A 57,671-nucleotide genomic window follows, 5' to 3' on the forward strand; every position below is an offset into this window, starting at 1 on the left:
GCCATGTTCTCCATCGCGGCGGCAATCTTCGCCATCAGTCTGGGGCTTATCGCCTTTGCGCTGCCCTCTGTCGCTCGGGTAGAGCAGACGGTGGATACCCCGGTGTCTCAGGTGAGCGGCTGGCATAACAAAAATGTCCGCCTGCTGTTTATCGCCTCGACGCTAATGTGGACCTGTAACACCATGTATATCATTGATATGCCTTTGTGGATCAGCAGCGATCTGGGTTTGCCGGATAAGCTGGCGGGTATTTTGATGGGCACGGCCGCGGGGCTTGAGATCCCGGCCATGATCCTGGCGGGATATTACGTAAAACGCTTCGGTAAACGCCGAATGATGACCCTTGCCGTGGCGGCGGGGGTGATGTTTTACGTGGGGTTAATTCTGTTTCATAGCCGTGAGGCGCTGCTGGCGCTCCAGCTGTTTAATGCCATTTTTATCGGGATCGTTGCCGGGATAGGGATGCTTTGGTTCCAGGATTTGATGCCCGGCCGGGCGGGCTCGGCCACCACCCTGTTTACAAACAGCATCTCTACGGGGGTGATTATGGCGGGGATGATCCAGGGCGCTCTGGCCCAAAGCTACGGACATGCAGCGGTTTACTGGACGATTGCGGCTATTTCGGTGGTGACCTTAGCGACCACCTCTCGGGTGAAAGATGTCTGACCGTGATTAAGCGGTTCGGGAAAGAATAAAAACAGGATGGCGGTTCTTATTAAGGGAATAATGAAGAGCCGTAAGTAAATAGAGTATTTAACGGTTAAAAAAACGACGAGCCATTATTATTGTTGATACCTGTGCAGGGCGTGAGGCTAGCGGAGGGGGAAATATCTCCACTAGCCTTGACTCTTTTATTAACAACGACCGGCTTTCCTGGAAAGCGCATCACAGGTGGTATTACTGGTACCGTTATTAGTGCCGGCACAAATCGCATCGGATACCGTATCTTCAGCGCCTAATGGAATCACGCCATATAATTTTGCCGCGCCGACTTTGGTTACGTAGCAACGGTGGGCCGTGTTATTGACGGTGGCGACGAAATTGGTTTTAACCCCTTTTTTGTCGACATTTGAGATGGTTACCTTGCTGGCGTCGACATTCAGGGCAAATGACGCCGCATCTTTCATCTCTTTCTCTGTTACGGCCGGACTCATTCCGCAACCGGCTAAAAGCAGAGTCGATAATATGATGGCGACAAAATGACGTTTATTCATGGTAGTGCTCATTGCAAATTATCATGTCCGCCAAGTATAAGCGTTATTAATATTAGAGCCTGTTGATTTTGATCATTAAATAAGGTGCTTTGAATCTGGGTTTATTATTTATTATGAGGTCGGGATGGCGTTATTTATATGCGGAAATAATGATTATTTTATTCTGATAATTATTATCTATTTATATTTTATTAAAGGGAAAGGTAATACAGGGAAGGAAAAACAGGGAAGGAAAACAGGCCCGCCAGACGCGGGCCTGTTTTTTAGCTCATAAACGCAGGCTGTTTGTTCTCGTAGGCGGAGATTGCCTCTTCATGCTGTAACGTCAGGCCGATGCTGTCCAGGCCATTGAGCATGCAGTGGCGGCGGAAATCATCAATCTTAAAGCTGTAAGATTTTTCGCCCGCCTTCACCACCTGAGCTTCCAGGTCCACCTCAAAGGTGATCCCCGGCTGCGCTTTCACCAGTGCAAACATCTCGTCTACCTGCGCATCGCTCAGGGTCACCGGCAACAGCTGGTTGTTAAAGCTGTTGCCATAAAAGATGTCGGCGAAGCTGGGGGCAATAACCACTTTGAAACCGTAATCGGTCAATGCCCATGGCGCGTGCTCACGTGAGGAGCCGCAGCCAAAGTTTTCACGAGCCAACAGGATGGAAGCCCCTTTGAACTCCGGAAAGTTCAGCACAAATTCCGGGTTCGGCACTTCGCCTTTGTCATCGAGGAAACGCCAGTCGTTAAACAGGTGCGCGCCAAAGCCGGTGCGGGTCACCTTCTGTAAAAACTGCTTTGGAATGATGGCGTCGGTGTCGACGTTGGCCGCGTCCAGAGGGACAACCAGGCCCGTATGCTGGGTAAATTTCTCTGCCATGATTGTCTTCCTTATTTCAGGTTGCGGATGTCGGCGAAATGGCCGGTAACGGCGGCGGCCGCTGCCATGGCCGGGCTGACCAGGTGCGTGCGTCCACCGCGACCCTGACGGCCTTCGAAATTACGGTTGCTGGTAGAGGCGCAGCGTTCACCTGGGTTAAGACGGTCGTTGTTCATGGCGAGACACATAGAGCAGCCAGGCAGACGCCATTCAAAGCCGGCGTCGATAAAGATCTTATCCAGACCCTCTTCCTCCGCCTGCGCTTTCACCGGGCCAGAGCCAGGGACGACCAGCGCCTGAACGCCCGGTGCCACTTTGCGGCCTTTGGCGATCTCTGCCGCGGCGCGTAAATCTTCGATGCGCGAGTTGGTGCAGGAGCCGATAAACACCTTATCGATCGTCACCTCAGTTAAGGGTACGCCCGGCTGTAAGCCCATATAGGCCAGCGCTTTCTCGGCGCTAGCGCGTTCAACCGGATCGGCAAAGGAGGTGGGATCCGGAACCGCGTCGTTCACGGAGATAACTTGCCCCGGGTTAGTCCCCCAGGTGACCTGCGGCGCGATCTCTTCGGCCTGCAGAGTTACCACGGTATCGAAGGTGGCGCCGTCATCAGTCTTCAGCGTCTTCCAGTAGGCAACCGCCTCGTCATAATGCTGGCCTTTTGGCGCATGCAGACGCCCTTTCACATAGTCAAAGGTGGTTTGGTCCGGCGCGACCAGGCCCGCTTTGGCACCCATTTCGATAGCCATGTTGCACAGGGTCATACGTCCTTCCATGCTCAACGCCTGGATGGCATCGCCGCAGAACTCTACCACGTGACCGGTGCCGCCAGCGCTGCCGGTTTTACCGATGATCGCAAGGACAATATCTTTTGCGGTAATACCAGGGGCAGCCTGACCTTTTACCTCAATCTTCATGGTCTTCGCGCGTCCTTGCTTCAGGGTCTGGGTCGCCAGAACATGTTCGACTTCAGAGGTGCCGATACCGAATGCTAACGCGCCAAATGCGCCGTGGGTGGCGGTGTGGGAATCGCCGCAGACTATGGTCATGCCCGGCAGGGTGATACCCTGTTCAGGGCCCATCACGTGCACGATACCCTGGTAAGGGTGGTTCAGATCATAGAGCTCTACGCCAAACTCGTTGCAGTTTTTGATCAGCTCCTGCATCTGAATCCGCGCCATCTCACCGGACGCGTTGATGTCTTTCGTCTGGGTGGAAACGTTATGATCCATGGTCGCGAAGGTTTTACCCGGCTGGCGCACTGGACGATGATGAGCACGCAGGCCGTCAAACGCCTGCGGTGAGGTCACTTCATGTACCAGATGGCGATCGATATAGAGCAGCGGGGTTTCGTTCTGCGCTTCGTAAACCACGTGAGCATCATAAATTTTTTCGTACAACGTCTTCGCCATGATTACACCCCTTCAGCGACATAGCGGGCAATGATATCGCCCATTTCTTCGGTACTGACTGCCGCGTTACCGCGGGCTAAATCGCCTGTTCGCACCCCCTCTTCTAAGGCGCGGTTAATGGCATTTTCAATGGCGGTTGCCGCATCATTTGCATCCAGGCTGTAGCGTAACAGCAGCGCCAGGGAGAGGATCTGCGCAATAGGGTTAGCGATGTTTTTACCCGCGATATCCGGCGCCGAGCCACCAGCAGGCTCATACAGGCCAAAACCTTCTTCGTTCAGGCTGGCAGAGGGCAGCATACCCATCGAGCCGGTGATCATGGCGCACTCGTCAGACAGAATATCGCCGAACAGATTCGAACAGAGCAGTACGTCAAACTGAGACGGGTCTTTGATCAACTGCATGGTCGCGTTGTCGATGTACATATGTGACAGCTCAACGTCCGGATATTCCTGAGCGATTTCGTTCACGATTTCACGCCACAGAATGGAGGATTGCAGGACGTTAGCTTTATCAATTGAGGTCACTTTGTGGCGGCGCTTGCGTGCAGATTCAAAGGCGATGCGGGCAATACGCTCGATCTCAAAGCGATGATAGACCTCGGTATCAAAGGCTTTTTCATGCTGACCGCTGCCTTCGCGGCCTTTCGGCTGGCCGAAGTAGATCCCGCCCGTCAATTCACGTACGCAAAGGATATCGAAACCGTTGGCGGCGATGTCGGCGCGCAGTGGGCAGAACTCTTCCAGGCCCTGATAGAGTTTGGCCGGACGCAGGTTACTGAATAATTTGAAATGCTTACGCAGCGGCAGCAGAGCACCACGCTCAGGCTGCCCGGCAGGAGGGAGATGCTCCCATTTCGGGCCGCCCACGGAGCCGAACAAAACGGCATCGGCGTTTTCACAGCCGGTGACCGTGGCCTGCGGCAACGGCGTACCGTGATTATCAATGGCGATACCGCCCACATCATAGTGGCTGGTGGTTATTTTCATCGCAAAACGGGTGCGAATCGCTTCCAGTACTTTCAGCGCCTGTGCCATAACTTCGGGGCCAATTCCATCACCCGGTAACACAGCAATATGGTAATTCTTCGACATTACACGGTTTCCTTATTGTTCTCTTTATTCTGAGCTTTGCGTTGTAACTCTTTCTCGACCTCAGCGGCGCGCCAGATGTTGTTCAGGACATGCACCATCGCCTTCGCGGAGGATTCGACGATATCGGTCGCCAGACCTACGCCGTGGAAGCGACGGCCGTTGTAGTTGACCACGATGTCTACCTGACCCAGCGCATCTTTGCCGTGACCTTTGGCGCTTAAACCGTATTTCACCAGCTCAATGTCATAGTCGGTGATGCGGTTGATGGCCTGATAGATCGCATCGACCGGGCCGTTTCCGTTAGCCGCTTCGGCTTTCACTTCTTCACCACAGGCCAGTTTGACGGAGGCGGTGGCAATATCGCTGGAGCCCGACTGCACGCTGAAGTAATCCAGACGGAAGTGCTCTGGTTCCTCTTGCTGCTTATTAATAAACGCCAAAGCTTCCAGATCGTAATCGAATACCTGACCTTTTTTATCCGCCAGCTTCAGGAACGCGTCATACAGCTGATCCATGTTGTAGTCGGCCTCTTTGTAACCCATCTCTTCCATACGGTGTTTCACCGCCGCACGGCCGGAACGGGAGGTCAGGTTCAACTGCACTTGATTCAGCCCGATGGATTCCGGGGTCATGATTTCGTAGTTTTCGCGATTTTTCAGCACGCCATCCTGGTGAATGCCCGATGAGTGGGCAAAGGCGCCGGTGCCGACGATGGCTTTGTTCGCCGGGATCGGCATGTTGCAGATCTGGCTGACCGTCTGGCTGGTACGCCAGATTTCGTTGTGATTGATGCGGGTGTGCACATTCATGATGTCTTTGCGCACCTTGATGGCCATGATGACCTCTTCCAGTGAACAGTTACCGGCGCGCTCGCCGATACCGTTCATCGCGCCTTCAACCTGGCGGGCACCCGCGTGGACGGCGGCAATGGCGTTACCTACGGCCAGGCCCAGGTCGTCGTGGGTATGCACAGAGATGATGGCTTTGTCGATGTTAGGCACACGCTCATACAGCCCGGTGATGATATTGGAGAACTCGAACGGCATGGTATAGCCGACGGTATCCGGGATATTGATGGTGGTTGCGCCTGCGCTGATGGCGGCTTCGACGACGCGCGCCAGGTCAGCAATTGGGGTGCGGCCCGCGTCTTCGCATGAGAATTCCACGTCATCAGTGTAATTACGGGCGCGTTTTACCATATAGATGGAGCGCTCAATCACTTCGTCCAGCGTACTACGCAATTTGGTTGCAATGTGCATTGGCGAGGTGGCGATAAAGGTATGGATACGGAAAGCTTCAGCCACTTTCAGCGACTCGGCAGCGACGTCGATATCCTTTTCTACACAGCGCGCCAGACCACAAACCCGGCTGTTTTTGATCGTGCGGGCGATGGTCTGTACAGATTCAAAATCACCCGGTGAGGAGACCGGGAAACCCACTTCCATGACATCTACGCCCATACGTTCGAGGGCCAGAGCAATCTGCAGTTTTTCTTTAACACTCAGGCTGGCCTGTAATGCCTGTTCACCATCACGTAAGGTCGTATCGAAAATAATGACTTGCTGGCTCATGGGTTAGGTCCTTGTCTGTATTTGGGCGCCTTGCTACGAGCATAAAAAAACCCGCGCAGTGGCGCGGGTTTTTTGTTTACCAGAGACGATTCAACGCTGAATTTCGTCCGCCAGTCTACCGCGCACAATGGATGCGTTTAGTAGTAGTAGACCGGTGAAACGAATGCTGCGGATCATGAATCTAGCCTCGGTTAAATGCGATATGCTTTTAGTGGTACTGGATACGCGCATTGATGTCAACCCCGCAAGGGTGAAAAGGGCGGACGAGGGGGCAGACAGCCAAAGATGAAATGAGCTAATTGTGCTGCTTTTTTCGTTGAAGACAATTTAAATGCTCTGCGATTCATTTGCATATTCATCGCTGGAATTAAAAGAAGATGTTTGTTTGCATTTGTACAGATTTTGCGACATATCGGTAATATTCTTTATTGCCTTTTGAATCAGAAGGTTGTTTAGGCTCTTTTTTGGTGATGAAGAATAAAGTGATAAGGTTGATAATTCATTGTTAATGATTACCTCTAGAAAGTTGTCAACAATTAATAGTGGCTTAAATAATCATTAATTAGATGCCGTGTTGTATATTTCTAGAGATTATGATCTCATTGGATTACTAAACTATTTAGTATGTTTTGACGGGGCAACTCCCTTTTTAAGGTACAGAACTCCTTTTTATCGCTTGTGACAGAGCTTGATGTTTTCTGAAATTTATACATTTCTCTTTTGCTTGTTTTATATGCGTGATAAATCATATTTTGTCAGCTTATTATTGCGCACAAGTAAAAGGAGCTTAGCATGACAGTGAAGATGGATATGTGTGACGAAAATAGTGAAAAAGCACCGCAGAATGAGAATACTAAACCTCAGTTGCGTACCGTGGATCTTAATCTGCTTACCGTCTTTGATGCGGTAATGCAGGAGCAAAATATTACCCGGGCGGCACATGCCCTGGGGATGTCGCAACCGGCAGTAAGTAATGCGGTTGCAAGACTTAAAGTCATGTTTAATGATGAATTATTTGTAAGGTACGGCAGAGGGATTCAGCCCACCGCCCGTGCGTACCAGCTATTTGCTTCGGTGCGACAAGCGCTGCAACTGGTGCAAAATGAACTACCGGGTTCCGGTTTTGAGCCGTTAGTTAGCGAACGTATTTTCCATCTCTGTGTATGCAGCCCGCTGGATAATTATTTAACCTCGATTATTTATAATAAAGTGGGTGAGATCGCCCCCAATATTCAACTTGTCTTCAAGTCCTCTCTCAATCAAAACACAGAACATCAGCTGCGTTATCAGGAGACGGAGTTTGTTATTGGTTATGAAGAGTTTCGTCGTCCGGAATTCTCCTGCGTGCCTTTATTCAAAGATGAAATGGTTCTGGTATCCAGTAAAAAACATCCGCGTCTGCATGGCACGCTGCATGAAAGCGATATTTATAATGAGCAGCACGCCGTTGTTGCCCTGGACAGATATGCCTCCTTCAGTCAGCCGTGGTATGACACGCCGGATAAACAAGCCAGCGTTGCTTATCAGGGCATGGCAATGGTTAGTGTATTAAATATTGTGTCGCAAACACATCTGGTCGCTATCGCTCCGCGCTGGCTGGCTGAGAAATTTGCCGAACCGCTGAGCTTACGTATTCAGGCGTTGCCTCTGCAGTTGAATACGCGGACCTGTTATCTCTCCTGGCATGAAGCGGCGGGGCGCGATAAAGGTCATCAGTGGATGGAAGAGTTATTAGTGAATGTCTGTCACCGCTAAAACATCACAGGATAAGCACCATATTTGTTGTTTATCCTGCATTTTTTAATCGTTATGAAATTTTATACTGTCAGCCATTTTTTTACCTCGCCTTCTTTGTCACAAAAATGGATGAATTTCTGTGACGCTTCCAGTTTATGTGATTATTGGTCGGTGCATTTCCTGCTGGCAGTATATTTATCCATAACTCAACCTTATACCCCTTGATTCTACTTTCTTAGGCTATCCCCTTCGGGGGAGCGCGAATTGCCTGCCTGAGGGCAAGCGGTTATGTTAACTGTCACTCTGCACAATAAAAATGACTGGGGTCACCCTGGTCAATAAAGATGGAGCAGAAATGATCTCTGCTGTCCGTCTGTAACGTGATGCCTGGAGGCAAAGCATGGAGATGTTGTCTGGCGCCGAAATGGTCGTCCGGTCGTTAATCGATCAGGGCGTGAAGCAAGTGTTCGGTTATCCTGGGGGCGCAGTCCTCGATATTTACGATGCACTACATACCGTTGGCGGTATTGACCACGTGCTGGTGCGCCACGAGCAGGCGGCGGTGCATATGGCTGATGGACTGGCGCGCGCGACCGGCGAAGTGGGCGTGGTGCTTGTCACTTCTGGCCCTGGGGCAACCAATGCCATTACCGGGATTGCCACCGCCTATATGGACTCTATCCCGCTGGTGATCCTCTCCGGCCAGGTCGCGACATCGCTGATAGGTTATGATGCCTTTCAGGAGTGTGACATGGTTGGGATCTCCCGGCCGGTGGTCAAGCACAGCTTCCTGGTGAAACAGACGGAAGACATTCCGGGCGTGCTGAAAAAGGCATTCTGGCTGGCGGCCAGCGGCCGTCCTGGCCCGGTCGTGGTGGATCTGCCAAAAGATATCCTCAACCCGGCGAATAAGCTGCCGTACGTCTGGCCTGATTCGGTCAGTATGCGCTCTTATAATCCGACAACCCAGGGACACAAAGGGCAGATTAAGCGCGCCCTGCAAACGCTGCTGGCGGCGAAAAAACCGGTTGTCTATGTCGGTGGCGGGGCCATTAATGCCCATTGTGAAGAGCCGTTGCGTGAGCTGATTGAAAAGCTCAACCTGCCGGTAGCCTCTTCACTGATGGGATTAGGGGCATTTCCGGCCACCCATCGTCAGGCGTTGGGGATGCTTGGCATGCACGGCACCTATGAAGCCAACATGACGATGCACAACTCCGATGTGATTTTCGCCGTCGGGGTTCGCTTTGATGATCGCACCACCAATAACCTCGCGAAATATTGTCCGAACGCGACCGTACTGCATATCGATATCGATCCCACCTCGATCTCTAAAACCGTCGCGGCGGACGTTCCGATTGTGGGCGATGCGCGCCAGGTGCTGCTGCAGATGCTGGAGCTACTGCCGCAGGAGACAACCACGCAGCCGCTCGACGACATACGTGACTGGTGGCTGCAGATCGAACAGTGGCGTACGCGTCAGTGTCTGAAATACGACACGCAAAGCGAGCACATCAAACCGCAGGCGGTAATCGAAACGATCTGGCGTCTGACAAACGGTGATGCTTATGTCACCTCAGACGTGGGTCAGCACCAGATGTTTGCGGCACTCTACTATCCGTTTGATAAACCTCGCCGCTGGATTAACTCTGGCGGTCTGGGAACCATGGGCTTTGGCCTGCCCGCCGCGCTGGGTGTGAAGATGGCGCTGCCAGCGGAAACCGTCGTTTGCGTGACGGGTGATGGCAGTATCCAGATGAATATTCAGGAGCTCTCCACGGCGCTGCAATATGACCTTCCGGTGCTGGTGTTAAACCTTAACAATGGCTATCTGGGGATGGTGAAGCAGTGGCAGGACATGATCTACTCGGGCCGCCACTCTCATTCATATATGAAGTCACTGCCTGATTTCGTTCGTCTGGCAGAAGCCTATGGCCACGTTGGGATCCGGGTTTCCGACCCGGCAGAGCTGGAAGCGAAGCTCGCGCAAGCGCTTGAACAGGTGAAAAACAATCGCCTGGTGTTTGTCGATGTGATCGTAGACGGCACTGAACACGTCTATCCGATGCACATTCGCGGAGGCGGAATGGATGAAATGTGGTTAAGCAAAACGGAGAGAACCTGATATGCGCCGGATATTATCTGTCTTACTGGAAAACGAGTCTGGGGCCTTATCGAGAGTCATCGGGCTTTTCGCACAGCGCGGCTACAATATTGAAAGCCTTACCGTGGCGCCCACCGACGATCCTACCCTCTCGCGGATGACCATTCAGACCGTAGGCGATGCCAAAGTGCTGGAGCAGATCGAAAAGCAACTGCATAAGCTGGTGGATGTACTGCGCGTGAGCGAGCTGGGGCAGGGAGCCCATGTTGAACGGGAAATCATGCTGGTAAAAGTTCAGGCCACCGGTTACGGGCGTGAAGAGGTGAAACGTAACGCGGAGATTTTCCGCGGCCAGATCATTGATGTTACTCCGTCTATTTATACCGTGCAGCTTGCTGGTACCAGCGACAAGCTTGATGCTTTCCTCGCTTCGGTAAGAGATGTGGCAAAAATCGTTGAAGTGGCTCGCTCTGGCGTCGTAGGGTTATCCCGCGGCGATAAAGTGATGCGCTAAGTCTCAACGAGCCTCTCTCGAACATGCCCGGCCTTCATAACCGGGCTTTTTTTTGTGGCCTGCACCTTTGTGCAGACAAAAGCGGTTGCCGCACACTCTTTTCTGCGCTTAGATGTTAAAAGATTTAGCCATAACCCTGTTGAGGTCATGGACTCTTTTATTTTTTTTGAGGGGCAATTGTGAAACTGGATGAAATCGCCCGGCTCGCCGGCGTGTCACGAACTACGGCAAGCTATGTGATTAACGGTAAAGCGAAGCAATATCGTGTGAGCGATAAGACCGTTGAGAAAGTCATGGCAGTGGTTCGTGAACATAACTACCATCCGAATGCCGTAGCGGCGGGTTTACGCGCCGGACGCACCCGTTCAATAGGTCTGGTCATTCCGGATCTGGAAAACACCAGCTACACCCGTATTGCAAATTATCTGGAACGTCAGGCGCGCCAGCGTGGCTATCAGCTGCTTATCGCCTGCTCGGAAGATCAGCCTGATAACGAAATGCGCTGTATCGATCATCTGCTGCAGCGTCAGGTTGATGCGATCATTGTTTCAACCTCCCTGCCACCGGAGCACCCTTTTTATCAGCGTTGGGCTAACGATCCGCTGCCGATTGTCGCTCTGGATCGTGCGCTGGATCGCGAACATTTCACCAGCGTTGTGGGAGCGGATCAGGACGACGCCGAAATGCTGGCGGCAGAGCTGCGTACCTTCCCGGCAGAGAAAGTCCTCTATCTGGGCGCGTTGCCAGAGCTATCCGTCAGCTACCTGCGTGAACAGGGCTTCCGGACCGCATGGAAAGACGATCCGCGCAAAGTGGAGTTCCTCTATGCCAATAGCTATGAACGTGAAGCCTCTGCGCAGCTTTTTGAGAAGTGGCTAGAGACGCACGAGATGCCGCAGGCGCTCTTTACCACCTCTTTTGCCCTGTTGCAGGGGGTGATGGACGTGACGCTGCGTCGTGAAGGCAAATTACCCTCGGATCTGGCTATCGCCACCTTTGGGGATAATGAACTGCTCGATTTCCTGCAGTGCCCGGTACTGGCCGTTGCCCAGCGCCACCGCGATGTGGCGGAACGAGTACTGGAAATCGTGCTGGCAAGCCTGGATGAGCCGCGCAAACCTAAACCGGGATTAACCCGTATTCGGCGTAATCTTTATCGCCGTGGTGTACTCAGCCGCGTGTAATAGCCTGACAGGGCAGGTGGGCTGCCCTGTTATTTTGCTTTAATACTCTAAAAATAATGGCCATATTTTTTTTAGGATAATTCTTTAAAAAAGGGCCAGCCCCCTTCTTCAATTACTCGAACATTTAAATTTGTCAGTTTCCTGCTTATTTCAATGTTATTCGTTTACCAGGTTGTATTATTTTGTAACATTCCTGAAGCGCGGTGCTGAATTATCAGCCATTTTTTCCCATCCGAACCTCCCCGGCGCAGTACCGCGGCAGGCTGCGACACATAGCCGTGTAACTGGTGCTGTTATCCCCCTGCAATATGTCTTAAAATGCTGCCCGCGTCGCAAACTGACACTTTATATTTCCTTGCGATGAGAGAAGTGATCTTTAACGCCACTATGTTTATTCGATTTTTTCTTACAAATATTCATAACGTTAATTTGCCTCGCCGGTTGTTCAGTTATTAGCCGGGTCAGGTTACGTCCGTAAACTTGGCGTATTTAGTCTGGTATGGCGGAAGTCCTGGCTTGACAAGGTTTTCCCTCGCTCCGTAAACTCCTTCGGGTGGGATTTTGTGGGTTAAAGTGGTATTGAGGGGGTGAGGCTGGCATGTTCCGTGGAGCGACGTTAGTCAATCTCGACAGCAAAGGGCGTTTATCGGTACCAACCCGATATCGTGATGAGCTGAATGAGAGCGCTTCTGGTCAAATGGTGTGCACCATTGACATCAACCACTCCTGCCTGCTGCTTTACCCCTTGCCTGAATGGGAAATCATTGAGCAAAAGCTGTCTCGACTGTCGAGCATGAATCCACAGGAACGCCGCGTGCAGCGTTTGTTGTTGGGGCATGCGAGTGAATGTCAGATGGACAGTGCGGGCCGATTATTGATCGCCCCGGTACTGCGGCAACATGCTGGTCTGACGAAAGAAGTGATGCTGGTCGGACAGTTCAACAAGTTTGAACTGTGGGACGAAACGACCTGGTATCAACAGGTCAAGGATGATATCGACGCTGAGCAGTCCGATTCCGCGATGTTAACGGATCGATTGCAGGATTTGTCTCTATAAAAATGATGGAAAATTATAAACATACGACGGTGCTGTTGGACGAGGCCGTAAACGGCCTGAATATTCGTCCTGACGGCATTTATATTGATGGGACATTTGGTCGCGGCGGTCACTCGCGTCTGATTCTCTCCCAACTGGGAGCAGAAGGTCGCTTACTGGCAATCGATCGCGATCCGCAGGCTATTGCCGTGGCGAAGACCATCGATGATCCGCGCTTTTCCATCGTACATGGCCCTTTCTCTGCGTTGGCTGACTATGTCGCTGAACGCGATCTGACCGGTAAGATCGACGGTATTCTTCTCGATCTTGGCGTCTCTTCACCACAGCTTGATGACGCAGAGCGCGGCTTCTCCTTTATGCGCGATGGCCCGCTGGACATGCGTATGGATCCTACGCGCGGACAGTCTGCCGCCGAATGGTTGCTGACGGCCGAAGAGGCGGATATCGCCTGGGTGATCAAAACCTTTGGTGAAGAACGTTTTGGTAAGCGCATTGCCCGCGCCATCGTTGAGCGTAACCGTATTGAGCCGATGACCCGTACCAAAGAGCTTGCGGAAGTTATCGCAGCGGCGATGCCGGTGAAGGATAAATACAAACACCCCGCGACCCGTACATTCCAGGCGGTGCGCATCTGGGTAAACAGTGAACTGGAAGAGATAGAGCAGGCGCTAAAAAGCTCGCTCGGCGTGCTGGCCCCGGGAGGGCGGCTATCAATCATCAGTTTCCATTCGCTGGAAGACCGCATTGTGAAGCGTTTTATGCGCGAACAGAGCCGCGGTCCGCAGGTTCCGGCAGGGTTACCGATGACTGAAGAGCAACTCAGGAAACTTGGCGGCCGTCAGTTGCGTGCACTAGGCAAGTTAATGCCGGGCGAAGAAGAAGTGGCTGAAAATCCACGTGCCCGTAGTTCAGTACTGCGCATTGCAGAAAGGACGAACGCATGATCAGCAGAGTGACAGAGACCCTCAGCAAAGTGACGGGATCGTTAGGAAGCAACGAGCGCCATGCCTTGCCTGGCGTGATCGGTGACGATCTTTTGCGATTTGGGAAACTGCCACTCTGCCTGTTCATCTGCATTATCGTAACGGCCGTAACGGTGGTCACCACCGCACACCACACCCGTTTGTTAACGGCGCAACGTGAACAGCTGGTACTGGAACGTGATGCGCTGGACATTGAGTGGCGAAATTTGATTCTTGAAGAAAATGCGCTCGGCGATCATAGCCGGGTTGAACGGATCGCAACGGAAAAGCTGCAGATGCAGCATGTTGATCCTTCTCAGGAAAATATCGTAGTACAAAAATAAGGGAAAACGCGACGCATGAGAGCAGCGGCAAAAGCGCTAAAACCAAAACGTCAGGAAGAACAGGCCAGCTTTATCAGCTGGCGTTTTGCGTTGTTATGCGGCTGTATCTTACTGGCGCTGGGCTTTCTGCTGGGACGAGTGGCGTGGCTACAGATCATCGCACCGGACATGCTGGTACGTCAGGGGGACATGCGCTCCCTTCGCGTACAAGAGGTCTCGACATCACGAGGGTTGATCACCGATCGTTCTGGTCGTCCGCTGGCCGTCAGCGTGCCGGTAAAAGCGATCTGGGCCGATCCGAAGGAGCTGCATGACGCCGGCGGGATCTCTCTGGATAACCGCTGGAAAGCCCTCTCTGACGCGCTCAAAATGCCGCTGGATCAGCTCGCCGCGCGGGTGAATGCCAACCCGAAAGGGCGATTCATCTATCTGGCGCGCCAGGTCAATCCTGATATGGCTGATTACATTAAAAAGCTGAAACTGCCGGGGATCCATCTGCGTGAAGAGTCACGCCGTTACTATCCGTCAGGGGAAGTCACCGCTCACCTCATCGGCTTTACCAATGTGGATAGCCAGGGTATTGAAGGCGTCGAGAAGAGTTTCGATAAATGGCTCACCGGCCAGCCTGGCGAGCGTATCGTGCGTAAAGACCGCTATGGCCGCGTCATTGAAGATATCTCCTCTACCGATAGCCAGGCGGCACACAACCTCGCCCTTAGCATCGATGAGCGTCTGCAGGCGCTGGTTTACCGTGAGCTGAATAACGCCGTCGCTTTCAACAAAGCTGAATCAGGTAGCGCTGTGCTGGTCGACGTCAGCACCGGCGAAGTGCTGGCGATGGCCAGCAGTCCTTCCTATAACCCGAACAATTTCGCCGGTACCGCCAAAGACGCAATGCGTAACCGGTCCATTACCGACGTGTTTGAACCGGGTTCAACCGTGAAGCCTATGGTCGTCATGACCGCCCTGCAACGCGGTATCGTCAATGAAAATACGGTGCTGAACACGGTTCCTTATCGAATTAACGGCCACGAAATCAAAGACGTGGCGCGCTACAGCGAATTGACCCTGACCGGGGTTCTGCAGAAGTCGAGTAACGTCGGTGTTTCTAAGCTGGCGTTAGCGATGCCGTCCTCAGCGTTAGTAGAAACTTACTCACGTTTTGGGCTAGGAAAGGCGACCAATTTGGGGTTGGTCGGAGAACGCAGTGGCTTATATCCTCAAAAACAACGGTGGTCTGACATAGAGAGGGCCACCTTCTCTTTCGGCTACGGGCTAATGGTAACCCCGTTACAGTTAGCGCGAGTCTACGCAACGATTGGCAGCTATGGCATCTATCGTCCGCTGTCGATTACCAAAGTTGATCCCCCGGTCTCCGGCGAGCGTGTCTTTCCGGAGTCTATCGTACGTACGGTTGTGCATATGATGGAGAGCGTGGCGCTGCCAGGCGGCGGCGGGGTCAAAGCCGCAATTAAAGGCTATCGTATCGCGATTAAGACCGGTACAGCGAAAAAAGTAGGGCCGGACGGTCGCTACATTAATAAATACATTGCCTATACCGCAGGTGTAGCGCCTGCAAGCAATCCGCGTTTTGCGCTGGTGGTAGTAATTAACGATCCACAGGCGGGTAAATACTACGGTGGCGCCGTTTCCGCGCCGGTGTTTGGTGCCATCATGGGCGGCGTTTTACGTACCATGAACATCGAACCGGATGCGCTGGCAACGGGCGAGAAAAGTGAATTTGTAATTAATCAAGGTGAGGGAACAGGTGGCAGATCGTAATTTGCGCGACCTTCTTGCTCCATGGGTGCCAAACGCACCGGAGCGAGCACTGCGGGAGATGGTACTCGACAGCCGTGTGGCTGCATCGGGCGATCTCTTTGTAGCGGTGGTCGGTCATCAGGCGGACGGGCGTCGGTATATCCCGCAGGCGATTGCGCAAGGTGTAGCTGCCATTATTGCTGAGGCAAAAGATGAGGCGACCGACGGTGAAATCCGTGAAATGCACGGCGTGCCGGTAATCTTTCTCAGCCAGCTGAATGAGCGTCTCTCTGCACTGGCAGGGCGTTTTTATCATGAACCGTCTGAACAACTGCGTCTTATTGGCGTAACCGGTACGAACGGCAAAACCACCACCACGCAGCTTATGGCGCAGTGGGCGCAATTGCTGGGCGAGACCGGTGCGGTGATGGGCACCGTAGGCAATGGTTTGCTGGGCAAAGTGATCCCGACAGAAAACACCACCGGCTCTGCGGTTGACGTCCAGCACGTGCTGGCGGGTCTGGCAGGGCAGGGGGCAACCTTCGCTGCGATGGAAGTCTCTTCTCACGGGCTGGTTCAACATCGTGTGGCGGCGCTGAAGTTTGCCGCCTCGGTGTTCACCAACCTGAGCCGCGATCACCTCGATTATCACGGTGATATGGAAAATTACGAGGCCGCGAAATGGCTGCTCTATTCCACTCACCACTGCGGTCAGGCGATCATTAATGCCGACGATGAAGTCGGCCGCCGCTGGCTGGCTAAGCTGCCGGACGCCGTTGCCGTGTCGATGGAAGACCATATCAACCCGAACTGTCATGGCCGCTGGCTAAAAGCCACGGAAGTGAACTACCACGACAGCGGTGCAACCATCCGTTTCGTCTCCTCCTGGGGCGAAGGCGAAATTGAAAGCCGTCTGATGGGGGCGTTTAACGTTAGCAATCTGCTACTGGCGCTGGCAACGCTGCTGGCACTGGGTTACCCACTCGCAGAACTGCTGAAAACCTCAGCTCGCCTGCAGCCGGTATGTGGCCGCATGGAAGTCTTTAGCGCACCGGGTAAACCGACCGTAGTGGTTGATTATGCCCACACTCCGGACGCACTGGAGAAGGCGCTGCAGGCAGCTCGTCTGCACTGTGCCGGCAAACTCTGGTGCGTGTTTGGCTGTGGCGGCGATCGTGATAAAGGCAAACGTCCGTTGATGGGCGCCATCGCGGAAGAGTTTGCAGACATTCCGGTCGTGACGGATGACAACCCACGTACCGAAGAGCCGCGCGCCATCATTAACGATATCCTGGCCGGGATGCTGGACGCCGGACGTGCTCGCGTTGTTGAAGGGCGCGCCGAAGCGGTCACTAACGCCATTATGCAGGCCGGTGAAAACGACGTGGTCTTGTTGGCGGGTAAAGGGCACGAAGATTATCAGATCGTGGGGACCAACCGTCTGGACTACTCCGATCGCGTGACCGCAGCGCGTCTGCTGGGGGTCGTAGCATGATTAGCGTATCGCTAAGCCAACTCGCCGGCATTTTGCACGGTGAACTGCAGGGACAGGATCTGACCTGTGATGCGGTAACAACGGACACCCGTAAAATCACCCCAGGGTGCCTGTTTGTGGCGCTGAAGGGCGAGCGTTTTGACGCTCATGATTTTGCCGATCAAGCCAAAGAGGCCGGCGCTGGCGCACTGTTAGTGAGTCGTAAGCTGAATGTCGATTTGCCCCAGGTGGTGGTGAAAGATACCCGCCAGGCGTTTGGTGAACTGGCGGCATGGGTGCGCCAACAGGTCCCTACGCGGATCGTGGCGCTGACCGGTTCATCCGGTAAAACTTCGGTTAAAGAGATGACCGCGGCCATTTTGAGCCAATGCGGTAACACCCTCTACACTGCCGGGAACCTGAATAATGACATCGGTGTGCCGATGACTCTGCTGCGTCTGACGCCAGAGCATGAGTATGCCGTGATTGAGCTTGGCGCTAACCACCAGGGAGAAATCGCCTGGACCGTCAGCCTGACTAAACCGGAGGCGGCGTTAGTCAATAATCTGGCGGCCGCTCACCTCGAAGGGTTTGGCTCGCTCGAAGGCGTGGCGAAAGCGAAGGGCGAAATCTATACCGGTCTGCCGCAGAACGGTATCGCCATCATGAACGCCGATAATAACGACCAGTTGAACTGGAAGAGCGTGATTGGCGATCGCAAAACCTGGCGATTTTCACCGAATGCTGCCAACAGCGACTTTACGGCAACCAATATCCATGTGACCTCGCACGGTACAGAGTTCACCTTACAAACGCCAACCGGCAGCACGGACGTTCTGCTGCCGTTGCCGGGGCGCCATAACATCGCCAACGCGCTGGCCGCGACGGCGCTGGCCATGGCGGTCGGTGCTCCCCTGAGCGCTATCAAAACCGGACTGGCAAATTTGACCGCGGTACCAGGTCGTCTGTTCCCGGTCCCACTGGGTGAAAACAAACTGCTGCTGGACGACTCCTATAACGCCAACGTCGGGTCGATGACCGCTGCGGTTCAGGTGCTGTCCGAAATGCCGGGCTACCGCGTGCTGGTGGTCGGTGACATGGCAGAGCTGGGTGATGAAAGCGTAGCGTGTCACCGCCAGGTGGGGGAAGCAGCGAAAGCTTCAGGTATTGATCGCGTGTTAAGCACCGGAGCATTAAGCCAGACACTTAGTGAGGCAAGCGGCGCAGGTGAGCACTTTGCTGACAAAGCCGCCCTGATCACCCGCCTGAAGGCGTTGATTCAGGAAAAACAAATCATCACCGTTTTGGTGAAAGGTTCACGTAGCGCAGCCATGGAAGACGTTGTGCGCGTATTACAGGAGAATGGGACATGTTAGTTTGGCTGGCCGAACATTTGGTCAAATATTATTCAGGCTTTAACGTCTTTTCTTATCTGACGTTTCGCGCCATTGTCAGCCTGCTGACTGCGTTGTTCATCTCTTTATGGATGGGCCCGCGCATGATTGCCCATCTGCAAAAGCTCTCTTTCGGCCAGGTTGTCCGTAACGATGGTCCGGAATCACACTTCAGCAAACGTGGTACGCCAACCATGGGCGGCATCATGATTCTGACGGCGATCGTCGTTTCCGTGCTGTTGTGGGCCTACCCGTCTAACCCCTATGTCTGGTGTGTGCTGGTTGTGCTGGTGGGCTACGGGATTATTGGTTTTGTCGATGATTACCGCAAAGTGGTACGCAAAGATACCAAAGGGCTGATAGCCCGCTGGAAATACTTCTGGATGTCGGTGATTGCGCTGGGCGTGGCATTCGCGCTCTACCTGGCCGGCAAAGATACCCCGGCCACCGAGCTGGTGGTGCCGTTCTTCAAGGATGTGATGCCACAGCTGGGGATCTTCTACATCCTGCTGGCTTACTTCGTCATTGTGGGTACCGGTAATGCGGTGAACCTGACCGATGGTCTGGACGGCCTGGCTATTATGCCGACTGTCTTCGTGGCTGGCGGGTTTGCGCTGGTGGCGTGGGCAACCGGGAATATGAACTTCGCGAACTACCTGCACATTCCTTATCTGCGTCATGCCGGCGAGCTGGTGATTGTCTGTACGGCGATTGTGGGCGCGGGGCTCGGATTCTTGTGGTTCAACACCTATCCGGCGCAGGTCTTTATGGGTGACGTCGGTTCGCTGGCGCTGGGTGGTGCACTGGGCATTATCGCCGTGCTGCTGCGTCAGGAGTTCTTGCTGGTGATCATGGGAGGGGTGTTCGTGGTTGAAACCCTGTCAGTGATTTTGCAGGTGGGCTCCTTCAAGCTGCGCGGTCAGCGCATCTTCCGTATGGCGCCGATTCACCATCACTATGAATTGAAAGGCTGGCCGGAGCCGCGCGTGATTGTGCGCTTCTGGATTATTTCGCTGATGCTGGTGCTGATTGGCCTGGCAACGCTGAAGGTACGTTAATCATGGCAGATTACCAGGGTAAAAAAGTCGTTATCATCGGGCTGGGCCTTACCGGGCTCTCCTGCGTGGACTTTTTCCTTGCGCGCGGCGTCACGCCGCGCGTAATGGATACGCGTATCTCTCCGCCTGGGCTGGACACACTGCCGGAACAGGTTGAACGCCACCTTGGTGGTCTTAATGATGACTGGCTGCTGGCAGCCGATCTGATCGTTGCCAGCCCCGGTATGGCGCTGGCGCACCCTTCGTTAAGCGCCGCAGCCGATGCGGGCGTTGAAATTGTGGGTGATATTGAACTGTTCTGCCGTGAAGCACAGGCGCCAATCGTCGCCATTACCGGCTCTAACGGTAAAAGCACCGTCACGACCCTCGTGGGTGAGATGGCAAAAGCGGCAGGCGTGAGCGTCGGTGTCGGCGGAAACATTGGATTGCCCGCCTTAATGCTGCTCGATCAGGGACGCGAGTTGTATGTTCTGGAGCTTTCCAGCTTCCAGCTGGAAACCACCTCCAGCCTGAAGGCCGTGGCCGCCACGATCCTCAACGTAACCGAAGATCATATGGACCGTTACCCGTTTGGTCTGCAGCAATACCGTGCAGCCAAACTGCGGGTTTACGAGAATGCAGAAGTTTGTGTGGTTAACGCCGATGATGCGCTGACAATGCCGGTTCGCGGCGCCGATGAGCGCTGCATCAGCTTTGGTATCAACATGGGTGACTATCATCTGAATCGTCAGCAGGGCGAAACCTGGCTGCGCGTGCAGGGTGAAAAAGTGCTGAACGTAAAAGAGATGAAGCTTACCGGGCAGCATAACTACACCAATGCGCTGGCGGCGCTGGCGCTGGCGGATGCCGCCGGGTTACCGCGTGCGTCCAGCCTGAAAGCCCTCACCACCTTTACCGGTCTTGCTCACCGATTCCAGCTGGCGCTGGAACACAACGGCGTGCGCTGGATCAACGACTCCAAAGCCACCAACGTGGGTAGCACCGAGGCGGCGCTGAATGGCCTGCACGTAGAGGGTACGCTGCATCTGTTGCTTGGCGGTGATGGCAAATCGGCTGACTTCTCTTCTCTGAAACCGTATCTGAAGGGCGACAACGTGCGCCTTTACTGCTTCGGCCGGGATGGCGCAGAGCTGGCGGCATTACGTCCGGAGGTCGCACAGCAGACAGAAACCATGGAACAGGCGATGCGCCTGCTCGCCCCCACGCTGAAGCCGGGCGATATGGTGTTGCTCTCTCCTGCCTGCGCCAGCCTTGATCAGTTTAAAAACTTTGAACAGCGTGGCGATCTCTTCACCCGCCTGGCGCAGGAGTTAGGCTGATGCGTTTATCTTTCCCTCGCTTTCGCCTGCCGCGCCTGCCGGGATTCGGTATCCTGGCGTGGATCTTCGCGGCGCTGAAAGGCTGGGTCATGGGCTCACGGGATAAAGATTCCGATAGCCTTATCATGTATGACCGTGTGCTGCTCTGGCTTACGCTGGGGCTGGCCGCTATTGGCTTTATTATGGTGACCTCCGCCTCGATGCCCGTGGGGCAGCGTCTGGCGAACGATCCTTTCCTGTTTGCCAAGCGTGATGGTTTGTACATTATTCTCGCATTCTGTCTGGCGATGGTGACACTGCGTCTGCCGATGGAGTTCTGGCAGCGGCACAGCACCGCAATGCTTATCGCCTCTATCGTCATGCTGCTGATTGTTCTGGTGGTGGGCAGTTCTGTTAACGGGGCATCGCGCTGGATTGCCTTTGGCCCGCTGCGAATTCAGCCTGCGGAGTTTACCAAACTGTCGCTCTTCTGCTATCTGGCCAACTACCTGGTGCGTAAAGTCGATGAGGTGCGTAACAACCTGCGCGGCTTTTTAAAACCGATGGGCGTGATTCTGGTGCTGGCGGTATTACTGCTTGCGCAGCCTGACCTGGGTACCGTGGTCGTGCTGTTTGTCACCACGCTGGCCATGCTGTTTCTCGCTGGCGCCAAATTGTGGCAGTTCATCGCCATTATCGGGATGGGCATCTCTGCCGTCGTGCTGTTGATTCTGGCTGAACCCTACCGTATCCGCCGCGTAACCTCGTTCTGGAATCCGTGGGAAGATCCCTTCGGCAGCGGTTATCAGCTCACCCAGTCATTGATGGCGTTTGGACGGGGTGAATTCTGGGGGCAGGGGCTGGGGAATTCCGTCCAAAAACTTGAGTATTTACCGGAGGCACATACCGACTTCATCTTCTCTATCATTGGGGAAGAACTGGGTTATATCGGTGTGGTATTAGCACTTTTAATGGTATTCTTCGTCGCTTTCCGCGCCATGTCGATTGGCCGAAAAGCGCTGGTGATTGACCATCGCTTCTCGGGCTTTCTGGCGTGCTCGATCGGGATCTGGTTCAGTTTCCAGGCTCTGGTGAACGTCGGCGCGGCGGCCGGCATGCTGCCCACAAAGGGGCTGACGTTGCCGTTGATCAGTTATGGTGGCTCGAGTCTGTTGATTATGTCGACCGCCATTATGTTTTTGCTACGTATAGATTATGAAACGCGTCTGGAGAATGCCCAGGCGTTTACACGAGGTTCACGATGAATCAACCGAAGCGGTTAATGGTGATGGCAGGCGGTACCGGCGGACATGTCTTTCCGGGGCTGGCGGTTGCGCACCATTTGATGGATCAGGGCTGGCAAGTACGCTGGCTAGGAACCGCAGACCGCATGGAAGCCGATCTGGTGCCGAAACACGGTATCGAGATCGACTTTATTCGTATTTCCGGTCTTCGCGGCAAGGGACTGAAAGCTCTGCTGCTCGCACCGGTACGCATTTTCAATGCCTGGCGTCAGGCGCGCGCCATCATGAAACGCTTTAAGCCGGACGTGGTGCTGGGCATGGGCGGTTATGTCTCTGGCCCGGGTGGCCTGGCGGCATGGTCGTTGGGTATCCCCGTTGTGCTGCATGAGCAGAACGGTATCGCGGGCCTCACTAATAAATGGCTGGCGAAAATTGCCAGCAAAGTGATGCAGGCTTTCCCGGGGGCGTTTCCGAAAGCCGATGTCGTGGGTAACCCGGTGCGCGTTGATGTGCTGGCGCTGCCGCTACCCCAGGCGCGACTCACCGGGCGTGAAGGGCCGGTGCGGGTGCTGGTCGTCGGAGGCTCGCAGGGCGCGCGCGTGTTGAACCAGACGATGCCGCAGGTGGCCGCGAAGCTGGGTGAGGCTGTGACAATTTGGCATCAAAGCGGTAAAGGCGCTCAGCAGACCGTTGAGCAAGCTTATGCAGAGGCCGGTCAGCCGCAGCATAAGGTCACCGAATTTATCGACGACATGGCCGCCGCTTACGCCTGGGCCGATGTGGTAGTTTGCCGCTCTGGTGCATTGACGGTAAGCGAAATCGCTGCCGCCGGTTTGCCAGCGCTGTTTGTGCCGTTCCAGCACAAAGATCGTCAGCAGTACTGGAATGCGTTGCCACTTGAGAAAGCCGGCGCCGCAAAAATCTTTGAACAGCCGCAATTTACCGCAGATGCGGTCGCCACCACCCTGGCGGGCTGGAACCGGGAGACATTACTGGAGATGGCGCAGCACGCACGCGCGGCCGCGATCCCGGATGCCACCGAGCGGGTAGCAAAAGAAGTGAGCCTGGCAGCCCAGGCTTAACCCTCGCAGCGCGTGTTGCGCTGCACGAATTTTAAGTAGTCGATGGCGTTTAGAGAATGAATACACAACAACTGGCGAAACTGCGTTCAATCGTGCCCGAGATGCGTCGCGTCCGGCACATTCACTTCGTTGGCATCGGCGGCGCCGGTATGGGCGGTATTGCCGAAGTGCTGGCGAATGAAGGTTACCAGATCAGCGGTTCTGATCTGGCGCCGAACCCTGTTACGCAACAGTTGGCGTCGCTTGGCGCAACAATCTATTTCAACCATCGCCCGGAAAACGTCAGTGACGCGAGCGTGGTGGTGGTATCCAGCGCGATTTCTGCCGATAACCCGGAGATTGTGGCTGCGCACGAAGCGCGTATCCCGGTAATCCGCCGCGCCGAAATGCTGGCTGAGTTGATGCGTTTCCGTCACGGCATCGCTGTTGCCGGAACTCACGGTAAGACCACGACGACGGCGATGGTCTCCAGTATTTATGCCGAAGCGGGTCTCGATCCAACGTTCGTGAACGGCGGGCTGGTGAAAGCGGCAGGCGTGCATGCACGCCTGGGTCACAGCCGTTACCTGATTGCTGAAGCAGATGAAAGTGATGCGTCATTCCTGCATTTACAACCGATGGTGGCGATTGTTACCAACATCGAAGCCGACCATATGGATACTTACCAGGGCGATTTCGAAAATTTAAAGCAAACATTCATCAACTTTTTGCACAATCTGCCGTTTTATGGACGTGCAGTAATGTGCGTGGACGATCCGGTCATCCGCGAGCTGCTGCCGCGAGTGGGGCGTCAGATAACTACTTACGGCTTCAGTGAAGATGCCGATGTGCGCGTTGAGAACTATCAGCAGATTGGTGCTCAGGGGCACTTTACACTGGCCCGCCAGGATAAAGAGCTGGTGCAGGTCACGCTGAACGCGCCGGGTCGCCACAACGCGCTAAACGCCGCGGCGGCGGTTGCCGTAGCAACGGAAGAGGGCATTGAAGACGAGGCAATTTTGCGCGCGCTGGAGAGCTTCCAGGGCACTGGCCGTCGTTTTGATTTCCTTGGGGAGTTCCCGCTGGCAGAGGTTAACGGCAAAACCGGTACCGCTATGCTGGTAGATGACTATGGTCATCACCCTACGGAAGTGGATGCCACCATTAAGGCGGCGCGTGCCGGCTGGCCAGATAAAAATCTGGTGATGGTATTCCAGCCTCATCGCTATACCCGTACCCGCGATCTCTATGATGACTTCGCTAACGTCCTGTCACAGGTGGATGCCCTGCTGATGCTGGATGTTTACTCTGCGGGTGAAGCGGCAATTCCGGGCGCGGACAGCCGTTCGCTGTGTCGTACCATTCGTGGGCGCGGTAAGATTGACCCGATTCTGGTCCCCGACCACGCACAGGTAGCGGCGATGCTCGCCCCCGTGCTGACCGGTAATGATTTGATTCTGGTTCAGGGTGCGGGAAATATCGGCAAGATCGCCCGTAACTTAGCTGAAATCAAACTGAAGCCGCAAAATTCGGAGGAAGAACGCCATGGCTGATAAGATCGCCGTCCTGCTTGGCGGGACTTCCGCTGAACGCGACGTTTCTCTGAACTCTGGCGCAGCAGTACTGGCGGGTCTTCGCGAAGGTGGCATTGATGCGCACCCGGTCGATCCAAAGGAGACGGATGTCACGCGCCTGAAAGAGATGGGATTTGATAAGGTTTTCATCGCCCTCCACGGTCGTGGCGGTGAAGATGGCACCCTGCAGGGGTTACTGGATTTGATTGGCTTGCCCTATACCGGCAGTGGCGTCATGGCGTCGGCCATTTCTATGGATAAGTTGCGCAGCAAATTGTTGTGGCAGGGTGCGGGCTTACCGGTCGCGCCATGGGTTGCTGTTACGCGCCGCGAATTTGAATTAGGCCTGCCAGACAGCGTTATTTCGCGAATTGCCGCGCTGGGTTTGCCGGTTATTGTTAAGCCCAGCCGCGAAGGCTCCAGCGTTGGCATGTCTAAAGTGGACAATGCAGGCGATATATCTTCGGCATTAGCGCTGGCATTTCAACATGATGAAGAAGTTCTGATTGAAAAATGGCTCAGCGGGCCGGAATTTACCGTCGCCATGCTTGGTGAAGAAATTTTACCGTCGATTCGTATCCAACCAGCCGGAACCTTCTATGATTATGAGGCGAAGTATCTCTCTGATGAGTCGCAATATTTCTGCCCTGCAGGTCTGAAAGAGAAGGATGAAGCGCAGTTACAGTCTCTGGTCCTTAAAGCATGGACTGTTTTAGGTTGTCGCGGTTGGGGTCGTATTGATGTGATGCAGGACAGTGATGGGCAGTTTTATCTGCTGGAGGCGAACACCTCTCCAGGAATGACCAGCCACAGCCTGGTGCCCATGGCGGCGCGTCAGGCGGGCATGAGTTTCTCCCAGCTTGTTGTACGTATTCTGGATCAGGCGCGCTGATATGTCTCAGGCTGCGCTGAACACGCGAAATCGTGACGAAGAGGAAGAGTATTCGTCTCGTCGCAATAATGGAACGCGTCTTGCAGGGATTATCTTCCTGCTTGCCGTGCTATGTACCGTGTTTGTCAGCGGCTGGATGGTGCTGGGCTGGATGGAAGATGCGCAGCGGTTACCCCTGTCGAAACTGGTGGTGACCGGCGATCGTCATTACACCCGTAACGATGATATACGCCAGTCAATCCTGGCGTTGGGATCGCCGGGAACCTTTATGACTCAGGACGTCAACATCATCCAGAGCCAGATTGAACGTCTGCCGTGGATAAAACAGGCAAGCGTACGCAAGCAGTGGCCCGATGAATTGAAGATTCATCTGGTTGAATTTGTGCCCATTGCGCGGTGGAATGATCAGCATATGGTTGACGCAGACGGAAATTCCTTCAGCGTCCCTGCCGATCGCGTCAGCAAGCAAAATTTACCCATGTTATATGGGCCGGAAGGCAGCGAAAATGAGGTCCTGGAAGGTTTTCGTAACATGGGGCAGGTGTTGGCTAAGGATCGGTTTACGTTAAAGAATGCGGCGATGACAGCGCGACGTTCATGGCAGTTAACGCTGACGAATGACATCAAGCTTAACCTTGGCCGCGGCGACACCATGAAGCGTCTGGCGCGATTTGTAGAACTCTATCCGGTTCTGCAACAACAGGCGCAGGCCGATGGCAAACGGATAAGCTACGTTGATTTGCGCTATGACTCAGGCGCGTCGGTGGGGTGGATCCCGGCGCCGGATGAGGAAACCAGGCAGCAACAAAATCAGGCACAGGTACAGGCAGAACAACAATGATCAAGGCGACGGACAGAAAACTGGTAGTTGGACTGGAGATAGGCACCGCGAAGGTAGCCGCTTTAGTAGGGGAAGTTCTGCCCGACGGTATGGTCAATATCATTGGCGTAGGCAGTTGCCCGTCTCGTGGTATGGATAAAGGTGGGGTAAACGACCTCGAGTCGGTGGTGAAGTGCGTACAGCGCGCCATCGATCAGGCAGAATTAATGGCAGACTGCCAGATTTCCTCTGTGTATCTGGCGCTCTCTGGCAAGCATATCAGCTGCCAGAATGAAATCGGTATGGTGCCGATTTCAGAAGAAGAAGTGACACAGGAAGACGTTGAGAACGTGGTCCATACGGCGAAATCCGTGCGCGTGCGTGATGAGCATCGCGTCCTGCATGTGATCCCGCAGGAATATGCCATCGACTATCAGGAAGGCATTAAAAATCCGGTCGGGCTTTCAGGCGTACGTATGCAGGCAAAAGTGCACTTGATCACATGTCACAACGATATGGCGAAGAACATCGTCAAAGCCGTTGAACGTTGTGGCCTCAAAGTTGACCAACTTATTTTCGCCGGTCTGGCAGCCAGTTATTCGGTGTTGACTGAAGACGAACGTGAACTGGGCGTCTGTGTCGTGGATATTGGCGGTGGTACAATGGACATGGCGGTGTATACCGGTGGAGCGTTGCGTCATACCAAAGTGATCCCGTATGCGGGTAACGTGGTAACCAGCGATATCGCTTACGCCTTCGGCACGCCACCGAGCGATGCAGAGGCGATTAAAGTGCGCCATGGCTGTGCGCTCGGCTCTATCGTCGGTAAAGACGAGAGCGTTGAAGTGCCAAGCGTAGGGGGACGTCCTCCTCGCAGTCTGCAGCGTCAGACTCTGGCAGAGGTTATTGAGCCGCGTTACACCGAGCTGCTGAACCTTGTTAACGAAGAGATTTTGCAATTACAGGAACAACTTCGCCAGCAGGGAGTGAAACATCATCTTGCGGCGGGGATTGTATTAACCGGCGGTGCGGCGCAAATTGAAGGTCTTGCGGCCTGCGCACAGCGCGTGTTCCATACGCAGGTGCGTATCGGTGCCCCGCTGAATATCACCGGTCTGACAGATTATGCCCAGGAGCCCTATTACTCTACGGCCGTGGGCCTGCTTCACTACGGGAAGGAAACCCATCTCAGCGGTGAAGCAGAAGTGGAAAAACGTGCGTCGGTGGGGTCGTGGATCAAACGAATCAACACCTGGCTACGAAAAGAGTTTTAATTTTTTTAAGAGACCGGAGAGAATTAACGGTTTCGGGCGACAGGCACAACGGAGAGAGAAACTATGTTTGAACCTATGGAATTAACCAACGACGCGGTGATTAAAGTCATCGGCGTCGGTGGCGGCGGCGGTAACGCCGTAGAGCACATGGTGCGTGAACGCATCGAAGGCGTGGAATTCTTTGCAGTTAACACCGATGCTCAGGCCCTGCGAAAGACGGCTGTCGGCCAGACAATTCAGATCGGTGGCGGCATCACGAAAGGTCTGGGCGCTGGGGCTAACCCGGAAGTCGGCCGTAACGCTGCCGAAGAAGACCGTGAAGCACTGCGTGCTGCGCTGGATGGTGCAGACATGGTGTTCATCGCAGCTGGCATGGGTGGTGGTACCGGCACGGGTGCTGCGCCAGTGGTGGCTGAAGTTGCAAAAGATTTAGGTATTCTGACCGTTGCTGTCGTCACTAAGCCTTTCAACTTTGAAGGCAAAAAACGTATGGCGTTTGCGGAGCAGGGTATTACTGAGCTGTCCAAACATGTGGACTCGCTGATTACTATCCCGAACGACAAGCTGCTGAAAGTGCTGGGTCGCGGTATCTCCCTGCTGGATGCCTTCGGTGCTGCGAACGACGTGCTGAAAGGCGCCGTTCAGGGTATCGCTGAGCTGATTACCCGTCCGGGTCTGATGAACGTCGACTTTGCAGACGTTCGCACCGTGATGTCCGAAATGGGCTACGCGATGATGGGCTCCGGCGTGGCAAGCGGTGAAGACCGTGCTGAAGAAGCCGCTGAAATGGCGATCTCCTCTCCGCTGCTGGAAGATATCGACCTCTCTGGTGCGCGCGGCGTGCTGGTTAACATCACCGCCGGCTTCGACCTGCGTCTGGATGAGTTCGAAACGGTGGGTAACACCATTCGTGCGTTCGCTTCCGACAACGCGACCGTGGTTATCGGTACCTCTCTGGATCCAGAGATGAACGACGAACTGCGCGTTACCGTTGTTGCAACTGGCATCGGCATGGACAAGCGCCCTGAGATCACGCTTGTCACTAACAAACAGACTCAGCCGCCAGTTATGGATCGCTACCCGCAGCACGGTATGACCCCGCTGACGCAGGAGCAAAAACCGGCCGCGAAAGTGGTTAATGACAATACACCGCAAACCCAGAAAGAACCGGATTATCTGGACATCCCAGCGTTCCTGCGTAAGCAAGCTGACTAGGATTAGGCTGGAATTTGGGGATTTGCGCTCTTTGTGCTAAACTGCCCTGCCGATAGTGATATACACTCTCGGTTGGATAAGTAATTTGGCGAGATTATACGATGATCAAACAAAGGACATTAAAACGTATCGTTCAGGCGACGGGTGTCGGTTTACATACCGGCAAGAAAGTCACGCTGACGCTGCGCCCTGCGCCGGCAAACACCGGGGTCATCTATCGTCGCACCGACTTGAATCCACCGGTAGATTTCCCGGCCGATGCCAAATCTGTGCGTGATACTATGCTCTGTACTTGCCTGGTGAACGAGCATGACGTGCGGATTTCTACCGTAGAGCACCTTAACGCCGCGCTGGCGGGTCTGGGTATCGACAACATTATTGTTGAAGTCGATGCGCCAGAAATCCCGATTATGGACGGCAGTGCTGCACCGTTTGTCTATCTGTTGCTGGATGCCGGCATCGAAGAGCTGAACAGTGCGAAGAAATTTGTTCGTATCAAAGAGACCGTTCGCGTTGAAGATGGCGACAAATGGGCTGAATTCAGACCGTTTAATGGTTTTTCGTTGGACTTTACCATCGACTTTAACCATCCGGCGATTGATTCCAGCACCCAACGCTATGCGATGAACTTCTCTGCTGATGCGTTTATGCGTCAAATCAGTCGCGCCCGTACTTTCGGGTTCATGCGTGATATCGAATATCTGCAGTCCCGTGGCCTGTGCCTGGGCGGTAGCTTCGATTGTGCCATCGTTGTTGACGATTATCGCGTACTGAATGAAGACGGCCTGCGTTTTGAAGATGAATTTGTTCGTCACAAAATGCTGGATGCGATTGGCGACCTGTTTATGTGTGGTCACAACATTATTGGTGCGTTTACCGCGTATAAATCCGGTCATGCGCTGAACAATAAACTGTTGCAGGCTGTACTGGCGAAACAGGAAGCATGGGAATATGTGACCTTCCAGGACGAAGCAGAACTGCCGCTGGCGTTCAAAGCACCAAGCACTGTTCTGGCCTAACGGTTACACCCGTTAACTAAAATAGACTGGTTAACCTGGCACTCTCTCCGGCCAGGGATACCAGTCTTTTTTGTTTTTGTCTTTCCTGAATTTTGCGGTCAACGGCGCGTTTGCTGGTTTCATGACCATTTTTAACTCTCTCTGTGCCTCATTACTGCTGCTGTGTATGGCCTTTAGTGGTAATATCTGGACGCGAAAATAAACAAAATCAAATTGTGAGCCTTGTGGCTCTCTTATTGTGGTGGGGCAATTGAGCGGAATTCTGACGCGCTGGCGACAATTTGGCAGACGTTACTTCTGGCCGCATCTCCTGTTGGGGATGGTCGCGGCGAGTCTCGGTTTGCCTGCGCTCAGCAACAGCGCTGAGGCATCGACGCCGGCGAAGACGTCCGCCACCCATGATTTCACCACCCACGTTAATTTCACCAATCTTGCGCTGCTGGAAGCGAACCGCCGTACCAATTTCACGGTGGATTACTGGCACCAGCATGCGATTCGTACCGTCATTCGTCATCTCTCATTTGCGATGGCGCCGCAGGCGCTGCCTGCCATCGAAGAGTCGCTGCCAGTACAGGCGCACCATCTTGCGCTGCTTGATACGCTCAACACGCTGCTAACGCAGCAGAGTAAACCGCTGGCTACCCTGCCTCAGCCTGCGGTTATCTCGTTAGCCCCGGAATCGACCTTCTTTGTATCCGCCTGGATAAGCCAGGTGCAGGGTATCCGCGCCGGGCCTCAACATCTCAGTTAAATTAATCGTTTTTTAATCACTTAATTTATCTATCCTGACCGGGATGTTTGAGATTTTATTATGCTAATCAAATTATTAACTAAAGTTTTTGGTAGTCGTAACGATCGTACCCTGCGCCGCATGCGTAAAGCTGTCACCGTCATCAATGGCCTTGAGCCAGAAATGGAAAAACTGTCCGATGACGAGCTGAAAGCGAAGACCGCTGAATTCCGCGCGCGTCTTGAAAAAGGCGAGACCGTAGAAAGCCTGATTCCTGAAGCATTTGCTGTGGTACGTGAGGCGAGTAAGCGCGTATTTGGGATGCGTCACTTCGACGTGCAGCTGTTGGGTGGTATGGTCCTGAACGATCGCTGCATCGCAGAGATGCGTACCGGTGAAGGTAAAACCCTGACCGCAACGCTGCCAGCGTACCTGAACGCGCTCTCCGGCAAAGGCGTTCACGTGGTAACCGTCAACGACTATCTGGCGCAGCGTGACGCCGAAAACAACCGTCCCCTGTTCGAATTCTTGGGCATGACCGTAGGCATCAACATGTCTGGTCTGCCAGCACCCGCCAAGCGTGAAGCGTATAACGCCGACATCACTTACGGGACCAACAACGAATACGGCTTCGACTACCTGCGTGACAACATGGCGTTTAGCCCGGAAGAGCGCGTACAGCGTAAACTGCACTATGCGCTGGTGGATGAAGTTGACTCCATTCTCATCGATGAAGCACGTACGCCGCTGATCATCTCCGGTCCGGCGGAAGACAGCTCTGAAATGTACCGCAAGGTCGACAAAATCATCCCACATCTGATTCGTCAGGAAAAAGAGGACTCGGATACCTTCCAGGGTGAAGGCCACTTCTCTGTGGATGAAAAAGCGCGTCAGGTTAACCTGACCGAACGCGGCCTGGTGCAAATTGAAGAGCTGCTGGTTGCGCAGGGCATTATGGACGAGGGTGAGTCACTCTACTCCCCGACCAATATCATGCTCATGCACCACGTCACCGCTGCGCTGCGTGCTCACGTCCTGTTTACCCGCGACGTTGATTACATTGTGAAAGACGGCGAAGTGATCATCGTTGATGAGCACACTGGCCGTACCATGCAGGGCCGCCGCTGGTCCGACGGTTTGCATCAGGCTGTCGAAGCCAAAGAGGGCGTCGACATCCAGAATGAAAACCAGACGCTGGCGTCTATTACCTTCCAGAACTACTTCCGTCTGTACGAGAAGCTGGCAGGCATGACCGGTACGGCAGATACTGAAGCCTTCGAATTCAGTTCTATCTATAAGCTGGATACCGTTGTGGTGCCGACCAACCGTCCGATGATCCGTAAGGACATGCCGGATCTGGTCTATATGACCGAAGCAGAAAAAATTCAGGCCATCATTGAAGATATTCGCGATCGTACCGCTGCCGGTCAACCGGTGCTGGTAGGTACGATTTCCATCGAAAAATCGGAAGTGGTCTCGAATGAACTGACGAAAGCAGGTATCAAGCACAACGTACTGAACGCCAAATTCCACGCGAAAGAGGCAGATATCGTTGCGCAGGCGGGTTATCCCTCTGCCGTGACCATCGCCACCAACATGGCAGGCCGTGGTACCGATATCATGCTGGGTGGTAGCTGGCAGGCTGAAGTGGCCGAGCTGGAAAATCCAACTCCGGAGCAGATTGCTCAGATCAAAGCCGAGTGGCAGGTGCGTCACGACGCAGTGCTGGCCGCAGGTGGCTTGCATATTATCGGCACGGAACGTCATGAATCACGTCGTATCGATAACCAGCTGCGTGGCCGTGCGGGTCGTCAGGGTGATGCCGGTTCTTCTCGCTTCTACCTGTCTATGGAAGATGCCCTGATGCGTATTTTCGCCTCCGACCGCGTTTCCGGCATGATGCGTAAGCTGGGGATGAAGCCGGGTGAAGCCATCGAGCACCCATGGGTGACCAAAGCGATTGCCAACGCACAGCGTAAAGTAGAAAGCCGCAACTTCGATATTCGTAAACAGCTGCTGGAATACGATGATGTAGCGAACGACCAGCGTCGTGCGATCTACACCCAGCGTAACGAACTGCTGGACGTGTCTGATGTGAGCGAAACCATCGACAGCATCCGCGAAGACGTCTTCAAAGCAACTATCGACGGACATATTCCTCCGCAGTCCCTGGAAGAGATGTGGGACGTGGAAGGGCTGCAGGAGCGCCTGAAAAACGACTTCGACCTCGACCTGCCGATTAAAGAGTGGCTGGATAAAGAGCCAGAGCTGCATGAAGAGACGCTGCGTGAACGCATCTTCGCTTCTGCGGTAGAAGTCTATAAACGCAAAGAAGAGGTTGTGGGTGCAGAGATGATGCGCCACTTCGAAAAAGGCGTAATGCTGCAGACGCTGGACTCTCTTTGGAAAGAGCACCTGGCCGCGATGGATTATCTGCGTCAGGGTATCCACCTGCGTGGCTATGCGCAGAAAGATCCTAAGCAGGAGTACAAGCGTGAGTCCTTCGCGATGTTCGCCGCCATGCTGGAGTCACTCAAATATGAAGTGATCAGCACCCTGAGCAAAGTTCAGGTCCGTATGCCGGAAGAGGTGGAAGCGATGGAGCAGCAGCGTCGTGAAGAAGCTGAGCGTCTGGCCCAGATGCAGCAGCTAAGCCACCAGACGGATGACAGCGAGGCCGCAGCCGCTATTGCCGCGCAGAGTGGGGATCGCAAAGTGGGTCGCAATGATCCTTGCCCATGTGGTTCGGGTAAAAAATATAAGGCGTGCCACGGTCGCCTGAGCTAAGTGATGAACTGACTAAAAAGGCGCAGCTTTCTGCGCCTTTTTTATAGGTGTAATTCGATGAAAGTATTGAATATCTCAACCGGTATTATCCGTAACGCGAAACAGCAAATTTTTATCACTCAGCGTGCCGCCGACGCCCATATGGCCAACAAGTGGGAATTTCCGGGCGGTAAGATTGAAGCGGGCGAAAGTGCAGAGCAGGCGCTGGTGCGTGAATTACAGGAAGAGGTTGGCATCACTCCTCAGGGTGCGACGCTTTATGAAAAACTGGAGTACCAGTTTCCCGATCGCCATATCACTCTGTGGTTCTGGCTGGTGGAGAGCTGGGACGGTGAGCCGTGGGGCAAGGAGGGGCAGCCAGGGAGCTGGGTTGCGCAAAGTGAGCTGGATGCGGAGAAGTTCCCACCTGCGAACGAGCCGGTGATTTCACGCCTGAAACGGGGTCAGTGAGTCTGCCGGACTATGCGCCGGCAGGCTTTGCGTCTTAGCGCTGTTCCTCGCTCCAGTCATCGCTGTCTGAGAGATCGCCCGCGCTGGGAATACGTTTCTCTTCGGCAGCCCATTCACCCAGATCAATAAGCTGACAACGCTTGCAACAAAATGGGCGAAACGGACTTTGCTCGCTCCAGACCACGGCTTTACCGCAGGTCGGGCAGTTTACTGTCGTAACATCAGACATCTTTACTCCTTAACAACACGCCAGCTCGAAATCGAGACGTTCTGGCACCACGCCATGTTCGCTATCTAACGGCATAAAACGGATCGCAAAACGGCTTTTATGGCCTGAAATCTGCGGGTAGAGCTGCTCGTCCAGCGCCAGATTCAGACGCAGCAGGTCGGCATCTTCTCCATTATCCTGGTAAAAACCATTCAGACTGGTCTGTTTACGGAACTGAGCCGAGTTGCGAATCAAATCCAGAATTAAGGATAAGGCCTGAATAAGCGGCTCCAGGCTCTGAAGCCAACTCTGGACCTGCGCATCACGTTGCGCCTGGGGCATATGCAGCCAAATGTGCAGGGTGGGTAAATCAAAACTACAGCAGCCACCCGGGATGCTCAAACGCTGACGTACCAGCGCAATCAGACGATCTTCACGCAAGAACTGGCCAATACGCGGCGTACTCATCAGTATTCCGCTGCTGTTTTTTAGCTGCTGACGCAGCGCGTCGATACGACTGTTATCTACTCCAGGGACTTCAGCCCATGCCTGCAGTTTACGATGCTGGCGCTCCAGCTCTTTTAACAGCTCCGTACGGACTTCACCGCGCTCTAACACATCCAGCAGATCGCCAACATTGCGAAAGAAGTGCAGGGCTGAGGTGTGGTTATTAACCGGAAGAGAATTTGACAGCTGCTGGACTAAAAACTCGATGCGCAACCAGGTACGCATTTTTTCATTGAGCGGATGCTCAAACAGAATGTGGGTGTGCATTATGGCTTTTCCTGTGAATCGGCCTGCGCTGCAAGTTGCAGGTATTGTGCATGCAGGCGGGCAACAGCGGATGCAATGGCATCCGGTGCGCCGTCATTATTAATAACATCATCCGCGACGGCAAGGCGTGCTTCACGCGTGGCCTGCGCGGCCAGAATAGTTTCCGCATGATGGCGCGCAACATTATCACGCGCCATGGTGCGCTGAATTTGGGTCTCTTGAGAGACGTCGACCACCAGAATCCGATCGGCTTTATCGTGCAGACGATTCTCCACCAGCAGGGGGACCACCCACATTACGTAAGGTGAGGTTGCTGCAGCAATCTGCCGTTGAGTCTCTTGCTGAATTAAGGGGTGGAGGAGGGCGTTGAGCCAGGCTTTTTCGTCGGGATGAGAGAAGATACGCTCGCGCAACATGCGACGATTTAACGTGCCATCCGGCGCAATAAGCTGGCTACCAAAATGTTCGGCAATGGCCTGAAGTGCGGGTGTATTGGGTTCTACCACCTGACGGGCAATAATATCGGCGTCAATTATCGTGACACCCAGATGAGAGAAGGCGTCAGCAACAGTGCTTTTGCCACTACCAATGCCCCCCGTTAACGCAACGATGTACCCCATTAAACAAAATCCTGGGAATTATTCATTATTAAAATCAATTGCTTAAAATTTAATCATTCAGCAATCAAGGTTAAGCCCTGTTTACTTACTTTTGAGCAGGTAAATTTATAGGATTGTAGCGTAAAAAAAGAGAATTTCGCAGTCTTGCGCAGCCAGTATTAGTGCGTATGATAGCGTCACTGGAGTTGTGAGTTTCGTTTTTCGCCATTGACCCCAGGAATCCGCTAATGCGTATCGAAGAAGATTTGAAGTTAGGTTTTAAAGACGTTCTTATCCGCCCTAAACGCTCTACCCTCAAGAGCCGCTCAGACGTTGAACTCGAACGTCAATTCACCTTCAAACATTCTGGTCAGACCTGGTCTGGTGTGCCAATTATCGCCGCCAACATGGATACCGTGGGTACTTTTGCGATGGCGACTGCTCTGGCAAGCTTCGACATTCTGACCGCGGTGCATAAGCATTACAGCGTGGAAGAGTGGAGTGCGTTCGCCAGCGCCGCTTCCGAGAACGTGCTGAAGCACGTCATGGTTTCTACCGGCACCTCTGATGCCGATTTCGAGAAAACCAAACAAATCCTTACCGCTAACCCGGCCCTGAACTTTGTCTGTATCGATGTGGCTAACGGTTACTCCGAACACTTCGTACAGTTCGTTAGCAAGGCGCGCGAAGCCTGGCCAACGAAGACCATTATCGCGGGCAACGTGGTAACCGGCGAAATGTGTGAAGAGCTGATTCTTTCTGGCGCTGACATCGTAAAAGTTGGTATCGGTCCGGGCTCCGTCTGCACCACTCGCGTCAAAACCGGTGTCGGCTATCCCCAACTCTCTGCAGTCATTGAGTGTGCCGATGCGGCGCATGGCCTGGGCGGGCAAATCATCAGCGATGGCGGTTGCACCACACCCGGTGACGTGGCTAAAGCGTTCGGCGGCGGCGCAGATTTCGTGATGCTGGGTGGGATGCTGGCAGGGCATGAAGAGAGCGGTGGCAACATCGTTGAAGAGAATGGCGAGAAATTCATGCTCTTCTACGGCATGAGTTCCGAATCCGCCATGACCCGACACGTCGGGGGTGTAGCGAAATACCGCGCCGCTGAAGGAAAAACCGTGAAGCTGCCTCTGCGTGGCCCGGTGGATCACACCGCACGCGACATTCTGGGCGGCCTGCGTTCAGCTTGTACCTACGTGGGTGCATCTCGCCTGAAAGAGCTGACTAAGCGCACGACCTTTATCCGTGTTCAGGAACAGGAAAACCGCGTTTTCAATAGCCTGTAATCCTTCTCGCTGGCGCCTCAGCGCGCCAGCGTTATCCCCCGCTCATCGCATCCCCCAAATGAAATATAGGCAAGTACATCGCCACCACCAGCGTGCCAATAATGACGCCCGTCACAATCAACAGGAGCGGTTCCAGCAGAGACGCGAGGTCATCCGCGTGTTGAAAGGTCTTCGCATTATGATGCTGCGCCAGGTTATAGAGCATGGTATCCAGTGCGCCAGAAACTTCGCCGGTGCGAACCAGTTGAATGCAGAGTGGCGTAAACAGGCCGGCAGTGTTGAATGCTGACCAGATGGGCGAGCCCTGCATCACGCGGTGGCGAATCGCCTGCAGTTTGTCGCGCCAGAATGGGCACTCCATTGTCTCTTCGGTGCTCTCCAGCCCCTGCAGAAAGGTGATGCCTGCCTGTTGGGTGAGTGACAGCACGGTAAATATTTGGCTAAGCTTTTGACCCCGCACAAGCGTACCGATCAGGGGGCACCTAAGGAGCAGGCGCATCGTCACGCTTTGCCATGGCGGGTGGCGACGCAGGCCCATCAGGCCTAAACCAGCAGCAACCAGCAGAACCAAAAAGACCCAACCCCAGCGTTGTAAAAACGCGGCTGCGGCCATCACGCCCTGCGTGAGTGCGGGTAAAGGTGTATTAAAGGTTTTGTAGATAGCAGCAAATTCGGGTAGGACCATCGTCACCATCGCCAGTACGACGGCGATGGCCAGCGAAAGGATGATAATCGGGTAGCGGAGTGCCTTTTTAACCTTTGCGCTGAGCTGCTGTTGCGTTTTTTGCTGAATAGCGAGCTGACGGCAACACTCATCGAGCTTACCGGTCAGTTCTCCGGTTTTCATCATTGAGATGTAGAGCGCCGGGAACACGCCAGGCCATTTCTTGAGCGTATCGGAAAAGGGGCTACCCGCGCTGAGATCCTCGGCGACGCTCTGCAATAGCGCCTGCCAGTGTTTAAGCGGATGCTGCTGTGCAAGTAGCTCCAGAGAGGCCGATAACGTTAAACCTGCCTGCAGCAACGTAGCCAACTGATGGATGACCTCATAACGATCCTGGGGCTGCCAGTGCGCCTGACGCAGCGTGCCGCGACGCAGTGACAGCGGGAAAAGCGTCTTATCTTGCAGCTTTTGCCATGCACTTTCACGGTCAGGGGCCAGGATGGCCCCCTCTATGCTTACGCCCTGCTGATCGAGGGCGCGCCATCGCCAAAGCTGTTCACTGGCCATGAGGCATTCCTAACACGCGCACCAGCTCCTCCAGCGTGGTTTTCCCTTCTTCCACGGCCATACAGCCATGTTCGAACAGCGTCATCATGCCTGCCTGACGTGCATGCGCTTCAATCTCTTCAACTGGCGCACCACGCGCAATGGCCAGGCGTAGATCGCTACTGATCGCCATCACTTCAAATATCGCCACCCGGCCATAAAAACCATGATAACAACGGTCACAGCCAGCGGGCAGCCAGTGCGGCAGCGGCCCTGGCCACAATGTGCCGGGCAGCGGCACTTCGCGCTCTGCCTGTTGTCGGCAATGAGGGCAGAGTCGACGTACTAGGCGTTGCGCGATAACCAGCGATAACGCCGATGAGATCATCCAGCGCGCCACCCCCATCTGCTGCAAACGCACCAGCGTCTCTGCGGTTGAGTTGGTGTGCAGGGTGGAAAGCACCAGATGTCCGGTTTGAGCCGCATTCATAGCAATTTCCGCTGTTTCACCGTCACGGATTTCGCCCACCATAATGATATCCGGGTCTTGCCTAAGAAAAGCGCGCAGTACGCTCTGGAACGTTAATCCTGCCCGGGGATTGATCTGCGTCTGATTCAGACCCTCCAGGGGGATTTCGATGGGATCCTCAACGCTGCAGATGTTCACTTCAGGCGCATTGCGCGTCTGGAGGGCACTATATAGGGAGACTGTTTTCCCACTTCCGGTGGGGCCGGTCACCAGGATTAGCCCTTGCGGTTTCATCAACGCCTCACGAAAACAGTGCAACTGAGAAGAGGCCATCCCCAACTGGTCAAGCTGATGGGCTTGTTGTACCTGTTGAAGCAGGCGGAGTACGATTTTTTCGCCGCGACGGCAGGGCAGGGTGGCGATGCGAAACGACACCGGTGCGCCCGAGAGTTCAACCGTGAATTGCCCATCCTGCGGCAGCCGACGTTCGGCGATATCGAGATTGCCAAGCACCTTAAGTCGTGCCGTCAGGCTAGTACCCAGCGCCACGGAGAGGGGCTGCTGGGAATAGAGCACGCCATCAATGCGTAGCCGAATTTGCCAGCTCTCATCTGCAGGTTCGATATGAATATCCGAAGCACGCTGTTCAAGGGCGTGACTCAACGTACGATTGAGGATCTCCACCGCCGTACGGCCGGTATCGGCCTGGACGGGAAGATGGGATTGCGAGGCCGCCTGTCGGTATTTCTCCATGCGTTCGGCACTCCAGCATTCAATATCGACGTTTTATTGCGTTGCGAAGCGCAGTGCATCCAGCATCTCTGACGCCGGTTGGCCCAGCACGGCAATGCTCAACCGTGCCTCGGTGCTGTTGAGGAGTAGCGCGTTATGGCGCTGACACAGCGCCATCAGTTTCTCAGGATTCATCTGCCTCTCCTGCTGGATCCGTAAAGCGGAACACATCTTCGCAGGCCTGCTTCAGGGCGCTGTCATCGCTGATCGTGCAAGTGCGAGTCCAGCCCGTAATGCCGTTGCCATTATCCCAGACTGGGGTCAGGGCTACGCTCAGGCCATTCAGACTCTCCTGACCCGTCAGGGTCACAGCACCATTGGCGACAGACATCGCAGAGACGTAGCGGGACGTCGCCGGAGAGGGGATACCATTCGCACCCGCGTCGCAGCTATCCGTTCCGCCATGATCCAGCGCGCAGAGTTCGACTGCGGTGCGGTAAGGAATAAAGGTTTGTAGCATGTCGGTGAGGGCCGCTTTTCGCAGATAGTTTTGATAAGCGGGGATGCCAATGGCGCTCAGTATCGCGATGATCCCTATGACCACCATCAGTTCAATTAGCGTAAATCCTTGTTGTCTGTTCATGTGTCGCTCCTGTGGTTAACTGGCGACACTGTGTCAGCCTGTTATCGTCAGGGCGAGCGACAAAAATGGTTTCGTGGAGGCGGCTTCAGAAGGTTATGACGCGCTTGCAGAGAGGAGAAACAACGCTGCGAGAAGGATCGTAAAAGGGGCGGAGAAAAGCCCGACCGGAGCGCCGGCCGGGTGAGCGGGAACTATTTAAAACGCATCGACAGGTCGAGCGCGCGCACGTGCTTGGTCAGCGCTCCGACGGAGATATAGTCAACGCCTGTCTGGGCGAACTCACGGATTGTTTCATGCGTGACGTTGCCCGAGACCTCCAGGCGAGCCTGGCCCTGGGTACGTTTCACGGCTTCACGCATCTGATCGGTCGTGAAGTTATCCAGCATGATGATATCGGCCCCGGCTTTCAGCGCCTCTTCCAGTTCATCCAGGCTTTCTACCTCCACTTCTACCGGCACATCCGGATGCAGCCAGAAGGCTTTCTCTACCGCCTGGCGTACGGAGCCAGAGGCGATAATGTGGTTTTCTTTGATCAGAAACGCATCGGATAACCCTAAGCGATGGTTCGCCCCGCCACCGCAGATGACGGCGTATTTCAGCGCCGTGCGCAGGCCTGGTAGGGTTTTACGGGTGTCCAGTAGCTGAGTATGCGTACCTTCCAGTAAGGCCACGTAACGGTGTACTTCGCTGGCCACGCCTGACAGGGTTTGCACAAAATTGAGTGCGGTACGTTCACCCGTCAGCAACACGCGGGAAGGGCCATTGAGTTCAAACAGCGGCTGATTTTCGGTCACGCTATCGCCATCCGCAACATGCCAGGTGACCTGCACCTCATCTCTCGCCAGCTGGGTAAAGACCTCTTCTACCCAGCGTTTACCACAGAAGATCCCCGCTTCACGGGTGATCACCACCGCGTGAGAGTGCGCTTCTTTTGGCAAAAGCAGAGCAGTGATGTCGTTGTCGGCGTTAACATCGCCTCCCAGATCTTCGCGCAGGGCGTGCGCGACACTTGCCGGTATATCCAGATTAATACGTTCCAGAAGTGCGTCACGTCTCTGGTCGGGGTTGTAGCGGCGAGGCGGCATGATAAAACTCCAAATTGGTAACGAATCATAAGATTGAAACATGCTACTCTGAACCGGGTATCAGCACCATAAATAAGGAGAGCCCGCATGCAGTTGGAACATGGATGGCTGGTGGATGCACGGCGTGTGCCCTCGCCACACCACGATTGCCGCCCTGAAGAGGTCACCCCCTCGCTGTTGGTGGTGCATAACATCAGTCTGCCACCGGGGGAGTTCGGGGGCCCATGGATTGACGCGCTCTTTACCGGAACGATAGATCCCAACGCGCACCCCTTCTTTGCGGAAATCGCGCATTTGCGGGTTTCTGCCCACTGCCTGATTCGCCGTGATGGCGAAATCGTCCAGTATGTTCCTTTTGACAAGCGAGCCTGGCATGCGGGCGTATCGACTTATCAAGGGCGAGAACGCTGTAATGATTTCTCCATCGGAATAGAGCTGGAAGGCACAGATGTGCTGCCCTATACCGATGCGCAATATCATGCGCTGGTTGCGATAACCTGCCTGCTGATCGCGTGCTATCCGGAAATGGCTAACCACATTACCGGGCATAGTGATATCGCACCGGTGAGAAAAACCGATCCCGGCCCGGCCTTTGACTGGAGCCGATTCCACGCCATGCTTAACGCTTCGTCAGACAAGGAGATGACATGACGTTGTTCACCATACTGCTGGTTATGATCGCTGAGCGCTTATTTAAGCTGGGCGAACACTGGCAACTGGATCACCGGTCGGAGATCTTTTTCCGTCGGATTAAACATTTCTCGTTACTGCGTACGTTAATAATGACCGCCGGCGTCATGTTGGTGGTCTTCTTGCTGTTACGCGCCTTACACGGCCTCTTTTTTAACGTCCCTTTGCTGGTGGTCTGGATTTTGCTCGGCGTGCTCTGTATTGGTGCCGGGAAAGTGCGTTTGCACTACCACGCTTACCTGAAAGCGGCTGCGCGCAACGACAGCCACGCCCGGGGTACCATGGCCAGCGAGTTAACTCTTATTCACGGTGTGCCGCCTGACTGCGACGAGCGGGAGTTTCTGCGCGAGCTGCAAAATGCCTTGCTGTGGATTAACTACCGTTTCTATCTGGCGCCGCTGTTCTGGTTTGTGGTTGGCGGCCCGTGGGGCCCGGTGCTGCTGATGGGCTATGCGTTTTTACGCGCCTGGCAGAGCTGGCTGGCGCGCTACCTGACACCACACGAACGACTGCAATCAGGCATTGATGCCATTCTGCATGTGCTGGACTGGCTGCCGGTGCGCCTGGTCGGTGTAGTCTATGCCTTGATTGGTCATGGTGAAAAAGCGTTACCTGCCTGGTTTGCGTCGCTCGGGGATCGCCGCACCTCGCAATATCAGGTTCTGACCCGACTTGCGCAGTTCTCGCTGGCGCGCGAGCCGCATACCGACAAAATCGCCACGCCAAAAGCTGCCGTGTCGATGGCCAAGAAAACCTCGTTTGTTATCGTGGTGATTGTGGCGCTGCTAACGATTTACGGCACGCTGATCTAAACCCGCGTGCCGTAACTGTTACTCGCTATCTGCAGGCGGGATGCCGAAATCTGGCATCCCGTTTTCGTTCCAGTGAACTAACTTCAGGCGGGTATGGCGGTTGGGATCGTAAAGCGGGTCGCCTTCTATCTCGGTATAGTTGCGCGCATGATAGACCAGCACATCTTCCCCATCAGCCGTCTGCGTGAAGCTATTATGCCCCGGGCCGTACTGACGGTTTTCATAGCTGGTGGTGAAGACCGGCTGCGGCGATTTGTGCCAGTTCGCCGGATTACGCGGGTCGGCATCTTTCTCGATCCACAGCAGGCCCATACAGTAATTTTCATCGGTCGCGCTGGCGGAGTAACTGATAAACAGACGATTACCATGGCTTAAGATAGCCGGCCCTTCGTTCACCAAAAAGCCCCGGCACTCCCAGTCGAATTCCGGTTTGCTTAGCAGAACGGGTTCGCCTTTCAGCGTCCAGGGATTCTCCATTTCGCACAGATAAAGATTGGAGTTTCCGGCAATATCCGGTGCTTTCTGCGCCCATAAATACCAGCGTTTGCCCTGATGAATAAAGGTGGTGGCATCCAGGGCAAACGTATCGTACTGCGTCTTAATCTGCCCTTTCTCCACCCACGTACCGGTGAGCGGATCGCTGTCGCTACACTCCAGCGCGTACATTCGATGCTGGAACATCCCGAGCTCATCCAGCGCCTGAGTATGGGCGGCGGCAAAGTAGATATACCACTTGCCGTCTATCGCATGCAGCTCGGGCGCCCAGATGAGATTACCCATCGGGCCGCTGTCCGGTTTATGCCAGACCACCACCTCTTGCGCATCACGCAGGCCTTCCAGGGTATCGGCGCGGCGAATCGCCAGCCGGTTGTACTCCGGCACCGAGGCGATAAAGTAATACTGTTCCTCATGCCGGAGAATATAGGGATCGGCACCTTGCTCAATAAACGGGTTTGGCCAGTGACGCATTTCGCGCTCCTTATTTGGTCTCTGCGGCTTTCAAATCCTGATAGTCGCTCAGCTCTCGATAGTTGGTACGGCGTTTTTCCAGGTCCGCCTGAATCTGCTTCATGGTTTCACGGTCGACTTTCAGCAGACGAACCACACCTGCGGTAATCAGATACCCTACGCCCGGAATGACGGTAAAGAGCAGGACGATCCCGTTGATGGCGTCTGCGCTTTGCGCTTTGGCACCCGCATCGTAGCCATACCAGGAGAGCAGGAAACCGACCATCGCCCCGGCAATCGCCAGACCCAGCTTCAGGAAGAAGATGTTGCCGGAGAAGCTGATACCCGTAATACGTTTGCCGGTTTTCCACTCGCCGTAATCATCCACATCCGCCATCAGCGACCAGTGCAGTGGAGACGGGATCTGGTGCAGGATGTTCAGCAGGAAGTAGAGCACGATAATGGTCATCGTGGCTTTAGGGTCAAAGAAGTAGAAGGCGCAAGAGAAAATCGCCAGCACGATATTGGTCCAGAAGAAGACTTTCAGTTTACACCAGCGGTCAGTCAGCACTTTCGCCAGCATGCTGCCGATCATCATGCCCACCACGCCCAGGCTGATAAACAGGGTGGCGAAATGAGTGCTCTCACCCATAACCCAGGTGACGTAATACATGGTGGCGGCCATGCGGATAAAGCCCGGGCAGACGTTGCAGATGGTCAACAGCAGGATGCGCACCCACTGGTCGTTTTTCCATACGTCTTTAAGGTCGTTTTTGAGTTCATCGTTGGTCTGTACCGCAGGGCGTACTCGTTCGCGCACGGTAGAGAAGCTGAACAGGAACATACAGGTACCAATGAGCGCCAGCACCGTCATTGCCATCTGGTAGCCTTTCGCTTTGTTTTCTCCGCCGAACCAGTCAGCCATCGGCAGCAATGTCAGCGACAGCAGTAGCGTAGCAATACCGACCATGACAAAACGGTAAGACTGGCAGGCCACGCGCTCTTTAGGATCATTCGTGATCACGCCCCCGAGGGAGCAGTACGGAATATTGATGGCCGTATAGGTCAGTGACAGCAGGAAATAGGTGACAAACGCATAGATAACTTTGCTGTTATAGCTCCACTCGGGGGTGGTGAACATCAGAATGCTAAACAGCGCGTAAGGGAAGGCAATCCACAACAACCATGGACGAAAACGACCATATTTGCTGCGGGTTCGGTCGGCGATAGCCCCCATGATCGGATCGGTTATTGCATCGATGACGCGCACCGACAGCAGTAATACGCCGACCAGCGCAGGCGCCAGCCCGAAAATATCCGTATAAAAATAGTTAACAAACAACATTATGGCGCCGAAGATGATGTTACATCCCGCGTCACCCATCCCATAGCCGATCTTTTCTTTCACTGAAAGTTTATTGTTATCCATCGACATTTCTCCGCGTTACGATATGGAGAGAATTATTTGCTGCCAAAGCAATTTATGCGTTGCAGTATAAAGGCGCTGATATGGAAGAATGTGCTATGGATGAGAAAGTGTGAGGAAGGTAACAGGCTCTGTGCCCGCAGAGGGGCACAGAGAGAGGCAGGATTAATGTACTTTTACCGTTTTGGCGTTCTTTTGCTTAAACAGGTAGCCCACGCCGAGGATCACGATCCAGACCGGGATGAGATACACAGAGATAGCCATACCCGGCGTCATCAGCATAATCACCAGCACCGCTGCCATAAACAGCAGACAGACATAGTTACCCAGCGGATAGAGCAGGGCAGGGAAGCGCGTTTTGACGCCCTGCTGCTGCTTGGCACGGCGGAACTTGATGTGCGCCAGGCTGATCATGGCCCAGTTGATGACCAGGGCAGAAACCACCAGCGCCATCAGCAGGCCAAAGGCCGATTCCGGTGCCAGGTAGTTGATCAGCACGCACAATGCAGTGACCACGGCTGAAACAATAATGGTGTTCACCGGTACGCCACGCTTGTCGACGTTAAGCAACGCTTTCGGGGCATTGCCCTGCTGGGCGAGGCCAAACAGCATACGGCTGTTGCAGTAAACGCAGCTGTTGTAAACGGAGAGCGCAGCGGTCAAGACAACAACGTTCAGCGCGTTTGCCACAAAGGTGTCACCCAGCTCGTGGAAGATCAGTACGAACGGGCTGGTGTCAGCGGTAACGCGCGTCCACGGCAGCAGCGAGAGCAGCACGGCCAGTGAACCCACATAGAAGATCAGAATACGGTAGATAACCTGATTGGTTGCTTTCGGGATGCTCTGCTCCGGGTTGTCGGCTTCGGCGGCGGTAATGCCCACCAGTTCCAGACCGCCGAAGGAGAACATAATTATCGCCATCATCATCACCAGACCGGTCATGCCGTGCGGCAGGAACCCGCCCTGCTCCCAGAGGTTACGCACGGTGGCTTGTGGACCACCGTTACCGCTGAACAGGAGCCAGCCGCCGAACAGGATCATGGCGACGACGGCAATGACTTTAATAATGGCAAACCAGAACTCCATCTCACCAAACACTTTTACGTTGGTCAGGTTGATGGCGTTAATAATGACAAAGAAGGCTGCAGCGGAAATCCAGGTCGGGACTTCCGGGTACCAGAACTGAATGTATTTACCCACCGCGGTCAGCTCAGCCATCGCCACCAGGACGTACAGCACCCAGTAGTTCCAGCCAGATGCAAACCCGGCGAAGCTTCCCCAGTATTTATAGGCGAAGTGGCTGAATGAACCCGCTACAGGCTCCTCCACGACCATTTCCCCCAGCTGGCGCATAATCAGAAATGCAATAAAGCCGGCAATGGCATAACCCAGAATAATGCCAGGACCCGCAGACTGAATAACGGACGCGCTGCCCAGGAACAGACCCGTGCCAATAGCGCCGCCCAGCGCGATAAGCTGAATATGGCGGTTTTTAAGGCCGCGCTTTAGCTGATCGCTGTGCTGTTGACCTTCCATCATGAAACCTCGTGTGTGTTTGTTATGTTCACGCTCAGGCGTGTGTAATTATGAAATTCCATTTCATGTATTTATTTCTTTACGGTGGAATTGGCCTAAAATACAGGCCATGACTTCCGTTAACGCCAGAATAGTGTTAAGCGCCCGCGAATGCACCTGCTTTATGAAAGGAAGATGACGAGTTGAATAAAAAGAAACCAGTTGTTAATCGACTCGTTTAACCCCTTTTATCTGTGTATAGAATAAAAATGCTCTCTAAGTGGCGCATATTTCATAATTTGGCGAGGTGAATCGGTTCAGATTGAGTATTTTGCGTTTCATTAAAGTTAAAACTGCCTCTTTATGGGTAATGATTTCATTTGGGCAAAGTTACATTTCTGAAACGTTATTTCTGTAAGGTTGTTAAAATGTGCCGGGTTTAATGATTTCAATCAAAACCAATATGGACACAAGGTGAATACTTTGTTACTTTAGCGATACGAACATGAAATTGGTAAGACCAATTTACTCCGGGCAAAAGGCGTAAGACAGGGAATATGGCCTACAGCAAAATTCGCCAACCTAAACTTTCTGATGTGATAGAGCAGCAGCTGGAGTTTTTAATCCTCGAGGGGACACTGCGCCCCGGCGAAAAACTCCCGCCTGAACGCGAGCTGGCAAAACAGTTCGACGTTTCCCGCCCCTCGCTGCGTGAGGCGATCCAACGTCTCGAAGCCAAGGGCCTGCTGCTTCGTCGCCAGGGCGGCGGAACTTTTGTGCAAAACAGCCTGTGGCAGAGCTTCAGCGATCCGCTGGTAGAACTTCTCTCTGACCACCCAGAATCCCAGTTTGACTTGCTTGAGACCCGTCACGCGCTTGAAGGCATCGCGGCTTATTACGCGGCCCTGCGCAGCAATGATGCCGATCGCGACCGTATTCGCGAACTGCATCAAGCCATTGAACGGGCACAGCAGTCCGGCGATTTAGACGCCGAGTCCGATGCCGTTGTCCAGTATCAAATCGCTGTTACCGAAGCAGCCCACAATGTTGTGCTCCTCCATCTGCTACGCTGCATGGAGCCGATGCTGGCCCAGAACGTTCGTCAGAATTTTGAATTGTTGTATGCCCGTCGGGAAATGCTCCCACTGGTAAGCAACCATCGCACCCGAGTATTCGAGGCGATAATGGCCGGGGAGCCGGAGCAGGCGCGTGAAGCGTCGCACCGTCACCTGGCTTTCATTGAGGAAATCTTGCTGGACCGCAGCCGTGAACAGTCGCGTCGCGAACGTTCATTACGCCGCATACAGCAACGAAAGGATTAAGCGCCAGTTTTTTAGAGCGCGGCAACTAAACGCAGAACCTGTCTTATTGTGTTTTCTGGCGAAAATACAATGGGACAGGTTCCAGACAAATCAACGTATTAGATAGATAAGGAATACCCCCATGTCAGAACGTCTCCAAAATGACGTGGATCCGATCGAAACTCGCGACTGGCTACAGGCGATCGAATCGGTCATCCGTGAAGAAGGTGTTGAGCGTGCTCAGTATCTGATTGATCAGCTGCTTTCTGAAGCTCGCAAAGGCGGCGTGAAAGTGGCTGCAGGTGCAGGGGCTAACAACTACGTAAACACGATTGCCGTCGAAGACGAACCGGAATACCCGGGCAATCTGGATCTGGAACGTCGTATCCGTTCTGCAATCCGCTGGAACGCCATCATGACCGTTCTGCGCGCATCCAAGAAAGACCTGGAACTGGGTGGCCACATGGCATCCTTCCAGTCTTCTGCCACCGTTTACGAAGTGTGCTTTAACCACTTCTTCCGTGCGGCCAACGAGAAAGACGGCGGCGACCTGGTGTACTTCCAGGGCCACATCTCTCCGGGCATCTATGCACGTGCCTTCCTGGAAGGTCGTCTGACTGAAGAGCAGATGAACAACTTCCGTCAGGAAGTTCACGGTAAAGGTCTGTCTTCTTACCCGCACCCTAAACTGATGCCTGAATTCTGGCAGTTCCCGACCGTATCCATGGGTCTGGGTCCAATCGGTGCGATCTATCAGGCTAAATTCCTGAAGTATCTGGAACACCGTGGTCTGAAAGACACCTCTGAGCAAACCGTTTACGCCTTCCTGGGCGACGGTGAGATGGATGAGCCAGAATCTAAAGGTGCGATTACCATCGCAACCCGTGAGAAGTTGGACAACCTGTGCTTCATCATCAACTGTAACCTGCAGCGTCTGGATGGTCCGGTAACCGGCAACGGCAAGATCATCAACGAACTGGAAGGCATCTTCGCAGGTGCTGGCTGGAACGTGATTAAAGTCATGTGGGGCGGTCGTTGGGATGAGCTGCTGCGTAAAGACACCAGCGGTAAACTGATCCAGCTGATGAACGAAACCGTTGACGGCGACTACCAGACCTTCAAATCCAAAGACGGTGCCTACGTGCGTGAGCACTTCTTCGGCAAATACCCTGAAACTGCCGCACTGGTTGCAGACTGGACTGATGAGCAGATCTGGGCGCTGAACCGTGGTGGTCACGATCCGAAGAAAGTCTACGCTGCACTGAAAAAAGCGCAGGAAACCAAAGGTAAAGCGACCGTCATCCTGGCCCACACCGTTAAAGGCTACGGCATGGGTGATACCGCTGAAGGTAAAAACATCGCTCACCAGGTTAAGAAAATGAACATGGACGGCGTGCGTTATATCCGCGACCGTTTCAACGTTCCAGTGACCGATGAGCAGGTTGAAAACCTCTCTTACATCACCTTCCCGGAAGGTTCTGAAGAGCACAAGTACCTGCACGAACGTCGTCAGGCGCTGAAAGGCTACCTGCCTGCTCGTCAGCCTAACTTCACCGAGAAACTCGAACTGCCTGCGCTGGAAGACTTCTCTCAGCTGCTGGAAGAGCAGAACAAAGAGATCTCTACCACCATCGCTTTCGTGCGTGCCCTGAACGTGATGCTGAAGAACAAGTCGATCAAAGATCGTCTGGTTCCAATCATCGCCGACGAAGCGCGTACTTTCGGTATGGAAGGTCTGTTCCGTCAGATCGGTATCTACAGCCCGAACGGCCAGCAGTACACCCCGCAGGACCGTGAGCAGGTTGCATACTACAAAGAAGACGAGAAAGGTCAGATCCTGCAGGAAGGTATCAACGAGCTGGGTGCAGGCGCGTCCTGGCTGGCTGCTGCGACCTCTTACAGCACCAACAACCTGCCGATGATCCCGTTCTACATCTACTACTCCATGTTCGGTTTCCAGCGTATCGGTGACCTGTGCTGGCAGGCTGGCGACCAACAGGCTCGCGGCTTCCTGGTCGGTGGTACTTCCGGTCGTACGACTCTGAACGGTGAAGGTCTGCAGCACGAAGATGGTCACAGCCACATTCAGTCTCTGACTATCCCTAACTGTATCTCTTACGACCCGTCTTACGCGTACGAAGTGGCAGTCATCATGCACGACGGTCTGACCCGTATGTACGGTGAAGCGCAAGAGAACATTTACTACTACATCACCACGCTGAACGAAAACTACCACATGCCGGCTATGCCGGAAGGTGCCGAGGAAGGTATCCGTAAAGGTATCTACAAACTCGAAACCCTCGAAGGTAGCAAAGGTAAAGTTCAGCTGCTGGGCTCCGGTTCTATCCTGCGTCACGTTCGTGAAGCGGCTCAGATCCTGGCGAAAGACTACGGTGTGGGTTCCGATGTGTACAGCGTAACCTCCTTCACTGAACTGGCGCGTGATGGCCAGGATTGTGAACGCTGGAACATGCTGCACCCAATGGAAACTCCGCGCGTTCCGTACATCGCTCAGGTGATGAACGATGCACCAGCGGTGGCATCTACTGACTATATGAAACTGTTCGCTGAGCAGGTTCGTACTTACGTACCAGCGGATGATTATCGCGTTCTGGGTACTGACGGCTTCGGTCGTTCTGACAGCCGCGAAAACCTGCGTCACCACTTCGAAGTTGATGCTTCTTACGTGGTTGTAGCAGCCCTGGGCGAACTGGCTAAACGTGGCGAAATCGATAAGAAAGTGGTTGCGGATGCAATTACCAAATTCAACATCGATGCAGAAAAAGTTAACCCGCGTCTGGCGTAAGAGGTAAAAGAATAATGGCTATCGAAATCAATGTACCGGACATCGGAGCTGATGAAGTTGAAATCACCGAGATCCTGGTCAAAGTAGGCGACAAAGTTGAAGCTGAACAGTCGCTGATCACCGTAGAGGGTGACAAAGCCTCTATGGAAGTCCCGTCTCCTCAGGCTGGCATCGTTAAAGAGATCAAAGTCTCTGTTGGCGATAAAACCGAGACCGGCAAACTGATCATGATTTTCGATTCCGCCGACGGTGCAGCTGATGCTGCACCTGCTAAGGCAGAAGAGAAGAAAGAAGCCGCTCCGGCTGCAGCACCTGCTGCTGCGGCAGCGAAAGACGTTAATGTGCCTGACATCGGCGGTGACGAAGTTGAAGTCACTGAAATCCTGGTGAAAGTGGGCGACAAAGTTGAAGCTGAACAGTCCCTGATCACTGTAGAAGGCGACAAAGCCTCTATGGAAGTCCCGGCGCCGTTCGCGGGTACCGTTAAAGAGATCAAGATCAACACCGGTGACAAAGTCTCTACCGGCTCCCTGATCATGGTCTTTGAAGTGGCTGGCGCTGAAGGCGCGGCGGCTCCGGCGAAAGCCGAAGCGGCTCCGGCACAGGCGTCTGCACCAGCAGCGGCTGGCGGTGCGAAAGACGTTAACGTACCGGACATCGGCGGTGACGAAGTTGAAGTGACCGAAGTGATGGTAAAAGTGGGCGACAAAGTTGCCGCTGAACAGTCACTGATCACCGTTGAAGGCGACAAGGCTTCTATGGAAGTCCCTGCGCCGTTCGCCGGTACCGTTAAAGAGATCAAAATCAGCACCGGCGACAAAGTCTCTACCGGTTCTCTGATCATGGTCTTCGAAGTAGAAGGCGCTGCACCTGCGGCCGCTCCGGCTGCCGCTGCTGCTCCAGCTCCGTCTGCTGCACCGGCTCAGGCTGCTAAACCTGCTGCGGCCCCTGCTGCAAAAGCGGAAGGCAAATCTGAGTTCGCTGAAAACGACGCTTACGTCCACGCAACACCGCTGATTCGTCGCCTGGCGCGCGAGTTCGGTGTGAACCTGGCGAAAGTGAAAGGGACCGGTCGTAAAGGTCGTATCCTGCGCGAAGACGTTCAGAGCTACGTGAAAGACGCGGTGAAACGCGCCGAAGCTGCACCTGCTGCAGCCGCTGGCGGCGGTATCCCGGGCATGCTGCCATGGCCAAAAGTGGACTTCAGCAAGTTCGGCGAAATCGAAGAAGTGGAACTGGGCCGTATCCAGAAAATCTCGGGTGCTAACCTGAGCCGTAACTGGGTGATGATCCCGCACGTTACTCACTTCGACAAGACCGATATCACCGATCTGGAAGCGTTCCGTAAACAGCAGAACGCCGAAGCTGAGAAGCGTAAACTGGATGTGAAATTCACCCCAGTGGTCTTCATCATGAAAGCGGTTGCTGCGGCGCTGGAACAGATGCCTCGCTTCAACAGCTCCCTGTCTGAAGATGGCCAGAAGCTGACGCTGAAGAAATACATCAACATCGGTGTTGCGGTTGATACGCCAAATGGTCTGGTTGTTCCGGTCTTCAAAGACGTGAACAAGAAGAGCATTACCGAGCTGTCCCGTGAACTGACCACCATCTCCAAAAAAGCGCGTGATGGTAAGCTGACTGCCGGCGAAATGCAGGGCGGCTGCTTCACTATCTCCAGCATCGGCGGCCTGGGTACTACCCACTTCGCGCCGATTGTGAACGCGCCGGAAGTGGCGATCCTCGGTGTGTCCAAGTCGGCGATGGAGCCGGTGTGGAATGGTAAAGAGTTTGTGCCGCGTCTGATGATGCCAATCTCTCTCTCCTTCGACCACCGCGTGATCGACGGTGCTGATGGTGCGCGTTTCATCACCATCATCAACAACACCCTGAGCGACATTCGCCGCCTGGTGATGTAATCGAAAAGCCGGCCAGTCGGCCGGCTTTTTTCTGGTAACCTCGGCGCGTCAGCAAGGTTACTGCGAAAGCGAGAATTCATGAGCCGTTTGTTGTTTCAAAATTGTTAACAATTTTGTAAAATACGGGCGGATAGAACGACCCGGTGGACGACGGGTATAAATTAAGAGGTCATGATGAGCACAGAAATCAAAACTCAGGTCGTAGTACTTGGGGCAGGCCCGGCAGGTTATTCCGCAGCATTCCGCGCGGCGGATTTAGGTCTGGAAACCGTCATCGTAGAACGTTACAACACCCTTGGCGGTGTTTGTCTGAACGTCGGCTGTATCCCTTCTAAAGCGTTGCTGCACGTAGCGAAAGTTATCGAAGAAGCCAAAGCACTGGCTGAACACGGTATTGTCTTCGGCGAGCCGAAAACTGACATCGACAAAATTCGTACCTGGAAAGAGAAAGTTATCACTCAGCTGACCGGCGGTCTGGCGGGTATGGCCAAAGGCCGTAAAGTGAAAGTGGTAAACGGTCTGGGTAAATTCACCGGCGCGAACACCCTGGAAGTGGAAGGCGAGAACGGTAAAACCGTGATCAACTTCGACAACGCGATCATCGCCGCGGGTTCTCGTCCAATTGAACTGCCGTTCATTCCACATGAAGATCCACGCGTGTGGGACTCTACCGATGCGCTGGAGCTGAAAGAAGTACCTAAGCGCCTGCTGGTTATGGGTGGCGGTATCATCGGTCTGGAAATGGGTACTGTGTACCACGCGCTGGGTTCAGAGATTGACGTGGTTGAAATGTTCGACCAGGTTATCCCGGCTGCAGACAAAGACATCGTTAAAGTCTTCACCAAGCGCATCAGCAAGAAGTTCAACCTGATGCTGGAAACCAAAGTGACTGCCGTTGAAGCGAAAGAAGACGGTATTTACGTTTCCATGGAAGGCAAAAAAGCCCCTGCTGAACCACAGCGTTACGACGCCGTGCTGGTGGCAATCGGCCGTGTGCCGAACGGTAAAAACCTCGACGCGGGCAAAGCTGGCGTGGAAGTGGACGACCGTGGCTTCATCCGCGTTGACAAGCAGCTGCGTACCAACGTGCCGCACATCTTTGCTATCGGCGACATCGTCGGTCAGCCAATGCTGGCGCACAAAGGTGTTCACGAAGGTCACGTTGCCGCGGAAGTTATCGCTGGCATGAAGCACTACTTCGATCCAAAAGTAATCCCATCTATCGCCTACACTGAGCCAGAAGTTGCCTGGGTTGGTCTGACTGAGAAAGAAGCGAAAGAGAAAGGCATCAGCTACGAAACCGCCACCTTCCCGTGGGCTGCTTCTGGCCGTGCTATCGCTTCCGACTGCGCAGACGGTATGACCAAGCTGATCTTCGACAAAGAATCTCACCGTGTGATCGGTGGTGCGATTGTCGGCACCAACGGCGGCGAGCTGCTGGGCGAAATCGGCCTGGCGATCGAAATGGGCTGTGACGCTGAAGACATCGCGCTGACCATCCACGCTCACCCAACTCTGCACGAGTCCGTGGGCCTGGCGGCAGAAGTGTTTGAAGGTAGCATCACCGACCTGCCAAACGCTAAAGCGAAGAAGAAGTAAGTTCTTCCTGAATGCGAAACGCCTCCTCCGGAGGCGTTTTTTTTTGCCTTTAGTCCGGGGCGACAGGCTGCCAGGTTTTATCCGGGCGATAGGCGGTCAATGCCTGCGCTTTCTGGGCTGAATCAGGGCCTAAGTTAGTTTGATACACCCTATCATCCTGATTAATCACGAAGCTCATCACCCCTGTCTGACCGTATACAACCGGCCAGGCTATCATGGCAAAGCCTTTTCCCTCCGGCAAAATGCGGAACCGATATCCATTATAGCCCGCACCGGATGTAGTTGGGCTAAATGCCGGGCCGAGCGGGCTGGGCGCTTCTCCGGGGGCGGCGGGCCAGTAGAGGCCATCCTTCTTCCCCTCTGTGCTGACAATTTTGTCGGCGTAACGTTGAGTGACTGCAAAATAGCGTTGCTGGGCATCTACGTAGGCGTGCAGCGCATCTATCGCGGCCAGTTCATTGCGGCCAATCTCGCGGGTCAGGATCGCTTCTGCCGCCTCTTTGATGTCAAATTGCCAGCCAGAAGCGGTTCTCATCACGGGTATCGGTAATTGCCAGTCGTGGCTCCCCACCATCAGGTGTGCGGTATCGCCGTTGACCACCGTGTTATGACGGACTTTCCAGTCGCGCATGAAGCGATCGACAGCCCCGGGATCGGCCCCTTCCGGCGGTAAGATATCGCGCCAGTTTCCCCCCAGCAGGCTACTCATCGCCTTTTCATTTTGCTCACTGATGGCCGTTGCCAGCGCATCGGTCGCTTGCTCTGGCGTGCTGAAAGATTGCTGCGCCAGCGCGGCGGTCGAAAGCAGGCATATCGCCATTCCGCAGAGTAATTTATTTTTCATGTCGGCTCCCTTAGCGGTGAAGGAATTCACGATGTTCAGCATGTCCGGCTGGCATCTCACGGGGTTGATGTTGGCGAGTCGCCAGTTGTCGGCTCTGCGCACCGCGCTGCTGCTGGGCCTGCCAGTTAGCGGAGCGGCTGTCGTTACCGCTCAGCGCATTGGCGCGGTTCTGGTTGATGCGCTGCTGAACATCACGTTGCTGCCCGGAGTGTGAAACCCGATTTTCGGGGCTGCGTGCCAGGGGCTCGCGGCGCGCATGTTGCGCCGTTTGATGACCGCTGTCGTAGCCACGGTAGTTGTTGCGCCGGGAGATCTGCCTGAGCTGTTCCGTAGACGCCTGGCGCTGCGCGTCCCGGGTGGCTGGTCGCACGGTCTGCGCAAGGGTTTTGCCGGTCGATTTCTCCATCTGGTTCAGGGCTGCCTGACGCTGACCCTCCCTGTTGACCGGTTTTTGCTGTGTCGAACTCAGCCCGGCAGTCGCGTGGGTGGAGTGAAAACGATCGCTGAGCTGGCTGGTAGGATAGGGTATCCCCTCCCGATAGGCCGGATTATGTTGCCAGCGACGGCTGGCGTCCGTCAGGTGCTGTCCGCTGATTTTGTTGAAATTATTAACGTTGATATTGATGTTGTTATCACCGTTGCGGTTATAGCCGCCGTGATGATCCCAGTCATCATCGTGATGATGGTGATCCCAGTCGTCATCCCAGTTGATATTGCTGAAGAGGGCATAGGTGGTCGCCACGCCCAGGCTGAAGCCTAAACCTTTCACCAGGCTGTTAGTGAACTGCTCGCCGGGGGAAGGGGGTAAATAGACCGGCGGATAAGCGCTGTTGGGCCAGGTGCCATACAGAGTGTTGGGATTATAGGTTGGAACATACACGACCTGCGGGTCGGCCGATTCAATCTTAATCACCGTTGGGCTTGCGGTGGGTGTGGCTATCTGGCTGGCGGCCGTTGTCGCCGGGGCCGATTTTGTCACTGTGGTGACTTTTTGCTGTGGTGTCGATTGTAATGCTCCGGCCTGTTGCGCCAGTAAACGCAGGCGTTGCACCGAGTCCATCACATCTTTCGGTTGTGCAAGAAACGCATCGCCCAGGTTTTGTACCCAGGGCGGGTTTTCACCCATCAGGGACATGAGCTGTGGAAATGCCACCAGCGATTTTACTGACGGGTCCCACGGTTGCGCAGCAACGGCCCGAATAGCTGCATCGCCCTGCATTCTGGGATTGTCTTTTGACCATTGCGCCGCCTGCAGGACATTGGTCGGATAGGTCGAGGCCATCAAAATTTGCGACAGCAGGGCATCCGGGTAGAGCGCGATGGGGGCAACCCACTGATCGATCTGCGCGGCTGTGAAGGCTGGCGCAACGACGGGATCGGTGACAGGGGCCGCAGGTTGTGCCGCTGTGGGTTGTGCTGCTGGTGCTGGTGGGGTTGTGCGGCTGTTAACGAACATCGCGCCTGAGGCGGCGAACAGCCCGGCACTGCACAGAAGGACAAGCAGAGGGGGCTTAAAGGGCATCTTCATAATATGACTCCAACGAGACCAGCGCTGTGTCGCGCGGCGTTACGGTTGGCGCGAGTATTATTCACCCGCCTTTTTACTTTTTGACTTTTATTGGTAATGGCCCGGTACATCCGGATAAAGAGTGTGAGTATTTATTACGCATTGATAATGAATGGCAGGGTTATAGGGAAAATCAGATGGCCGCTCTGGCGAGCGGCCAACAGCTAGTTGCCGAGGTTAACAACAAACAGCACCGTGATGTCGGATATGCTCCAGCCACCGTGCAGTGCGGTAAGCAGTAAACCGGTCACAACGATCAGCGCATAAATTCGCATCTCCATTGCGTGCGTTCCCATTCAGGCTACGCGGGTTCATTCTTCACCGGGAAAGGCAGAACCAGGCAAATTGGGGTTTTGCCACGTAGAGGAAGGAACTGCTCCCGGGCCCGGTGACTGGTTGCTACACCAGCGAAGCAGGCCGTGGAAAAGCGTAGTGGATTTAAAGGATGTGAAGAGGAGAAAAACAGCGTTTACATAGGGTTTCATCGAAAACGGGAAGGCGCCGCGCAGAATAAAAAAATCACCTTGCAAGTCGATATGAAGGGGAGCAATATTCTCTGCGTTGGGGTTTTGCCGCAAATCTGCCAGCCCGGTGTGCTACCACCCTAAGGCAACAAATTAACCGCTTTTAGGCGGTTTTTTTGTGCCCTGAACATACCCTCTCTCCCTGCTATACCATTCTTAACGATTCAGCAAAGTATTTAATGTTGCTTTTTTGTAAACAGATTAACACTGTGCAGAAATCCTGCTATGCTGCCCGACGCGGTATCGGGCATTTACCCTACAAACTGCTGTCTCACAGGAGCGTGAAGAGAACGCCGGCCGCATATGACAATGAGAGCGAGGAGAACCGTCGTGCTAGAAGAATACCGTAAGCACGTAGCAGAACGTGCCGCCGAGGGAATTGTACCCAAACCTTTAGATGCAACCCAAATGGCCGCGCTCGTCGAGCTGCTGAAGAATCCGCCTAAGGGCGAAGAAGAATTCCTGTTAGATCTGTTGATCAACCGTGTACCGCCTGGCGTAGATGAAGCTGCCTATGTCAAAGCCGGATTCCTTGCCGCCATTGCTAAAGGCGATGCGACCTCCCCCCTGGTTACTCCTGAAAAAGCGATTGAACTGC

50 protein-coding genes and 1 pseudogene (2 of these 51 only partly in view) are annotated in these 57,671 nt (G+C 54.2%); 32 read left to right on the forward strand and 19 right to left on the reverse strand.

All coding sequences use genetic code 11. From position 1 onward, the window contains the following. On the forward strand, window positions 1-666 hold the 3' portion of the coding sequence (locus tag JZ655_RS03225; protein WP_207292987.1) for a sugar efflux transporter. The gene continues 513 nt to the left of window position 1, outside the view; 666 of the gene's 1,179 nt are visible here — the last part of the coding sequence; the start codon falls outside the window, past its left edge; the stop codon is at window positions 664-666. Between the two features lie 188 nt (window positions 667-854). Here JZ655_RS03225 and JZ655_RS03230 read toward each other — a convergent pair whose 3' ends face one another. The 6 genes from JZ655_RS03230 to leuL form a co-directional block, all read right to left on the reverse strand. After that, a complete protein-coding gene (locus JZ655_RS03230) occupies window positions 855-1,127 on the reverse strand; it encodes a hypothetical protein (protein ID WP_040078599.1) in 273 nt (90 codons plus the stop codon). Between the two features lie 350 nt (window positions 1,128-1,477). After that, a complete protein-coding gene (gene leuD / locus JZ655_RS03235; protein ID WP_207292988.1) occupies window positions 1,478-2,083 on the reverse strand; it encodes a 3-isopropylmalate dehydratase small subunit in 606 nt (201 codons plus the stop codon). Window positions 2,084-2,094: 11 nt separating this feature from the next. Beyond that, the gene (gene leuC / locus JZ655_RS03240) at window positions 2,095-3,495 is read right to left on the reverse strand and encodes a 3-isopropylmalate dehydratase large subunit (protein WP_207292989.1); all 1,401 of its coding nucleotides are present in this window, start codon (window positions 3,493-3,495) and stop codon (window positions 2,095-2,097) included. A 2-nt stretch (window positions 3,496-3,497) separates the two neighbouring features. Next, window positions 3,498-4,589: a 3-isopropylmalate dehydrogenase gene (gene leuB, locus JZ655_RS03245; RefSeq protein WP_207292990.1), complete on the reverse strand. Its 1,092-nt coding sequence runs from the start codon at window positions 4,587-4,589 to the stop codon at window positions 3,498-3,500. Beyond that, complete coding sequence (gene leuA, locus JZ655_RS03250; RefSeq protein WP_040077183.1) at window positions 4,589-6,160, reverse strand: 2-isopropylmalate synthase; 1,572 nt, start codon at window positions 6,158-6,160, stop codon at window positions 4,589-4,591. Before leuA ends, leuB begins: the two co-directional genes overlap by 1 nt. Window positions 6,161-6,250: 90 nt before the next feature. Further along, window positions 6,251-6,391, reverse strand: a complete 141-nt coding sequence (gene leuL / locus JZ655_RS21585) for a leu operon leader peptide (protein WP_207292991.1) — start codon at window positions 6,389-6,391, stop codon at window positions 6,251-6,253. A 561-nt stretch (window positions 6,392-6,952) separates the two neighbouring features. On the opposite strand from leuL, the gene leuO reads away from it, so the two are divergent. From leuO to mutT, 23 genes are all read left to right on the forward strand, one after another. After that, window positions 6,953-7,915: a transcriptional regulator LeuO gene (gene leuO, locus JZ655_RS03260; RefSeq protein ID WP_046884991.1), complete on the forward strand. Its 963-nt coding sequence runs from the start codon at window positions 6,953-6,955 to the stop codon at window positions 7,913-7,915. Window positions 7,916-8,297: 382 nt separating this feature from the next. After that, window positions 8,298-10,022, forward strand: coding sequence for an acetolactate synthase 3 large subunit (ilvI, locus tag JZ655_RS03265; RefSeq protein ID WP_046884990.1), 1,725 nt, complete (start codon window positions 8,298-8,300; stop codon window positions 10,020-10,022). A gap of 1 nt (window position 10,023) precedes the next feature. Next, window positions 10,024-10,515: an acetolactate synthase small subunit gene (gene ilvN / locus JZ655_RS03270; RefSeq protein WP_040077180.1), complete on the forward strand. Its 492-nt coding sequence runs from the start codon at window positions 10,024-10,026 to the stop codon at window positions 10,513-10,515. 179 nt (window positions 10,516-10,694) lie between these two features. Continuing rightward, window positions 10,695-11,699: a catabolite repressor/activator gene (gene cra / locus JZ655_RS03275; protein ID WP_040077179.1), complete on the forward strand. Its 1,005-nt coding sequence runs from the start codon at window positions 10,695-10,697 to the stop codon at window positions 11,697-11,699. 598 nt (window positions 11,700-12,297) lie between these two features. After that, window positions 12,298-12,756 (forward strand): division/cell wall cluster transcriptional repressor MraZ, encoded by a 459-nt coding sequence (gene mraZ, locus JZ655_RS03280; RefSeq protein ID WP_040077178.1) that lies wholly within the window; start codon window positions 12,298-12,300, stop codon window positions 12,754-12,756. Between the two features lie 2 nt (window positions 12,757-12,758). Then, window positions 12,759-13,700, forward strand: a complete 942-nt coding sequence (gene rsmH, locus JZ655_RS03285) for a 16S rRNA (cytosine(1402)-N(4))-methyltransferase RsmH (RefSeq protein ID WP_040077177.1) — start codon at window positions 12,759-12,761, stop codon at window positions 13,698-13,700. Then, the gene (gene ftsL / locus JZ655_RS03290; RefSeq protein WP_040077176.1) at window positions 13,697-14,062 is read left to right on the forward strand and encodes a cell division protein FtsL; all 366 of its coding nucleotides are present in this window, start codon (window positions 13,697-13,699) and stop codon (window positions 14,060-14,062) included. The genes rsmH and ftsL overlap by 4 nt, the downstream gene beginning before the upstream one ends. Window positions 14,063-14,077: 15 nt before the next feature. Then, on the forward strand, window positions 14,078-15,844 hold the full coding sequence (locus tag JZ655_RS03295; RefSeq protein WP_207292992.1) for a peptidoglycan glycosyltransferase FtsI: 1,767 nt from the start codon (window positions 14,078-14,080) through the stop codon (window positions 15,842-15,844). After that, window positions 15,831-17,318 carry a UDP-N-acetylmuramoyl-L-alanyl-D-glutamate--2,6-diaminopimelate ligase gene (gene murE / locus JZ655_RS03300; protein WP_046884989.1) on the forward strand — a complete coding sequence of 496 codons (1,488 nt, stop codon included), beginning with the start codon at window positions 15,831-15,833 and terminating at the stop codon, window positions 17,316-17,318. The genes JZ655_RS03295 and murE overlap by 14 nt, the downstream gene beginning before the upstream one ends. Continuing rightward, on the forward strand, window positions 17,315-18,673 hold the full coding sequence (gene murF / locus JZ655_RS03305) for a UDP-N-acetylmuramoyl-tripeptide--D-alanyl-D-alanine ligase (RefSeq protein WP_207292993.1): 1,359 nt from the start codon (window positions 17,315-17,317) through the stop codon (window positions 18,671-18,673). Before murE ends, murF begins: the two co-directional genes overlap by 4 nt. After that, entirely contained in the window at window positions 18,667-19,749 is a 1,083-nt protein-coding gene (gene mraY / locus JZ655_RS03310; protein WP_040077172.1) for a phospho-N-acetylmuramoyl-pentapeptide-transferase, read from the forward strand. Before murF ends, mraY begins: the two co-directional genes overlap by 7 nt. A 2-nt stretch (window positions 19,750-19,751) precedes the next feature. Further along, window positions 19,752-21,068 carry a UDP-N-acetylmuramoyl-L-alanine--D-glutamate ligase gene (gene murD / locus JZ655_RS03315; RefSeq protein WP_207292994.1) on the forward strand — a complete coding sequence of 439 codons (1,317 nt, stop codon included), beginning with the start codon at window positions 19,752-19,754 and terminating at the stop codon, window positions 21,066-21,068. Further along, window positions 21,068-22,312 carry a cell division protein FtsW gene (gene ftsW, locus JZ655_RS03320; protein WP_207292995.1) on the forward strand — a complete coding sequence of 415 codons (1,245 nt, stop codon included), beginning with the start codon at window positions 21,068-21,070 and terminating at the stop codon, window positions 22,310-22,312. Before murD ends, ftsW begins: the two co-directional genes overlap by 1 nt. Then, a complete protein-coding gene (gene murG / locus JZ655_RS03325) occupies window positions 22,309-23,373 on the forward strand; it encodes an undecaprenyldiphospho-muramoylpentapeptide beta-N-acetylglucosaminyltransferase (protein WP_207292996.1) in 1,065 nt (354 codons plus the stop codon). Before ftsW ends, murG begins: the two co-directional genes overlap by 4 nt. 56 nt (window positions 23,374-23,429) lie before the next feature. Further along, window positions 23,430-24,905: a UDP-N-acetylmuramate--L-alanine ligase gene (murC, locus tag JZ655_RS03330; RefSeq protein WP_040077168.1), complete on the forward strand. Its 1,476-nt coding sequence runs from the start codon at window positions 23,430-23,432 to the stop codon at window positions 24,903-24,905. Further along, the gene (locus tag JZ655_RS03335) at window positions 24,898-25,818 is read left to right on the forward strand and encodes a D-alanine--D-alanine ligase (protein WP_207292997.1); all 921 of its coding nucleotides are present in this window, start codon (window positions 24,898-24,900) and stop codon (window positions 25,816-25,818) included. Before murC ends, JZ655_RS03335 begins: the two co-directional genes overlap by 8 nt. A gap of 1 nt (window position 25,819) precedes the next feature. Next, window positions 25,820-26,659, forward strand: coding sequence for a cell division protein FtsQ (gene ftsQ, locus JZ655_RS03340; protein ID WP_046884983.1), 840 nt, complete (start codon window positions 25,820-25,822; stop codon window positions 26,657-26,659). Further along, window positions 26,656-27,912: a cell division protein FtsA gene (gene ftsA / locus JZ655_RS03345; protein WP_046884982.1), complete on the forward strand. Its 1,257-nt coding sequence runs from the start codon at window positions 26,656-26,658 to the stop codon at window positions 27,910-27,912. Before ftsQ ends, ftsA begins: the two co-directional genes overlap by 4 nt. A 63-nt stretch (window positions 27,913-27,975) precedes the next feature. Beyond that, window positions 27,976-29,127, forward strand: a complete 1,152-nt coding sequence (ftsZ, locus tag JZ655_RS03350) for a cell division protein FtsZ (RefSeq protein WP_207292998.1) — start codon at window positions 27,976-27,978, stop codon at window positions 29,125-29,127. A gap of 101 nt (window positions 29,128-29,228) precedes the next feature. Further along, a complete protein-coding gene (gene lpxC / locus JZ655_RS03355) occupies window positions 29,229-30,146 on the forward strand; it encodes a UDP-3-O-acyl-N-acetylglucosamine deacetylase (RefSeq protein ID WP_040077161.1) in 918 nt (305 codons plus the stop codon). A 250-nt stretch (window positions 30,147-30,396) separates the two neighbouring features. Further along, window positions 30,397-30,897 carry a secA translation cis-regulator SecM gene (secM, locus tag JZ655_RS03360; RefSeq protein WP_046884981.1) on the forward strand — a complete coding sequence of 167 codons (501 nt, stop codon included), beginning with the start codon at window positions 30,397-30,399 and terminating at the stop codon, window positions 30,895-30,897. A gap of 60 nt (window positions 30,898-30,957) precedes the next feature. Then, a complete protein-coding gene (gene secA / locus JZ655_RS03365; RefSeq protein WP_040077158.1) occupies window positions 30,958-33,663 on the forward strand; it encodes a preprotein translocase subunit SecA in 2,706 nt (901 codons plus the stop codon). Between the two features lie 57 nt (window positions 33,664-33,720). Further along, the gene (gene mutT / locus JZ655_RS03370) at window positions 33,721-34,113 is read left to right on the forward strand and encodes an 8-oxo-dGTP diphosphatase MutT (protein ID WP_207292999.1); all 393 of its coding nucleotides are present in this window, start codon (window positions 33,721-33,723) and stop codon (window positions 34,111-34,113) included. A 34-nt stretch (window positions 34,114-34,147) separates the two neighbouring features. Here mutT and yacG read toward each other — a convergent pair whose 3' ends face one another. From yacG to coaE, 3 genes are read right to left on the reverse strand one after another with little or no spacing between them, the layout of a single operon-like run. Then, on the reverse strand, window positions 34,148-34,342 hold the full coding sequence (gene yacG / locus JZ655_RS03375) for a DNA gyrase inhibitor YacG (protein ID WP_040077156.1): 195 nt from the start codon (window positions 34,340-34,342) through the stop codon (window positions 34,148-34,150). A gap of 9 nt (window positions 34,343-34,351) precedes the next feature. Further along, complete coding sequence (zapD, locus tag JZ655_RS03380; RefSeq protein ID WP_207293000.1) at window positions 34,352-35,095, reverse strand: cell division protein ZapD; 744 nt, start codon at window positions 35,093-35,095, stop codon at window positions 34,352-34,354. Further along, complete coding sequence (gene coaE, locus JZ655_RS03385) at window positions 35,095-35,715, reverse strand: dephospho-CoA kinase (protein WP_040077154.1); 621 nt, start codon at window positions 35,713-35,715, stop codon at window positions 35,095-35,097. The genes zapD and coaE overlap by 1 nt, the downstream gene beginning before the upstream one ends. Window positions 35,716-35,942: 227 nt before the next feature. Here coaE and JZ655_RS03390 point away from each other — a divergent pair, with 227 nt between their 5' ends. After that, window positions 35,943-36,986 carry a GMP reductase gene (locus tag JZ655_RS03390; RefSeq protein ID WP_040077152.1) on the forward strand — a complete coding sequence of 348 codons (1,044 nt, stop codon included), beginning with the start codon at window positions 35,943-35,945 and terminating at the stop codon, window positions 36,984-36,986. Between the two features lie 31 nt (window positions 36,987-37,017). Here JZ655_RS03390 and hofC read toward each other — a convergent pair whose 3' ends face one another. The 4 genes and pseudogenes from hofC to nadC form a co-directional block, all read right to left on the reverse strand. After that, window positions 37,018-38,217: a protein transport protein HofC gene (hofC, locus tag JZ655_RS03395; RefSeq protein WP_207293001.1), complete on the reverse strand. Its 1,200-nt coding sequence runs from the start codon at window positions 38,215-38,217 to the stop codon at window positions 37,018-37,020. Further along, window positions 38,207-39,592 (reverse strand): annotated as a pseudogene (gene gspE / locus JZ655_RS03400) (type II secretion system protein GspE). Before gspE ends, hofC begins: the two are co-directional and overlap by 11 nt. Continuing rightward, window positions 39,582-40,040, reverse strand: coding sequence for a prepilin peptidase-dependent pilin (gene ppdD, locus JZ655_RS03405; RefSeq protein ID WP_040077149.1), 459 nt, complete (start codon window positions 40,038-40,040; stop codon window positions 39,582-39,584). The pseudogene gspE and the gene ppdD overlap by 11 nt, the downstream one beginning before the upstream one ends. 191 nt (window positions 40,041-40,231) lie before the next feature. Next, window positions 40,232-41,125, reverse strand: a complete 894-nt coding sequence (gene nadC, locus JZ655_RS03410) for a carboxylating nicotinate-nucleotide diphosphorylase (protein ID WP_207293002.1) — start codon at window positions 41,123-41,125, stop codon at window positions 40,232-40,234. An 87-nt stretch (window positions 41,126-41,212) separates the two neighbouring features. On the opposite strand from nadC, the gene ampD reads away from it, so the two are divergent. Continuing rightward, a complete protein-coding gene (ampD, locus tag JZ655_RS03415; protein WP_207293003.1) occupies window positions 41,213-41,776 on the forward strand; it encodes a 1,6-anhydro-N-acetylmuramyl-L-alanine amidase AmpD in 564 nt (187 codons plus the stop codon). Then, on the forward strand, window positions 41,773-42,627 hold the full coding sequence (ampE, locus tag JZ655_RS03420) for a beta-lactamase regulator AmpE (RefSeq protein WP_207293004.1): 855 nt from the start codon (window positions 41,773-41,775) through the stop codon (window positions 42,625-42,627). The genes ampD and ampE overlap by 4 nt, the downstream gene beginning before the upstream one ends. Before the next feature lie 18 nt (window positions 42,628-42,645). On the opposite strand, the gene JZ655_RS03425 is transcribed toward ampE, so the two are convergent. From JZ655_RS03425 to aroP, 3 genes are all read right to left on the reverse strand, one after another. Further along, window positions 42,646-43,596: a glycoside hydrolase family 43 protein gene (locus JZ655_RS03425; RefSeq protein WP_207293005.1), complete on the reverse strand. Its 951-nt coding sequence runs from the start codon at window positions 43,594-43,596 to the stop codon at window positions 42,646-42,648. 10 nt (window positions 43,597-43,606) lie between these two features. Beyond that, on the reverse strand, window positions 43,607-45,004 hold the full coding sequence (locus JZ655_RS03430; RefSeq protein WP_046884975.1) for a glycoside-pentoside-hexuronide (GPH):cation symporter: 1,398 nt from the start codon (window positions 45,002-45,004) through the stop codon (window positions 43,607-43,609). Between the two features lie 162 nt (window positions 45,005-45,166). Continuing rightward, complete coding sequence (aroP, locus tag JZ655_RS03435; protein WP_207293006.1) at window positions 45,167-46,540, reverse strand: aromatic amino acid transporter AroP; 1,374 nt, start codon at window positions 46,538-46,540, stop codon at window positions 45,167-45,169. A gap of 533 nt (window positions 46,541-47,073) precedes the next feature. Here aroP and pdhR point away from each other — a divergent pair. From pdhR to lpdA, 4 genes are all read left to right on the forward strand, one after another. Continuing rightward, window positions 47,074-47,838 (forward strand): pyruvate dehydrogenase complex transcriptional repressor PdhR, encoded by a 765-nt coding sequence (gene pdhR, locus JZ655_RS03440; RefSeq protein WP_040077141.1) that lies wholly within the window; start codon window positions 47,074-47,076, stop codon window positions 47,836-47,838. A gap of 121 nt (window positions 47,839-47,959) precedes the next feature. Beyond that, the gene (gene aceE / locus JZ655_RS03445) at window positions 47,960-50,623 is read left to right on the forward strand and encodes a pyruvate dehydrogenase (acetyl-transferring), homodimeric type (protein ID WP_040077140.1); all 2,664 of its coding nucleotides are present in this window, start codon (window positions 47,960-47,962) and stop codon (window positions 50,621-50,623) included. A gap of 14 nt (window positions 50,624-50,637) precedes the next feature. Then, window positions 50,638-52,539, forward strand: coding sequence for a pyruvate dehydrogenase complex dihydrolipoyllysine-residue acetyltransferase (aceF, locus tag JZ655_RS03450; protein ID WP_207293007.1), 1,902 nt, complete (start codon window positions 50,638-50,640; stop codon window positions 52,537-52,539). Window positions 52,540-52,713: 174 nt separating this feature from the next. After that, window positions 52,714-54,138 carry a dihydrolipoyl dehydrogenase gene (lpdA, locus tag JZ655_RS03455; protein ID WP_046884973.1) on the forward strand — a complete coding sequence of 475 codons (1,425 nt, stop codon included), beginning with the start codon at window positions 52,714-52,716 and terminating at the stop codon, window positions 54,136-54,138. A 49-nt stretch (window positions 54,139-54,187) separates the two neighbouring features. Here the strand turns inward: lpdA and JZ655_RS03460 are convergent, their stop codons facing one another. The 3 genes from JZ655_RS03460 to JZ655_RS21485 all read right to left on the reverse strand — a co-directional run bounded on the left by JZ655_RS03460 (window position 54,188) and on the right by JZ655_RS21485 (window position 56,845). Next, window positions 54,188-54,982 (reverse strand): DUF2950 family protein, encoded by a 795-nt coding sequence (locus JZ655_RS03460; RefSeq protein ID WP_207293008.1) that lies wholly within the window; start codon window positions 54,980-54,982, stop codon window positions 54,188-54,190. A gap of 10 nt (window positions 54,983-54,992) precedes the next feature. Next, window positions 54,993-56,510, reverse strand: a complete 1,518-nt coding sequence (locus JZ655_RS03465) for a DUF3300 domain-containing protein (protein WP_207293009.1) — start codon at window positions 56,508-56,510, stop codon at window positions 54,993-54,995. A gap of 203 nt (window positions 56,511-56,713) precedes the next feature. Continuing rightward, window positions 56,714-56,845, reverse strand: coding sequence for a hypothetical protein (locus tag JZ655_RS21485; RefSeq protein WP_281064307.1), 132 nt, complete (start codon window positions 56,843-56,845; stop codon window positions 56,714-56,716). 558 nt (window positions 56,846-57,403) lie between these two features. Here JZ655_RS21485 and acnB point away from each other — a divergent pair. Then, a protein-coding gene (acnB, locus tag JZ655_RS03470) for a bifunctional aconitate hydratase 2/2-methylisocitrate dehydratase (protein ID WP_046884969.1) crosses the window boundary here: on the forward strand, window positions 57,404-57,671 show its 5' portion. It continues 2,330 nt past the right edge of the window; the window shows 268 of its 2,598 coding nt (coding positions 1-268); its start codon is at window positions 57,404-57,406; the stop codon falls past the right edge of the window.

Source organism: Leclercia pneumoniae (assembly GCF_017348915.1).
Taxonomy (GTDB): domain Bacteria; phylum Pseudomonadota; class Gammaproteobacteria; order Enterobacterales; family Enterobacteriaceae; genus Enterobacter; species Enterobacter pneumoniae.

Excerpts from the sequence above, each read along its gene's own strand:
- leuD (WP_207292988.1), bottom strand. The coding sequence starts at position 2,083 with ATGGCAGAGAAATTTACCCAGCATACGGGCCTGGTTGTCCCTCTGGAC.
- ppdD (WP_040077149.1), bottom strand. The coding sequence starts at position 40,040 with ATGAACAGACAACAAGGATTTACGCTAATTGAACTGATGGTGGTCATA.
- JZ655_RS03295 (WP_207292992.1), top strand. The coding sequence starts at position 14,078 with ATGAGAGCAGCGGCAAAAGCGCTAAAACCAAAACGTCAGGAAGAACAG.
- coaE (WP_040077154.1), bottom strand. The coding sequence starts at position 35,715 with ATGGGGTACATCGTTGCGTTAACGGGGGGCATTGGTAGTGGCAAAAGC.
- ampD (WP_207293003.1), top strand. The coding sequence starts at position 41,213 with ATGCAGTTGGAACATGGATGGCTGGTGGATGCACGGCGTGTGCCCTCG.
- JZ655_RS03390 (WP_040077152.1), top strand. The coding sequence starts at position 35,943 with ATGCGTATCGAAGAAGATTTGAAGTTAGGTTTTAAAGACGTTCTTATC.
- JZ655_RS03460 (WP_207293008.1), bottom strand. The coding sequence starts at position 54,982 with ATGAAAAATAAATTACTCTGCGGAATGGCGATATGCCTGCTTTCGACC.
- nadC (WP_207293002.1), bottom strand. The coding sequence starts at position 41,125 with ATGCCGCCTCGCCGCTACAACCCCGACCAGAGACGTGACGCACTTCTG.
- mraZ (WP_040077178.1), top strand. The coding sequence starts at position 12,298 with ATGTTCCGTGGAGCGACGTTAGTCAATCTCGACAGCAAAGGGCGTTTA.
- JZ655_RS03335 (WP_207292997.1), top strand. The coding sequence starts at position 24,898 with ATGGCTGATAAGATCGCCGTCCTGCTTGGCGGGACTTCCGCTGAACGC.
- ftsZ (WP_207292998.1), top strand. The coding sequence starts at position 27,976 with ATGTTTGAACCTATGGAATTAACCAACGACGCGGTGATTAAAGTCATC.
- zapD (WP_207293000.1), bottom strand. The coding sequence starts at position 35,095 with ATGCACACCCACATTCTGTTTGAGCATCCGCTCAATGAAAAAATGCGT.
- pdhR (WP_040077141.1), top strand. The coding sequence starts at position 47,074 with ATGGCCTACAGCAAAATTCGCCAACCTAAACTTTCTGATGTGATAGAG.
- ilvI (WP_046884990.1), top strand. The coding sequence starts at position 8,298 with ATGGAGATGTTGTCTGGCGCCGAAATGGTCGTCCGGTCGTTAATCGAT.
- murD (WP_207292994.1), top strand. The coding sequence starts at position 19,752 with ATGGCAGATTACCAGGGTAAAAAAGTCGTTATCATCGGGCTGGGCCTT.
- leuO (WP_046884991.1), top strand. The coding sequence starts at position 6,953 with ATGACAGTGAAGATGGATATGTGTGACGAAAATAGTGAAAAAGCACCG.
- aceE (WP_040077140.1), top strand. The coding sequence starts at position 47,960 with ATGTCAGAACGTCTCCAAAATGACGTGGATCCGATCGAAACTCGCGAC.
- JZ655_RS03230 (WP_040078599.1), bottom strand. The coding sequence starts at position 1,127 with ATGAAAGATGCGGCGTCATTTGCCCTGAATGTCGACGCCAGCAAGGTA.
- rsmH (WP_040077177.1), top strand. The coding sequence starts at position 12,759 with ATGATGGAAAATTATAAACATACGACGGTGCTGTTGGACGAGGCCGTA.
- lpdA (WP_046884973.1), top strand. The coding sequence starts at position 52,714 with ATGAGCACAGAAATCAAAACTCAGGTCGTAGTACTTGGGGCAGGCCCG.
- mutT (WP_207292999.1), top strand. The coding sequence starts at position 33,721 with ATGAAAGTATTGAATATCTCAACCGGTATTATCCGTAACGCGAAACAG.
- JZ655_RS21485 (WP_281064307.1), bottom strand. The coding sequence starts at position 56,845 with ATGGGAACGCACGCAATGGAGATGCGAATTTATGCGCTGATCGTTGTG.
- JZ655_RS03430 (WP_046884975.1), bottom strand. The coding sequence starts at position 45,004 with ATGGATAACAATAAACTTTCAGTGAAAGAAAAGATCGGCTATGGGATG.
- ilvN (WP_040077180.1), top strand. The coding sequence starts at position 10,024 with ATGCGCCGGATATTATCTGTCTTACTGGAAAACGAGTCTGGGGCCTTA.
- aroP (WP_207293006.1), bottom strand. The coding sequence starts at position 46,540 with ATGATGGAAGGTCAACAGCACAGCGATCAGCTAAAGCGCGGCCTTAAA.
- ftsL (WP_040077176.1), top strand. The coding sequence starts at position 13,697 with ATGATCAGCAGAGTGACAGAGACCCTCAGCAAAGTGACGGGATCGTTA.
- mraY (WP_040077172.1), top strand. The coding sequence starts at position 18,667 with ATGTTAGTTTGGCTGGCCGAACATTTGGTCAAATATTATTCAGGCTTT.
- yacG (WP_040077156.1), bottom strand. The coding sequence starts at position 34,342 with ATGTCTGATGTTACGACAGTAAACTGCCCGACCTGCGGTAAAGCCGTG.
- JZ655_RS03465 (WP_207293009.1), bottom strand. The coding sequence starts at position 56,510 with ATGAAGATGCCCTTTAAGCCCCCTCTGCTTGTCCTTCTGTGCAGTGCC.
- ftsW (WP_207292995.1), top strand. The coding sequence starts at position 21,068 with ATGCGTTTATCTTTCCCTCGCTTTCGCCTGCCGCGCCTGCCGGGATTC.
- secA (WP_040077158.1), top strand. The coding sequence starts at position 30,958 with ATGCTAATCAAATTATTAACTAAAGTTTTTGGTAGTCGTAACGATCGT.
- hofC (WP_207293001.1), bottom strand. The coding sequence starts at position 38,217 with ATGGCCAGTGAACAGCTTTGGCGATGGCGCGCCCTCGATCAGCAGGGC.
- aceF (WP_207293007.1), top strand. The coding sequence starts at position 50,638 with ATGGCTATCGAAATCAATGTACCGGACATCGGAGCTGATGAAGTTGAA.
- leuB (WP_207292990.1), bottom strand. The coding sequence starts at position 4,589 with ATGTCGAAGAATTACCATATTGCTGTGTTACCGGGTGATGGAATTGGC.
- murC (WP_040077168.1), top strand. The coding sequence starts at position 23,430 with ATGAATACACAACAACTGGCGAAACTGCGTTCAATCGTGCCCGAGATG.
- JZ655_RS03425 (WP_207293005.1), bottom strand. The coding sequence starts at position 43,596 with ATGCGTCACTGGCCAAACCCGTTTATTGAGCAAGGTGCCGATCCCTAT.
- leuA (WP_040077183.1), bottom strand. The coding sequence starts at position 6,160 with ATGAGCCAGCAAGTCATTATTTTCGATACGACCTTACGTGATGGTGAA.
- lpxC (WP_040077161.1), top strand. The coding sequence starts at position 29,229 with ATGATCAAACAAAGGACATTAAAACGTATCGTTCAGGCGACGGGTGTC.
- ampE (WP_207293004.1), top strand. The coding sequence starts at position 41,773 with ATGACGTTGTTCACCATACTGCTGGTTATGATCGCTGAGCGCTTATTT.
- leuC (WP_207292989.1), bottom strand. The coding sequence starts at position 3,495 with ATGGCGAAGACGTTGTACGAAAAAATTTATGATGCTCACGTGGTTTAC.
- leuL (WP_207292991.1), bottom strand. The coding sequence starts at position 6,391 with ATGCGCGTATCCAGTACCACTAAAAGCATATCGCATTTAACCGAGGCT.
- murG (WP_207292996.1), top strand. The coding sequence starts at position 22,309 with ATGAATCAACCGAAGCGGTTAATGGTGATGGCAGGCGGTACCGGCGGA.
- murF (WP_207292993.1), top strand. The coding sequence starts at position 17,315 with ATGATTAGCGTATCGCTAAGCCAACTCGCCGGCATTTTGCACGGTGAA.
- ftsA (WP_046884982.1), top strand. The coding sequence starts at position 26,656 with ATGATCAAGGCGACGGACAGAAAACTGGTAGTTGGACTGGAGATAGGC.
- ftsQ (WP_046884983.1), top strand. The coding sequence starts at position 25,820 with ATGTCTCAGGCTGCGCTGAACACGCGAAATCGTGACGAAGAGGAAGAG.